The following is a 49,143-nucleotide window of genomic DNA, read 5'->3' on the forward strand; positions in this document are numbered from 1 at the left end:
AAGCGCTGGCCCAACCGCTATCGGCGTCGACTCATCCGGCTTTACACTCGCTACCGATGGGTTGATGAGGTTTGATTCTGCCGACATCGGTGGACTCTCCGAAAGCCAGATCGATAGTCTGATTTTGCACGAGATGGCTCACGTGCTGGGGTTTGGAACGCTGTGGACAAGTAACAACGTCTACGTCAACGGATCGGGTGAATTCACTGGCGCTAATGCCACGGCGGCTTGGCAATCGGAGTTTGGACAAGCAGGGACTCCGGATGTCGAACTCGGCGGCGGCTCCGGCACCGCGAACGGCCACTGGAACGAGCCGGACGGTGGCGGAGCATTGTCGGGCATCACCGATGCGATGGGCCGCGACTTGACGTTCGAGCTGATGACCGGATGGCTGAACACAGGTTCGTTCATTAGCGAGATGACGGTGGCTTCGTTTCGGGATATTGGATTTTCGGCGCAGGCGACCTCGGTTCCTGAACCGGCTGCGGCTGGATGGATGTCGGCCGTTACCATGGTGATCGTCGGCGTCAGACGGCGTCAACGACGACTTCGAGCCATGTGATCCGTTGGCTATGCGTCCACCACGACGAGGCGATCGCCTCAAACCCGCGACGAGAACGCTGCGGGGACGGCACCGCACGGAACCAAAAAAAACAACGCAAGTCATTGCGGGTGCACGACTTAAGGCCCCACACAGCACACTTGCACTTTGGCTCTATAGATTGTGTATAATCGGGGGGCGGCGGAGTTGGCGGGTTTGGCTGGCCTCGGCCGTTCCTGCCTTTCCTTCGTGCAAAAGATGGTCGTTGATCGCTCCGCGATCAATTCGCGGTGACGTCTGAAAACGCTTCGATCACCGAGCGAGCAACGACCATGTAGCTGCCAAAACGTGATGATCGCGGAGCGATCAACGTCCATGCCCACCTCTAACGGTTCCTACCTGTGTATCGAATTCCGCTTGCCCTCTTTGTTGGCCTGCTTGTCTGCGGAAGTGCTGTTGCCCAACAGCCCTCTCGCGAACAACTTGATCGGTTTGAAATCCATGTGCGTCCGACACTGACGCGGCACTGCATTGCGTGTCACGGCGAGTCCAAGCAAGAAGGTGGGCTGCGGTTGACGTCGCTCGAGGATTTACTCGAGGGCGGCGATTCGGGGCCAGCCATCGTCATCGGTAACCCCGACGAAAGCTTGCTGATCGAGGCTCTGCGGTACGAGTCGTTCGAAATGCCGCCCGAAGAACCACTCGAAAACGAGCTGATCAGCGGACTGGTGGATTGGATCGCCGATGGCGCCACTTGGCCCGCGGACGTCGTCTTGCAACCGCCGCCGAAAATCAGCGACGAGGACCGTGCTTGGTGGTGTTATCAACCGATCACCGATCCTCAGCCTCCCGCCATCACAGATGATCAGTGGTGCCGTGGCGATCTAGACCGTTTCATTCTGGCACGACTTGAAAACGCGAACATCGGTCCCGCTTTCGAAGCCGATCCTCAGACATTGGTTCGCCGCATCCATTTCGCGATCACGGGACTGCCGCCCGACGCAGCGGCAATCCAAGCAGCCGGCTCGCCCGATTTCGACTACGAGGCGATGGTCGATCAATTGCTGCAGAGCGAGGCGTATGGCGAGAACCAAGCACGGTTTTGGTTGGACCTTGTTCGCTATGCCGATTCGGACGGCTATCGTGCCGATCATGCGCGGCCTGATGCCCATCACTACCGCGACTATGTGATTCGATCGTTCAACGAAGACAAGCCATACGATCGCTTCATCCGCGAGCAATTGGCGGGCGACGAAATTGATCCCGGTAACCGTGACGCCCACGTCGCGACGATGTACATGAGACACTGGATCTATGAACACAACCAACGGGATGTGGAGACGCAGTGGCACGAAATTTTGCATGACATCACCGAAACCACGAGTGATGTTTTCTTGGCACAGGGATTGAAATGTGCTCGCTGCCACGATCACAAATTTGATCCGCTGTTGCAAAAAGACTTCTTTCGCATGAAGGCCTTCTTTGCTGCGTTCCAGCCGGCCGAGGATCATCCAGTCGCTGACGCCGAGACACGCCGCATCTATCAAGAGCAATACGCCAAGTGGGAAGCGGCGACGGCCGAGATTCGCGAACGACTGCGTGAAATCGAGTACCCCGTGGCGATCCAACATGCGACGCGTGAGAAAGCGGACAAATTCATCCCCGAAATTCAGGAGATGATCCACAAACGGCCGCACGAACGAACGCCTTACGAACACCAGATTGCATCGCTGGCCGAGCGGCAATTCGACTTGCTGTACGACAAGTTGTCTGAGTGGTTAAGCGAGGAACAAGAAGCCGAACGGCAACAACTACACAAAAAGCTCGCTGAGTTTGACTCGATCAAACCGGCCCCCCTACCCACGATCGACTTTGTTGGCAGCGATGTCGGCCCGGTCGCGCCGGTGACTTATATCATCGACGACAAAGACAAAACGCCGATCGCGCCTGGCTTTATCACCTTGCTGGACGACAGCGACGCCGAGATTACGCCGCCGCCTGCATCGCTTCGTTCGACCGGCCGCCGCACGGCGCTTGCTGATTGGATCGCCAGTCCCGAGAACCCGCTCACCGCTCGCGTGATCGTCAACCGCATTTGGCAACAACACTTTGGTGTGGGACTGGTGGAAACGTCCAGCGATTTTGGACAATTGGGCGTCCCGCCAACGCATCCGCAGCTCTTGGACTGGCTCGCATCGCGGTTTATCGAAGACGGATGGAGTCTAAAGAAACTGCACCGACGCATCCTGTTGTCGGCAACCTATCGGCAAACATCGCTACGGCCACTCGACGAGAAGCTCGCCGTCACCGACCCCACCAATCAATTGCTGTGGCGGATGAACCCGCGGCGTTTGTCGGGCGAAGAGATCAACGATGCGGTGTTGACCGCCAGCGGGGAATTGAAGTCGAAAAAACGAGCAATCTACAAAACGGTCCGCCGCAATTCGCTCGATCCGCTATTGGCGGCCTTTGACGCGCCGGATCGAATTCGCAGCGTCGGCAAACGGCACCGCACTACGACGTCGCCTCAGGCGTTGCTTTTGAGCAATGGCAGTTGGTCGCACGATCGGGCGGCGGCGATCGCAAAGCGCTTTGCCAATAGCGGTGACGAAGAAATGCTGATCGCCAATGTCTACCAAACGCTATTGAGCCGCCAACCAAGCCTCGACGAAGTCCAGATGGCGCTAGAGTTTCTGGAGCACTACGCCGCCGCCACTCCGGATGAACAGGGGCCAAAAATCGAAACCTTGGTGTCGATGCCGACGACGTCTGGCACCGCGGTGGATCTAAAACCAGGAGGCCCGATCCGCATGAGTTTGGCGACGTCGAAAGAGCTTCCTGATGGTGATTTTACAGTCGAAGCCACTGTGCTGTTGCGATCGCTCTACAAAGACGCCAACGTCCGCACGATCGTCGGTCACTGGAACGGCAGCCCCAAGCGTGCGGGCTGGTCGCTAGGAGTGACATCCGCCAAGAGTGCCTACAAGCCACGCAATTTGATCCTGCAATTGGTGGGCAAAACGGCGGCGGGCGACGAGCTTCATTATGAAGTGGTCGCGTCGAACTTGCGTCCAGAACTCAATAAACCGTATTACGTCGCCGCCAGCGTCAAACTCGGTGACACCTCGGAAAACGGGATCACGTTCTATATGCGAGATCTGTCGGACAAGGATGCCAAGTTACAAGTGGCACATGCGAAACACACGGTCACTCGACAGATTCGTCCCGACAATGATCTGACGATCGGCGATCGTTTTGGCCAACATCAATGGGATGGATTGATCGACAACATCCGCATCGAAGCCAAGGCTCGTGATCTGACGAAAATCGCGCAGGCGGATTCGGCCGAAGGGTTGCCAAGCTATGTGATTGATTGGCAGTTCGAGAACAAAGACAGCATCGGTTTCGATTCGTCGGGTAACAAACATCATGCTTGGGCGAGTATCAAAAATTCGACCGTCACTCCGCCGAATCAACGAGCTCGCGTGGCACTGGTGCACGCGCTGCTGAATTCCAACGAATTTATTTATGTCGACTAACAAGTGACGTAGTGGATCTTGCTAAAGATCCTATGCGATGAAAGATGACGAGAGAGCAGGATCTTTAGCAAGATCCACTACGGGGAATACGAGAGAGATTCATTCAACGTCACGGCCATCCGCAGAGAAACTTGGCGTTTGATGCCTTCGCGTTAAGATCGCGGGGCGATCAACGACAATGAAAAACCAAAAAGGAAACTACCAATGACATCCACCTTTTCGCGACGCGAAATGCTGCTAAACAGCGGGACGGGATTCGGAGCACTCGCGTTGGCGGGAATGCTGCAGGGTGTCGGCTCGGCATCCGAATCCACCGCCGCGCCATCGCCGCTGATGTCCAAGTTGACGCATCACCCGGCGCGGGCCAAGAGCGTGATCTTTTTGTTCATGGAGGGTGGTCCAAGTCACATCGACACGTTTGATCCGAAGCCCGCGATCCAAAAGTTGGCGGGCAAACCGCTGCCCGATTCGTTTGGCCGCGTGATCACGGCAATGGGCGAGTTCGATTCACCGGTGCTCGAGTCAAAACGGAAATGGAAACAGCATGGCGATAGTGGGCTGTGGATTTCGGATTGGTTGCCGCACATGGCAACGCGAGCGGATGACTTGGCGGTGATCCGGTCGTGCTGGACCAACGGGATCAACCATTCCGGTGGCGTCTGCCAGATGAACACAGGAACTCAATTTGCTGGCCGCCCGTCGCTGGGCAGCTGGGTCACCTATGGACTGGGGACACAGAACCAGAATCTACCCGCCTTTGTCGTCATGCAAGACAAGGGAACCGTGGTGAACGGTCCGCGAAACTGGGGCACTGGCTTCATGCCGGCGATCTACCAGGGAACTCAGATGCAGATCGAAGGCACTCCATTCGCCAATTTGGATGTACCCAAACACGTCAATCCGCGACAACAGCGAATCGAACTCGATTACCTTGCCGCAATCAACAGTCGGCATATGCAGACGCGGCGTGACAATAGCGAACTGGAAGCACGCATTCGCAGTTACGAGCTGGGATTTCAGATGCAAAGCCACGCTCCCGAGGCGGTCGATTTGTCGCAAGAGACAGCCGAAACCAAATCGCTGTATGGGATGGACGAAAAAGAAACGTCCGAATTTGGTCGCAACTGTTTACTGGCGCGGCGAATGGTTGAACGTGGTGTTCGATTCATCCAGCTGTACCATGGCGCGGGCAGCAAATGGGATGCACACAGCAACATCGAATCGAACCACACCAAAATGTGCCGTCAGATGGACAAACCAGTAGCCGGTTTATTGACCGATCTAGCGCGTCGCGGGCTACTCGACGAGACCTTAGTCGTGTGGGGCGGCGAATTTGGACGCACGCCGATGAGCGAGCAAGGCAATGGCCGCGATCACAACCCGACCGGATTCACGATGGTGATGGCCGGAGGGGGCGTGAAAGCAGGACAAGCCTTCGGTGCAACGGATGAAGTCGGCTTGCACGCGGTCGAGGACCGAGTGCATGTTCACGACCTGCACAGTACGATTTTGTACTTAATGGGAATCGACCATCGCAAATTGATTTACGTCAACAAAGGCCGCCCGGAACGGATCGATGAGAACGAAGGGCACGTGTACAAGAAAGTCGTGGGGTGAGCCCGATGAACGATCGAACGTGAACACGCGACGCAGCGTTCGGCGTGGATTGCTCGGACGGCCCTCACCCGAGCAATCGCTAAAGGCTCTGCTCGACCTCTCCCAAACAAGTTTGGGAGAGGTGACACGATGCAAATCGTCTCGCCTGCGTTAGTTTTTACGGCGAGGTGACACAACGCGAGCCACCTCTCCCGAGCGCAGCTGGGGAGAGGTCGGACGGGCCCTTTAGGCCTCGTCCGGGTGAGGGTCGACCGCGCACACGCGACGCGGCGTTCGGCGTGGATTGCTCGGACAGCCCTCACCCGAGCAATCGCTAAAGGCTCTGCTCGACCTCTCCCAAACGATGTTTGGGAGAGGTGACATGTAGCAAATCGCCTCGCCTGCGCTAGTTTTGACGGCGAGGTGACACGACGCGAACCACCTCGCCCGAGCGCAGCTCGGGAGAGGTCGGATGGGCCCTTTAGGCCTCGTCCGGATGAGGGCCGACCGCGCACACATGATGCTGCGTGCGACTTGGATTGCTCGGACAGCCCTCACCCGAGCAATCGCTGAAGGCTCTGCTCGACCTCTCCCAAACGATGTTTGGGAGAGGTGACATGCTGCATGCCACCTCTCCCGAGCGCAGCTCGGGAGAGGTCGGACGGGCCCTTTAGGCCTCGTCCGGGTGAGGGCCGACCGCGCACACATGACGCGATGTTCGACGCGGATTGCTCGGACGGCCCTCACCCGAGCAATCGCTCTGCGCTCTGCTCGACCTCTCCCAAACAAGTTTGGGAGAGGTGACATGCTGCAAATCGCCTCGCCTGCGCTAGTGTTTACGGCGAGGTGACACAACGCGAGCCACCTCTCCCGAGCGAAGCTAGGGAGAGGTCGGACGGGCCCTTTAGGCCTCGTCCGGGTGAGGGCCGACCGCGCACACGCGATGCGATGTTCGACGTGAATTGCTCGGACGGCCCTCACCCGAGCAATCGCTCTGCGCTCTGCTCGACCTCTTCCAAACAAGTTTGGGAGAGGTGACATGCTGCAAATCCCCTCGCCTGCGCTAGTTTTGACGGCGAGGTAACATTTCGCGAGCCACCTCTCCCGAGCGCAGCTCGGGAGAGGTCGGACGGGCCCTTTAGGCCTCGTCCGGGTGAGGGCCGACCGCGCACACGCGACGCGGCGTTCGACTTGGATTGCTCGGACGGCCCTCACCCGAGCAATCGCTGAAGGCTCTGCTCGACCTCTCCCAAACGAGTTTGGGAGAGGTGACATGATACAAATCGCCTCGCCTGCGCTAGTTTTTACGGCGAGGTGACATCCCGCGAGCCACCTCTCCCGAGCGCAGCTCGGGAGAGGTCGGACGGGCCCTCCAGGCCTCGTCCGGGTGAGGGCTGACCGCGCACACGCGATCCGATGTTCGACGTGGATTGCTCGGACGGCCCTCACCCGAGCAATCGCTGAAGGCTCTGCTCGACCTCTCCCAAACAAGTTTGGGAGAGGTGACATGATGCAACTCGCCTCTCCCGAGACAATTCGGAGGCAAACCACCTTTTACTTGCAGCTCAAAGTCTCCGTAGCTCAAGGTCATCGTGGCTTTCTTCCACCAAACTCTGGTTCGAGTTGCAAGTGTTTGGCGATTCCGATTGCTACGGCTTCGACATCGGCGAGCACGTCTTCGTTTGAAAAACGCAGCACATCCCAGCCTTTTCTCTCGATATACCGCTGGCGTGATTCGTCCGCTTCGTAGACAGCGTCATGGTAGCCTCCGTCGTTTTCGACAATTTGCTTTCGCTGAATACATGCGAAATCCGTGATGTAGGGTTCGATCGGATGTTGCCGCCGGAATTTCAGCCCGCAAAGTCTCCTGGCTCGAAGCACTCGCCACAACAGTGACTCCGCTTTTGTTTGTCTCGCGCGAAGTTCGCGAGCTTTGACGGTTGTGTTCGGGTTTTCTCGAATCGCCATCACTATTGCCCCTACTCGCCGGTTCGTAACTCCATCCCAGATCATACCGAGCCTTCAATGCGAATGCACATCAAATTGTTGCCGGTAAAGCGAAACAACGGAAGCTCCTTCGCATGTGCGAAGCCGGAGAGGTCAGGTGGCAAGTGATGCTTTCGTCCGGGTGAGGGCCGACCGCGCACACGTGATGCGGCGTTCGACGTGGATTGCTCGGACGGCCCTCACCCGAGCAGTCGCTGAAGGCTCTGCTCGACCTCTTCCAAACAAGTTTGGGAGAGGTGACATAACGCAAATCGCCTCGCCTGCGCTAGTTTTGACGGCGAGGTGACACGACGCGAGCCACCTCGCCCGAGCGCAGCTCGGGAGAGGTCGGACGGGCCCTTTAGGCCTCGTCCGGGTGAGGGCCGACCGCGCACACGCGATGCGGCGTTCGACGCGGATTGCTCGGACGGCCCTCACCCGAGCAATCGCTCTGCGCTCCGCTCGACCTCTCCCAAACAAGTTTGGGAGAGGTGACATGCTGCAAATCGCCTCGCCTGCGCTAGTTTTTACGACGAGCTGACACAATGCGAACCACCTCGCCCGAGCGCAGCTCGGGAGAGGTCGGACGGGCCCTTCAGGCCTCGTCCGGGTGAGGGCCGACCGCGCACACGTGACGCGGCGTTCGCCTTGGATTGCTCGGACGGCCCTCACCCGAGCAGTCGCTGAAGGCTCTGCTCGACCTCTCCCAAACAAGTTTGGGAGAGGTGACATGTAGCAAATCCCCTCGCCTGCGCTAGTTTTTACGACGAGCTGACACGACGCTAGCCACCTCGCCCGAGCGCAGCTGGGGAGAGGTCGGACGGGCCCTTCAGGCCTCGTCCGGGTGAGGGCCGACCGCGCACACGTGATGCGGCGTTCGACTTGGATTGCTCGGACAGCCCTCACCCGAGCAATCGCTCTGCGCTCTGCTCGACCACTCCCAAACGATGTTTGGGAGAGGTGGCATGCGGCTATTTGCTTCCGCGACTTCGGTCCAACTGAATCCCAAGCGGCATCGTTTCCGTTTTGACGCTGAAGTTGACATCGCGTTGTGGGAATGGGATCGAGATGTTTGCCTCGCGGAATGCCTTGATGATCGCGGTGTTGACTTCATGTGTGACTCCGACTCGGCGATCGAGCGTCGCGAGATAAAAACGCACCGCAAAATTCAACGAACTGTCGCCAAACGACTCAAAATTGATTAGCGGAGCGGGGTCATCCATCACGTCAGGATGCTCGCGAACGACGCGTTCCAAAATCTCGCGGACTTGATTGGGATCCGCATCGTATTCGACTCCGACTTCGATCGACAAACGATTGATCACGTTCGAGAGTGACCAATTGAGAATCTTGCCCGTAATCAGATCCTTATTGGGGACCACTAATTCCTTGCGTTCCCAACTGGTCACGGTCGTCGCTCGCATTTGGATGCGTGACACAACCCCCGTGGTTCCGTCGATCGTGACGATGTCTCCGACGCGAACGGGCCGTTCGAGCAAGAGGATGATGCCTGAGACAAAATTCGCCACAATTTCTTGCAGACCAAAACCGAGACCGACCGACGCGGCGGCCAGCAACCAACCAAGCTGTGTCCATGGCACGCTTAGAATATTCAGCACGACAAGAGCGCCAACCACGGTCAACGTGTAACGCAGAATGGTGGTGAGTGCGTACCGAGCACCGCTGTCGAGCGAGGTTTTCCGTAGCACAAAGAGTTCAAGTAAGCCTGGTAAGTTCCGAGCCGAATAGACCAGCACCACAATCACCATGATCGAATACAGCACGTCACGAAGCGTGACGGTTTCAATCTCCATATTGTCGCCAACCGAGACTCGCCAAAGTTCGATGCGATCAAAAATTTCGAACGCTGGCAAAACGTTGCTCCAAATCAACGCAAGCCCGGACAATGCGATCACCGTGGCCATCACATAGACCAATTGCCGCGTTTGCCGATCCAGCTTGGGCAAATCGGCTTTGTCTTCCTCTTGCAATTCGATGCCGATGTCAGCGGGCAGCCCTTCGGCAGCAGTAGCTTGCATTGCTGCCAGCTTTTTCTCTCGCAACTCGCGTGCTTGCCGTCTTGCCACGTCACGGTAGCGGAGACTTAGCCAACGGAACGCGAGTGCCATGACGAGCAGCAACATCACGAGCATTAGGAATGACGTTTGCATCAATCGGCCCAAGTTGAACGCCGTATCGAGAAAACCAGCCAGTGCTAGGCCAGCAAAGACGATGGGGAATCCGGCCAGGACGAGCCAGATCAAACGGCGCCAACGATAGGCTTTGGAATCAGGATTATCGCGGCGAACCTGAGTAAAGATTGGACTCTTGACCGAAAAGATGACGTTATTGAATGCAGCCGTCACCAGAAATAATGCGATCGTGGTCAATCTTGATGCCGTCGCCCGAATTTGTTCATCGGGATGTTCGTAGAGCGCCATCATCAAGAAAATCAGCGTACCGCCCAGTACGGTGTACCAACGCAGATGGAAACGAAGCATTTTGCGAATCGAGTCGTCCCAGCCGAAATGGGCTTGTGCTAAACCTTTGTCGCGACACACCTCTTTGATCAGTTCGCGGGATGCAACAAAGATCGCGGTCACGGCAAACGCATTACCAACGCCGGTGACAAACGGATCGACTCCGAGATTTCCGAGCAGTGCCCAGCCGATAAAGCCAAAAAACGCTGGCCAAATACACGCCAAGACGATCGAAAACAGCAGCGCAGACGCGGTACAGCTAAACGTGGTGTCGGTCCGCAACGCTTCGTCCCCAAACTCGCGTACCCAACGCCGCAAACGAGACCGGTAGAACACCAACGTCAGAACGACGAGCACGCCAATCAACGAACGAAGCGGCCGAGTAAGGAAGCTACGCAGCAATTGATCAAACACATTTTTCCAGTGATCAGCATCGGCTAACCAAGCGGCAGCAGGAGCGATATAACGCAGTTCGGAAACCGAGAAAATGGGAGAGCTACGAATCCAAAATACGTTTTGATCAACGAAGTCGATGTACTCGTCGATGACCGACCGCAATTGCCGTCGCTGCGTATCGGCAGTCAACATCGTATCGAGGATTGAGTTTTGAGCTTGGATGGTTGACGCCAATAACTCCTTGCGTTTCTTCAGCAGGGCCAGTTCGGTATCGCTCTCGGGTGTATCGGCGGGCATCGCCGCGATTTGCTGTTCGACCTTGGCCGCTTCGTCCTCCAGTTCAAATACGCTGATTTGGTGTTCTTGGATCTTTTCTTGCAAATCCGCTCGCGGACGATACTTGGCACTCAGCTCTTCAAAATCTCGCCGTTTGTTTCGCAGCATCAGCCCCAGCGCGTCGGTCAGCCCGACGGCCTCCAGCCGATCTTGTGAAACTTTCAGGGAATTTTTGACCTCGTCATAAGCTTGTTGTACGTCGTTCAAGCGTGTCAGCGCTCGCGCGGACTCACCCACCAATTTTTGGTGTCGCTCGGTGACTTCGATATTACTTTGGGCCAGCGGTTTGAGTTCTTCGGGAACTTGCTGCAAGTCATCGCGTAATCCCTGCATTGTGTCAGCAACCTCACTGCGTTGACGCTGCGTCAGCGCGGACTGCAATGCATCGAGGTCACTGCGAAGTTGCGCAATTTTCCGTTCGGACAACTGACGTTGCAGCGGCAACAGGTCGCTGGTGGCAAGATACGCAGCCTGTTCCTTTTTCAGTTCCTCGATCTTCTTTTGCAAGGCTTGGCGTTTGGAACGTAATTGCGTCATCCTGGCTCGCGTTTGCGGAGCGGGCTCGCCAGCCAAGGCGGGAGCGGCGATTTGTTTTTCGACCTGCTCAAGCTCTTTCTCGGCCGTGCTGATTTCAGCCGGAATTTCCGCAATCCGCTTTTGCCGACGAGCCGGTTCGGCGGTGAGTTTGCCATCGTCGCTGGTCGCATTGCTGAGTGCGAGTTGGTTTTCAGCGATCTGTTGCTTGATTGATTCGACGGTGGAATCGGGATCAAGCGTCCATTTAACCACCTCCTTCGAATCCAACTCGGACTTGATCTGTTTCATGCGTGCGGGAGCATCGGTCGCCAACGATTCAAACTGCTGAATGTTGCTAGCACTCGCGTCGGCCGCACTGAGATTTTGTTTCGCTTGCTGGTACAGCTCTTCGAGCGAAGTTTTTAGCGCCGGATCGAGAGTTTCATTGCCAGCGAGCGAAGCCTGCCCCGCCTCGATTGCGGCCGCATCCACCTTGTCACCGTTGTCCACCGGGTTATCGATCACCGTGGCAACGGGGGCACTCGTTTCGGGGGCCTGCGAAAATACAGCGGACGGCAAAACAAGGGGGATGACGATTGCAAAGATACACAAGCCGATAGGTCTAAGGGGCAATCGATCCGCCACACCGATGAGATAATGGCTGCGGTGGTCCCCACCATTGACTGGAAATAGCATAGAGAAAGAACGAGGGTTGGCGTGTTGAAGAATAGTCGCGAATACAAACTGTCATCGAAACCGAGCAAACGTGCAACCTTGATGCCAAAACGGGCGAAAGAATTGTTGCAGATCCTTCCGCGATCACGCTCGTTGCAGACTGGCCGGTAGGCATCAAGGATGCGAAGAATCGCCAGCGTTACTTCGCGGTGTCGTGCCGCGTTCTGTTAGCGGAGCGTCGCGGCCGGGCTATTGATTTTGTGAGCCGCTCGCGAGTGAGCGGCCGGGTAGCACGCACTACCCCGTGCCTTACGCCCAATGCCGTCTACTTTGGGTAGCGCTCGCGGCACACGCCGTCCGGTTGCAGCGAATAAAACGTTCGAAATTGACCGGGCGGCTTGCGCCGCACCGCTACGAAAACCAATCGTTTCGTGCCAAAGTAGATGGCACTGGGCCCCGCGCCGCGAGCGTTAACGCAGTCGATGGTTCTTGCAAACTAACGCAGCGATTCTTGCTGCAGCGTGTGCCACAACCGAGTGATTTTGTCCGACGCACGACGCAGCAGTGGATCGGTCTTGCGGTTCAATTCCAGCTCGACTCGCAATCCGGCGGGCAGCACCTTTGCCGCATGTTCGTCCAGCCGGATTCGCCCGACGAAATGGGGTTCCAACAATCGGAGGTCATGATCGGAATCGGAGTTCGTCGCGGCGATGGGCGATTGCACACTCAGCGGTCCGCCTTCGAGTGATGACAGCGATGCGACCCCAAGCCGGTCGGTCGCTCGAGGTTCGAGCTTCTCGAAATAGGCTTTCGCATGACGATGATCGTCGTACCGCACCAAGACATCGTTGCCCACGGCAGGACGCGCCTGTTCGATCTGCGATTGGCTGACCACTGCCATGACCTCTTTGTCCTTCGGCAGTGCGACGGTTATCAACAAGTCGCCCTGACGGACAAACTTGCCAACACTCTGCTCGAGTCCTCGAGTCATGACTTGTCCGTCACGCGATGCGGTGATGCGAAGTCCCTCACATTGCTTGGCGATCTGATCGTGTTGTTGTTGGATCGATTTCAAATGTTCTTGCAATACAATCCGTTCGCTCGTTTCCTTCTTGTCAATCGCTTGCCGTATTTTGATTTCGATCTGCTGTTGTTCGATCTGCAGTCGATCACGATGGTTCGTCAACTCGCGATTCTCAATCTCGATCAGCAAATCGCCTCGGAGCACATGGTCTTGATCACGAACGTGAACGTGTCGAACAAAACCATCGACACGGCTGCGAACTCGCGTTTCGGGTGCATACCGGACGACCGCCGCCGCTCGAGACGATGTCGGGATCGGTATCCAGCCAACCACCGCTACAGCCCCGGCCACCAATCCAGTGCCAACGACAGCGGCTCGGCAGAACGAAAAGAAATCGGCTTGCAGCAATTTTGCGGCGTTCTGAGCATGACGTTTTGCCGGACGCAGAAACCACATCCAAATGCCAGACGCCACCAACACAATTCCGGCACCCGAGAACATCGTCGAAGCGGCAAGCATCAAGGTCGTACAGATCGCGATCCGCCAAAGCAGTGCGGCAATTCCATAGACCAACACAAAATGACGACGCCATCCATGCAGCGAACTGCTCGGCGGTGGCGTCCCCACCAAAACTCGGCGAAACCACTGCTCGACAGCCTGCGACGACGCGGAATATAGGTTGGGGATTTCTAACCAATCCGACAAAATATAGTAGCCATCGAAACGCATTAATGCATTCGCGTTAAACAGCACCGTCGAAATTCCCGCAGCAAAGATCAGCCGATGCAGCAAGAAGGCGAGCGACGGAGAATCGACCAAGGACCATGCGATCATGGCGGCCGATGCGATCACAAGTTCGACATACATTCCCGCTGCGGAAACCGCGATCCGCGCCCACTTGCTGTTCAATCGCCAACAACTTGTGACATCCACGTAGGCCAAAGGAGCGAATAGAACGAAGACCACTCCTACCTCGCGTGCATTGGCACCTTGCCGATGGCAGGCGACTGCGTGAGCAAGTTCATGAATGATCTTCAGCGCAACCCAAAACGAAAATAACCAGATCCAATTCGATCGACTCCAAACCTGAGCCGACTGAGTCCAAAAACGGTCCCACTGAAACGCCACGCAAACGCCGCCGCCGAGGATAAGCAAGATCCCCAACACCATCGCGGCCGGAGAAAAAATTGCACGCAGCGATTCAGCGATCGCCGCGATCCAGCGCTGCGATTTCAGCAACGGCACTTTCATCCAAAATGGATTCAGCGATGAAAGCGAGAATCCCGCATCGGTTGCCCGCGATTCCGCATCCCCTTTTTGCAGCGGCGAATCGCCCTCGGCAACGTACCCCAGTTCGTTTTCGAGCAACCAGTACACGATCGATTGAGCTTGTTCGGTGGTCGGTGCTTGGCTGCCCAGCGTTGCAGCGGCGAGCCCGCACGCTTGCGGGACCGTGGTCTTTCCGTCTAACAACGACAAAAAGACGTACTCTTCGTAGCCCACATGAAAGAAGCGATGTAGCGAAGGAATCTCGATGCGATAGGCCGTTTGTCCATGCTGTTGGATCGGCCAGAAACGCAAATCGTCGGCCAGCCGGATCGGTTGCTCGGTCAAGTCAATCGTGTTCGGGTCACGTCGTGACATCAGTTACCACCCGACCATCGAACGTAGTGAAGCGTACAGCCGATGGAACAAAACCCATCCTAGCGGATGGCGATCACTTTTAACCCAGGCATGACCACGCATCCCGGGACGCATCACGTGGTCGGGATCTTGGATTTTGGACTCGGCGATGAAGACGTTTTGGTGGTTCTTCAGTTCCGCTTGCGGATGCACTCGCTCGATTTGGCCATCAACATGGTGCCCCGGCAGCGCGAGCAACGTTACCTGAACCGGCATTCCAGAATCGACATAAGGAAATTCGCGTTCGTCGACCGCGACTTCGACCATCATCTCGCCCAGCGGTGCAATCTCGAATAACGCGTCCCCTTGTTGCAGCGGCGCCCCGACACTTTCGTGATGATCGCCGCTAACGATCACCCCATCGATCGGGCTGCGGATTTCCAAGTTGCCTCGATGATACTGCAAAAGGTCCATCTCAAGAGTCAAACGCTCGGACTCGAGTTCCGCGATTTTACTGGCTGCGAAATCGTGCTGCACCACATGCCGATTCCGCTGTTGTTTGGCGCCGCTTAATTCGGCACGCAGCCCCGCAAGTTTGTATTCAATTTCTCGCGCATCGATACTGGCAACCAATTCCCCTTCGCTCACTCGATCCCCGGGGCGAACGTACGACTTTTCGAGTGGACCATCGATCGGCGAGGCAACGTAGCGTCGTGAAATCGGCTGCAATTCACAATCGCATCGAACATGGTAATGAACGGGAAAACATAGCAACCCGCCGATCACGATCGATGCGTACAATGCCATCCGCCCCCGCAGGCCATTGCCAAGATCAGCGAGGCGTCGCGTGACACGTTCAGCCCGACTAGGCGTACAGCGCTCGATCGATTGCAGTTTACTGAGCACGGGAAAACGCAGGACGTCGAGCAGGCGTGTGGACATTGCGGGATCAACATCATCATCCACCACAAGCAACACGCCGCGAACATCCCCCTCGTCGTCAGTCAAACAGACGCCCGTCAGCCGATCGATCTCGGTTTCGCTAACGAATTGCGATACCGCCATCAGCGCGTGACGATTTGTGTGATCGGTGATCGGCCAATAAGTCCAGTCACCTCGCACCGCAATTTCGTCAATCGCGGCGTTGAGCAGTCGGCCGGAATCCGCTGGCCGTGACGATTCCGACGCAGGGTGATGTCCGACAATCTGCAGCGGGCCTAACTTGGCGTTGTCCGAACCAAGCGGCCGCCAAGCCACATACACACGTGATGCCGAAAGTGTCTCGCTGACCTGCTTCGCGACATCTCCAGCGGCATCATTCAAATTGGATCGCGAATCCAACAGCAACTGCAACTCAATGGCAACGGACAACACACGCAATCGGTCATCGATCAAATCCATCGCGTTAGCATCGTCGGAATCGATCACCGAGCGACGTTCGCGCTGTCGCGTTGTGGAATCGCCAGGGCGCAGCAGTCCCGGATCGCCCAATGGCGACGACGAAACGTACGGCTGGTTCGGCGGTTTACCCGACATCAAGACAAGTCCAGCGAAAAACTAGTGAGCAGAAAAATGAATCGATGGCGACGCGGCAGCGTGACCTACGCGAGGCGTACGGTCGCCGACCAAGCCATTGTTATCGGCGGGGGTATCGGTGTATTGCCAGCGAGCAACGACGCCGCTTTGCAGCTGGCGTTCACGGTTGGGGATGCGGATTTTGATTCGCACCGAACCGCTCTCCGCGTCGGCAACGGGCGAAACATATTCGATCACCGCCGCCGTCGGCACCGCGTTGTGCCCGACCAACAGAGTGACTTGTTGATCGACCGCCATTTGGGCTGCTGCATCGAGTGGAACCGAAAAAACGGCTTTCAGATTGTCAAGTTGAACGATCTGCATGACCACAGGATCGGTAGGCGAAACGAATTCGCCCTGATCCTTTCGGATCTCGACCACCACGCCGGAAATCGGCGATTCGATGCGGCGCTGTTTGATCTGGGCTTTCACACGTTCGTATTCGAGACGTCGCACCTCGAGTTCTTCGTTGATCGATTGCAAACGAGATTTGGCTTGCTGGTACTCGGTTTCACTACGATCAAGTTCTCGTACCGATGCGTTGCCTCGTTCTCGCAGTTCCTTGTAACTGGCCAGTTGTTTTTGGCGACTTTCCAGTTCCAAGGTGGCCCCCAGACGTGAGCCGGTTGCGTCTTTAGCCGACTTCGCCACCTCGAGCGACGCTTTCAGCACCGAGTCGTCGAGTTGAGCCAGCAATTGAGTCGGATAAACCTCGTCCCCTTCGGTGACTCGAATTTCGGCGAGAATGCCTATCTCGGCCGCCGGTACGTCAACGCGTTTATAGGGTTCGGTGAAACTTTCCGCTTCTGCCGCCCGTGAAATCGTTGACGATAGGGTGCACGTTGCCAGCACCGCCAATGAGATGTAGTGGTGAATATTGTTCATTGTCTAAGTTCCATTTTCGACAAAGACGGGCAGCCAACGATGGTCAACCGCTCGCAGCACCGAATATATTATTCAAGTTTTTCCCATAGTGGATCTTGTTACAGATCCGCTGTCTCAGGATCTTTAACAAGATCCACTACGGTGAGTTTGTCGCCGCAACAGGGTTGCGGTTTCGTTATCTTGTTTCAGTAGTCGCAATCGCAGTCCGGCCTCGCGGCGTTGTTGATTGGATTGGGCGGTTTTCAATTGCCGCTGGATCTTGGGTATCGAGTGCAGGTCGCTCGGCTTGGATCGCACCAGCAACCTCGCGATCCACGGCGCATGCAGCCGAATCAAATCATCTTCGGCCGAAAGATAAATCCGGGCCGATCCGGGATCCCCACAACGGGCGCCTCGTCCGATCAGTTGTCGATCGACGCGAGCGAGTCCACTTCGCTGCGTCACGATCACGTGCAACCCGCCGAGTTCACGCGAAATGCGGTCCAGCGAGATGTCAGTCCCGCGTCCCGCCAAATTCGTAGCAACAGTGATCGCCCGCGTTTTCCCGGCCTCTCGAATCACGCTGGCTTCGTCTGCGTCTTGAACTCCGTTTAGAAGTGCGAAGGTCAAACCTCGCTGTTCCAGTGCGTCGGCGACGGACATACTTTCGCTAATCGCCGACGTGCCAATCAACACAGGGCGTCCGAGTTCATGCAGCTGATGTGTCTCCTCGGCAATGGCCTGCCATTTTTCGGCCATTGTTCGGGTAATACAGTCGGGGTGCATGACACGGCGAGTGGCGATCCGCAGCGGAATCGGCTGGACGGCCAAACCATACACCGATGCAAATTCATGCTCGCAACCGCGAGCGGTACCGGTCATCCCGGCAATCGATTCGTAGTAACGAAAAAAGCGTTGCCGTGTGATGCGGGCCAATGACCGAGTTTCCGCGGTGATTGGCAGTCGCTCGGTTGCTTCGGCCGCCTGGTGTAGCCCACCGGACCAGGTACGATCATCAAAAATTCGCCCGGTCGATGCATCCACGATTTTGATCCTTCGGTCGCTGACGACGTAGTCGACATCCCGCCGATAAAATTCTTTGATCCGAATCGCTAGCGTTACGTATTCATGCCAAGGACGAACGAGTTGCGGATGCACCGCCATTTCACGATTCTTGTAGACCGTCTGAAAGCCAGACTCGGTTAAATGCACCACTCGCTGAGATGCATCGACAACGTAATGACAATCGAGTTCAAGCCGTTTCGCAACGACGCAGGCGATCCGGTGCAGCTCCGCATCGGTCGCCTGTTGGCCACTACCGCTGCTGAGAATCAACGGGGAAACGGCATCGTCGATCAACACGTTGTCGATCTCGTCGATGATTGCGGCATGCAGCGGTCGCTGAATTCTTTCGCTTGTGTGCAACCGGTTGCGAATTCGGTTATACAGCGAGTACGAACCATCTCCGAGTGAAATTTGATCACGTAAGTAGTCAAATCCAAATGCATGAGCGGGACCATAGGTGATATCCGCCTGGTAAGCTTGGCGGTTCACCGATGGATCGGCCTGTTCCTTCAAAATCGCGGTCGTCACCCCGAGTCGCGAAAAGACGGAATCGAGTTTTTCTTGATCTCGCTGGGCCAAATACGCATTCGGAGTGATCACGTGGACGCCACGCCCGGTCAGCGATTTCAGATACGCCGGCAGCACTCCGGACAGCGTTTTGCCTTCGCCGGTCTGCATTTCCGCGACCGCATCCGATGCAATCACAAATCCGGCATGCAGTTGGACGTCAAACAGTTCGATCCCGAACGTTTGCCGAATCGATTCGATCACCGCAGCGGCAGCGGACGTAAACAGTTCTTCGCTGGCGGATGCTTGGCGAGCGGCGGGTTGTTGTTGGGCTTGGCGAGACAGTTCCCGGGCAGCCAACCGCAACCGATTGGTATGTGATACCAATGCGTCTACCGGCGTGTTCTTTAGCGCGAGCGAACGCTGTCGTGCTGCCGTAATCTGCTGGCGCACCCAATCCTCCGAGCGAATCCGTCGTGCGGTCACTTCGGCCTGCTTCGCTCGGCTGGTAGGATTCCAAAACGAAGCGATCATGGGCCTGCCTCCGAGTCCCCATGCATTCCGAACCAACTGCCCATCAGCGTATCTTCGTCAAACGAATCGCCGCCATACATTTGATCGGGGGAATCGCGGTCGACATGAGGTTTGGGGGCAGCGTCGTTTGCCTCTCCCGATACATCTTGCGTCGAGAAATGATCGAATCGAAGCAACATCCCCATCGCCTTTCGCAGATTCACCCACGACATGACATAAGCGACCTGGGCGTTAACGTAGGCACGTTCTTCGTCGGCCAGTCGTTCTTGGGCATCCAACAAGTCGTCGATCAACAAGACGGCGGATTCGTTAGGATCAGGCAATAGTTCCCACCGCTGTTGCAGATAATTAACCTCACGCTGCTGTGCCACGATCGATTGTTGTTTGACCATCATTTCGGCAAACGCCGTTTGCGTTTCGCGGGCAGCAATCTCGACTTCGGCAAACGCCACCTCGGTGGTTTGCTGGAACTCGAACATCGCACGCGTCATCTCCAGACGATTGCGATTCAGCCGCGCACGGCTAGCACGGTTACCCGCGGGCAGTTCGAACAAGAATCCAGCCGCGTAGCTGGGGCGTCCATCACTAAATTGATTTTCAAACGCCCTCAGCGAGCTGCGGTTGCCGTCGAGCCCCGCGACGTAGCTGCTGAGAATCAAATCCAATCGCGGCAGCACTTGATTACGCGCTGCGCCGACACGCGCCGAGGTGGATTGGATTTTACGAATCGATTGATTGATATCCGCTCGATGTTCGAGCGCGGTAAAGACCGACTCGCGCAACGACAATTCCACCGGGATCGTGAACGGTTGATCTTGGGGTGTCAGTTCTTGGTGATGTGCGAATCGCAGCTGTTCGCTTCCGGTCAACATACGCAGCCGCGATTGGGCATTACGAATGCGAGCTTCGGCGCGGATCAGATCCGAACGACGACTTGCGACGGCCACGCTTGCTCGCAAAATTTGCCGTTGTTGAGAATCGACTCCCTTTCGCGACAGCAGAATTTGGTGCAGATGGTTTGCCGATTCGAGCAAACGACTGCGTTGCAACCATTCAGCACGTGCTTGAAACAGATCCCAATAAGCGCGGGCCACGTCGACGAGATGGTTTTCCAGATTGGCTCGAACCTCGGCATTGACCTCGCCGACTTCCAAACGAGCCAGCAAAATGCGAGTTTGATTGAAGGTCGTTCCGCGGTCTTTCATCAACGGCTGAGTAAAGCTGAATTCGAGCCGGGTGGTGCCTTGAGGATTCGGCGTCAAAAATGTCGAGTTATTGGCTTGGTATCCCGCCCGCTGCGACATTTCGAATTGACCACCCGACCTCGTTTTTCGGCGAACGCCCGCAGCACCGCTGAGCGTTTCGTCGCGGAATCGATCCGAGTTGTCGCCGGTGGTTAATTTGCTGCCCACCGGGTCGCTGGTGTCGACAAATTTGGATTCGACGAAACTGAGTGAGTCGAATTCGGCATCGGCAATCGTGATTTCCGTACGTTGAATCTGAGGCTCGGTCAAAATCGCTTGGATGTACGGTGAGGACGCCAATGCCATCTCGATCAGCGAATGGATATCCACCGCCATCGTGTCTTCCGCCAATCCGATCGAATGGCTAAGCGGAGTTTCCCACCACATCGGTGCAACCGGATGTACCGGCTGTCCCGCGAAATCGCTAGCAAACTGGTTGGGCACAGTATCCGGCAACAACGTGGCTCGGGCTCGATAGGGATCCAGCGAGCTAACGGCATGGTTTTCGGTAGCACTTTGCAGCGTATCGACACGAAAATCGATCGGATATTGGGCATCGACCGAGGTGCATGTGATTGCAGCGACAAGCAACACCCACGATCGCAATGCAATCGGGGTTAACGAGCGACACCCAATTGCTTGGATGCTCTGTTTTCCAGTCGTTTCGTTGAACATTTTCATACGAGTCTGGTGCACTCGAGTTGCCCGGAAATGAAATTTTTTCTCGTCGATGATCGCTTCGGCCGTCCTGTGTGATGTCCAGTGGAAATCGACGGAATGATCCCACCATCCCTCTAGATCGGCACAACTAGCAGATTGGAAACAGACGGATGCACCGAAAAACGAAGGACTTACCGTGTACGACGTTAATACCTGCGATGACGGAATAATCGTCACACCTTAACTATCCACCCATGTTTATCTTGCCGAGCAATCCCGTCCTAACCGTTAGTCGTCGGGTAGCTTTTTAATGGTCAGTAAGCGTTACAAATCAAAAAGTCTCGACTCTACACGTAACCTCACGAGTAACACCCGATGTCCTTCCGAACTCGCAATTGGTGGCAGCAATCTCTGTTGACGCTGGACCAGTTGACGGTTTGCACACGCAATATCGTGCGAGGACCGGTTTCACGTCGCTCGTGGCAGCGAGGACTGGAACTTTCGCCGCTCGAGCCGCGAATTCTATTTAGTGCCTCGCCGATCGACGCTGCTGCCATGGATGCGGCGGACGATTCCGCAGTGATGGTGGCAGAGGTTGCCCCAACCGAAAGTGAATCCTCGTCACTCGATACGACCTCGCAAAACCAGGCGACTCAAGCCGCGGTCGAGATAGTCGTGGTCGATTCACGCGTCCAGGATCTCCAGCAATTACTGGAAGACCTTGGCCAGTCAGAGCGAAACTTCGAAGTTTTCGTGCTGGACGCACAGCGGGACGGCGTGGACCAGATTAGCGAGATCCTTTCCGGGCGTTCCAACGTTTCGTCGCTTCACATTGTCTCGCACGCCGAAGATTTTGCCGTTCGTTTGGGCAATGTTTGGCTCGGCAGCGAGAACCTCGAAGGGTACGCTGGGCAAATTGCAGGATGGAATTCATCGCTTAACGTCGATGCCGACATTCTGTTTTACGGATGTGACTTGGCATCGGGTGAGAGCGGCCGCACGCTCATCGATTCGGTCAGCACGCTGACGGGGGCCGATGTCGCGGCCAGCGATGACGACACAGGGTATGCCAATTTTGCTGCCGATTGGGACTTGGAATACCGCACCGGAGCAATCGAGTCGGAGGTCGCGTTTAGTTCCGAACTGCAGCAGAATTGGATTGGCAAGCTCTCCACAATCACGGTCAATACGTTTACGGACGAAGTCTCTGCAAACGGTTTCACCTCGTTTCGCGAAGCGATTGCTCTGGCTACAGCCGGGGACACGATTGTTTTGGGGGCAGGGACTTACAATCTGACCATCGACACTCTCGAAATCAGCAAGAATCTAACCATCACCGGAACGGATGCTCGATCGACGATTATCGACGGAAGCGCCCTCGGCAAACGCGTCTTTGAATTACAAGGAACCAGCGTTGTCACGATGTCGTCGATGACGATTCAAGGTGGCAACGAGGGTAGTGGTGGCGGTATCTACGTCAATGATTCAAGCGTGTTGAACCTATCCGACGCGTTACTGCGAAATAACACCAGCGACGATGGAGGGGCGATTCACGTCCACGGAACCGCAAACTTGCAACGGGTACTGCTGTTCGATAACAACGCGTCCGGCAAGGGCGGAGCCATCAATTTCCATGGCGCCGACGGCGGAACGCTAACGAATGTGACAATCAGCGGCAATACTGCTAACAACGATGGCGGTGGCCTGTATACCGACACGAACATCACGATCATCAATTCGACGATCACGATGAACACCGGTGACAAGGGCGGTGGGATCGTTAATAACGGTGCCGTCGTGACGATCAGTAATACGATCATCGCGAATAACACCGGGATCAGCGCCGATCCCGATGTCATGGGTGATTTTTCCAGTGATGGATCCAACTTGATTCAAACGGTCGGTACGGCAACGGGATTTGGTGGCGACATCACGGGGACGAATCCGAATCTCGGGGCGTTGACCAATAATGGCGGTCAAACCGACACGCATGCCATCACCACCAGCAGTGCGGCATACAACGCCGGGACGGCAACCGGCGCCCCCTCGGTTGATCAGCGTGGAGTCGCACGCGATGGATCGATTGATATCGGAGCCTTCGAATACTCCATGCTTGCCAACAACGCACCTGTGTTGGACAGCACCAAGAGCCCAGCGTTAACGGCAATCAATGAGGATGCGGGTGCTCCGTCTGGAGCGGTCGGCACGCTTGTCTCACAACTCGTGGACCTCTCGTCGCCATCGGGACAATTGGACAACGTGACCGACGTGGATGTCAGTCCTTCGTTGGGCATTGCCATCACGGCCGCCGATTCTACCAACGGAACTTGGTGGTATTCGACCGACAATGGTTCGACCTGGACAACACTTGGTGCCGTCTCGGGCGTCAGCGCCAGATTGCTTGCGGCAGACGCAGCAACGCGGTTGTATTTCCAGCCCAACGCCAATTGGAACGGCAGCATTGCCAACGCAATCACGTTCCGTGCTTGGGATCAAACGCAGTACACTGTCGACAGCTTGGCAGACACGTCGGTAAACGGGGGTGCTACGGCATTTTCTGCGGCGACCGACACCGCATCGTTGGTCATCTCTGCAATCAATGATGCTCCTGAAAACAGTCTGCCCGCCACTCAGATCGTCATGGTCGGGCTCGCCAAGACATTTAATGCCGCTAATGGAAATTTGATCTCGATTAGCGATATCGATGCGAATTCGGGATCGCTACAGGTGACGCTTAACGCGACCAAGGGTGTTGTCTCGTTGAGCGGCGTCACGGGCTTGTCGTTTACGGAGGGCGATGGAACCGCCGACATCACAATGACGTTTAGCGGAACGATAGCGGAGATCAACGCGGCGCTTGATGGACTGAGTTTCACCGGCACAGCCAATGGGGCCGGCAGCTTGCAAATCGTGACCAACGACTTGGGCAACACCGGGATTGACGGTGCAAAAAGTGATGACGATACCGTCGCCATCAACATCAATCCATTCCTTACCGTTCTGGATCAATTCAACAGCAATACCTTTAGCGGCAACGACGGCGCCGTGGATTGGAGCAACAGTTGGCAAGAGATCGGCGAGAGCAACGGAGTAAGTGCTGGGAATGTGCAGATTGTCACGAAATTCGGAGCCCAGGGAATTGAATTTTGGCAGAGCAGCAAAGGAGCGATGCGACAAGCGAATTTGACTGGTGCCACGACGGCCACACTCAGCTTTGACTATGCTCGTACTGGACTGGATGATGCCGCCGATTTTATTGTTATCGAAGCCTCTTCAAACGGTGGCGGATCATGGAGCGAACTCGATCGCTTTGCAGGCCCAACGAATGATGGTGCACTGCAGTCGACGAGCTACGACATCAGCAGCTTCATTGCGAGTAACACGCAGATTCGTTTTGTCACCAATGGCATGAATGCCACGGAATCGCTGTTCGTCGATAACGTGCAAATCCAATACAGCGTGGTCGGTCCGGTGGGCGCAGTCGCCGACACCGACCTGGGGGCGAACGAAGTCGATGAAGATGTGGCCAATGGAACCACGGTCGGCGTGACCGCTTTCGCCATCGACCCTAGTGACACCGTGTCCTATTCGCTCGATGACGATGCCGGCGGACGTTTCGAGATCAACAGCACGACCGGAGTGGTGACCGTTTCCAATGGATCGCTATTAAATTATGAGGCCGCGACGTCTCATGATATCACCATTCGTGCCACCAGCAGCGACACATCGACCACCACAGAAACGTTCACGATCAACGTTTTGGCGGTCAATGAAAGCAGTCCCGAGATCACATCCAACGGTGGCGGAGCGACGGCGAGCGTCAATGTCGCCGAAAATCATACTGCGGTGACAACCGTGGTTGCTACGGATGCCGATGCCCCGGCTCAAACACTGACCTATTCAATTAGCGGCGGTGCCGACGCGGCGAAATTCACCATCAATGGCTCAACCGGCGTGCTGAGTTTCATCGCCGCACCTGACTTCGAAACCCCCACCGATGTCGGTGGCGACAATGTGTATGACGTCATTGTCGAAGTAACCGATGGCTCGTTGACCGACAGCCAAGCAATTGCAGTGACGGTCAATGACGCAGTCGAAACCGGATTGCCATCCGACAGCATTCTGATCAGTACCGACCAAAACGTAACCTCCAGTGGGGCTCCGGGATTATCGGCATGGGATGCAGGAGAAGTGATCGAGTTTGGTAGCATCGCCAGCCTGGATCCCGTTGCGGGAACAACCAGTGGTAGTTTTGCGAGCCTGTTTAATCTGACTTCGTTTGCTCAAGACGGCGCAGCCGATATCGAGTCGCTGCACTATGTCACCGAAGACATCACGATCGGAAACACCACCACGTATGATCTGCAAGCCGGGGACGTGCTATTCGCCACACGTGATATCGAAACGCTGATCAGCACCAACACATTGGCGGTCACTCGCAACGACTTGGTCGTCTTTCGGCCCGATGCCACGGGCGATTACAGTTCGGGAACCTTCACGATTTTGCTGAAAGATCCCGTCAGTCTTGGATTTCATGCTGTGACCTTGATAACGCAAGACACCGTCGTCGGCGACGTCACGTTGTCTAAAGGCAGTTTCTTGCTTGCTCATACCGACTCGCTTCAACATCACAAGATCCAGTACTACACGCCCGACAATGTCGGGGCGATTAGCACGACTGGGACGCTGCAGACCTTGATCGACGAAACCTCGATTTTGAGTGGTCAATTGCAGGGATTGGACCTGATTGAAAACAGTGTCACCCTTGGTGGTCATACATTGAACGTGGGCGAGATTCTTGTTTCGGTAAAAGGCGGCGGGACGGTAGGCAGCAATAATCTCGTCGTGACCGGAAATGACATCTTTTCCATCTCGGTAACGACGACCGATCTGGGATCTCCCGCATCCAACTTCATCGCCACGTTGGTGCTGGACGGATCGGATGTCGGATTGGATTCGCTCCCAGAGGAAATCTTTGGTTTTTCGTTGACTTCGCCAACCTTACCTCCAAACCAAGCCCCGGTGATCACCAGTGACGGCGGAGGTGTCAATGCAGCAGTAAATGTGGATGAAAACACATCGACCGTGACCACGGTTGCGGCATCCGACGCGGACTTGCCGACCCAAACGCTCAGCTATTCGATTAGCGGGGGTGATGATGCGGCCAAGTTTACGATCAATAGTGCGACGGGAGTGCTTAGCTTCATCGCGGTTCCCGATTTTGAGTCTCCGACCGACACCGGTGGCAACAACGTCTATGACGTGATTGTCCAAGTCAGCGACGGATCGCTAACCGACACACAAGCGATCGCGGTGACTGTCACGGCGGTGAACGACAACGCTCCGGCAATCACCTCCAATGGTGGCGGTGCGAGTGCCGCGATCAATGTGACTGAAAACACCACCGGGGTGACGACGGTAACAGCGACGGACGCCGATTTGCCCGGCCAAACGCTTACCTACTCAATCAGTGGCTCCGACGCAGCCACATTCACCATCAACAGTTCAAGTGGTGAGTTGAGCTTTATCGCGCCGCCCAATTTCGAGGCTCCGACCGACACCGGCGGCGACAACATCTACAACGTCACCGTTGAAGTCAGCGACGGAACATTCACCGACACCCAGACGCTCGCCGTGACCGTAACCGATGCGAGCGAAAAATTAACCGCATCCAGCGAATTTTTGGTCAATGACGAAACTGGCGATCAACAAGTCACCAGCGCCGAGGACCGTGGCAATCAACGGGCGGTGTCGATGGCCGCCGATGGCAGCTACGTCGTTGTGTGGACCAGTTTGAATCAAGACGGATCGGGCAAAGGCGTTTACGCCCAAAGATTTGACGCAAGCGGAGCGGCGATCACGACTGAGTTTCGCGTCAACGAGACGATCACCAACGATCAACAATGGGCCAGCGTCTCATCCGCGTTCGACGGCACGTTTGTCGTGACTTGGACGAGCAACCAAGGAGCAACCGGGGACGACATTTATTACCGGCGGTTCGCTGCCGATGGCACGGCACTGACCGGCGAGTTAGTCGCAAACACCAGCACATCGGGAACCCAAAAGAATTCGATTATTGGGATGAACACCCACACCGGTGAATTTGTGATCGCGTGGCAGGGCAACGGAACCCAGAGCGGAGAGAGCGATTCGGCCGGAATTTTTGCTCAGCGATTTGATGGTTCTGGATCGGCAGTGGGAACTGAATTTCGCGTCAACTCATCGACCTTCGGTACCCAATACGACGCTGCAATCGCAGTCAACAACAATGGCGATTTCGTGGTCGTTTGGGACGATTCAAATGGAATTCATTTCCAACGCTTTGACGACGACGCTAATGAACAGGGTGGTCAAGTCACCGTGTCGGGCAGCACGTTCGCCGGCAACGCCGCCGTGGCGATGCACAGCGACGGCTCGTTCGTCGTCGTGTGGCGACAATCCGGAGCACTCACCCCGAGCGATGTCTACCTGCAACGCTATAGCAACACCGGATCCACGCTGGGCAGCACGCAGAGCGTCGCCAGTACGGGAAGCTTTGACCAAGTCGATCCATCGATCGCCATGGACGAAAATGGAAAGTTCATCGTCGTTTGGGAAGGCTATGGGTCGCAGTCGGGACAATCCGATTCGTCCGGAGTTTTTGGCCAGAAGTATTTTGCCAATGGTAGCCAGATTGGAAACGAATTCCGAGTCAACGAGAGCACCTCGGGCATTCAGAGCAAGGCTTCGGTTGCGATGCTGGACGTCGATAATTTTGTCGTCGTTTGGAGCGGGGCAGGAGATCAAACGGGTGAAGTCGACACCAATGGCGTCTTCGCTCGCCAATATGGAACCGCAGGTACAAATACCGCTCCCACCGTCACGCTGACCAACAAACTCGCCTCGTTGGCGGAAGATGCCGACACGGGCTCGAGTATCAAGATCTCGGATATCGTGATCGCCGACGATGGCAACGGTACCAATGTGCTTTCGTTGGTGGGTGATGACGCCGCCATGTTTGAGATCGTGGGTGGCAACGAATTGCATTTGAAAGCGGGCGTGACGCTCGACTTTGAAACCAATCCCTCACTCGATGTGACCATCCGTGTGGATGATGCACAGATTGGCGTTACGTTTGAGGATTCCGATTCACTTGCCATCGCAATTACAAATGTCAACGAAGCCCCCACGATCACGCTGACTCCCGTCGTCACGACGATCGCCGAGGATACCGACACCAGTTCCGGCAGTATTAAAGTCGCGGACATTAGCATCACCGATGATGGAACGGGTACCAATGATCTTTCGCTGTCCGGTGATGACGCCGCCATGTTTGAGATCGTCGGTGGTAACGAATTGCACTTGAAAGCGGGCGCGACGCTCGACTTTGAAACCAATCCCTCGCTTGATGTCACCGTGCGTGTCGATGACACCGATCTTGGTGCTACGTTTGAAGATTCCGATTCCCATGCGATTTCGATTACGAATGTCAACGAAGCACCCACGGTCACACTGACTCCTGTCGTCACGACGATGGGCGAGAATACCGACACCAGTTCCGGCAGCATTAAAGTCGCAGACATTGCCATCACCGATGATGGAACGGGTACCAATGACCTTTCGCTGTCCGGTGATGACGCTGCCATGTTTGAGATCGTCGGCGGTAACGAATTGCACTTAAAAGCGGGCGCGACGCTCGACTTTGAAACCAATCCCTCACTTGATGTGACCGTCCGTGTCGATGACGCGGATCTTGGGGTTACGTTTGAAGATTCTGATTCCCACGCCATCTCGATTACGAATATCAACGAAGCCCCCACGGTCACGCTGACTCCCGTCGTCACGACACTGGGCGAAAACGCTGACACCAGTTCCGGCAGCATTAAGGTCGCGGACATTGCCATCACCGATGATGGAACGGGTACCAATGATCTTTCGCTGTCCGGTGATGATGCCGCCATGTTTGAGATCGTCGGTGGTAACGAATTGCACTTGAAAGCGGGCGCGACGCTCGACTTTGAAACCAACCCCTCGCTTGATGTCACCGTGCGTGTCGATGACGCGTCAATCACGGGAAATCCCGATGACTCTGCCGCCTATTCTGTTTCGATCACCAATCAGAACGACGCTCCGACGATCGGCGGAACGGCCAACCAAACGATGAACGACAATGCCACCAAGGCAGTGTTTGACAGCGTCACGATCGCTGATGTGGACGGGGACAATGTGTCGATTACCGTCTCACTTAGTGGCGGCAATGCCAACGGATCCTTTACCACGGCTTCGCTCGTGGCCAGCGGGTTCAGCGACGATGGCGGCGGTGTGTACTCGCGAACGGCTTCCACGGCCGCAGCGGCACAAATCGCAATTCGCCAATTGGTGTTTGATCCGACCGAAAACCAAGCTGCGGTCGGCACCGCGACCTCCACTACGATCACCATTACCGTGGCCGATGCGATCACGGATCATTCAAAAAACATTGTCGTGGACGCCACTTCCATTAACGATGTCGCCACAGGACAACCTGTCATCGCCGGAGTCGCGACGCAGGGACAGACCTTGTCCGCCAACACCAGCGGCATCGCGGATGCGGATGGATTAGGCAGCTTTGTCTATCAATGGACGCGTGACGGCAGCGTGATTGCAGGTGCCACCTCGAGTACGTATACGCTCTCGGCTGCGGATGTCGGCCGTGCGATGCGAGTTTCCGTTAGTTTCACAGACGCCCTCGGATCAGCCGAAGGACCGCTGGTCAGCAACGCGACCACAAACGTCGTGGGCGTCAACACCGCTCCGGTGATGACCAACACGCAGGTCAACGTGGTTTCGGGTCAACGATCGGAATTTGGGTCCGGCGTGTTCCGAAGCAATGCAGTGGACATTGATGGCGATCCATTGACGGCTGTGTTGGTGACGCCACCTGCCAGCGGCAGTTTGACCGTCGACCCGAGCGGCCAATTTGTCTACACGTCGGACTCAGGATTTACCGGAACGGTTAGTTTTCAGTGGAAGGCAAACGATGGCGCCAGCGACAGCAACGTTGCGACGGTGGTGATCAACGTGCTTCCTGCAGCGATTCCTCTACCGCCACCGCCGCTGAGCACCACGCCCGAACCAGATACACGGCCGGAACCCGAAGCGGAAAACAACGACACCGACAAAGATGCGGACAAAGAATCTGATAACGACACCGCCAATGTCAACAACGTCAACTTGGTAGGCATGCAGTCCGAGCAGGTTGAAAAACTAAGTGCTGTCGGCGAGACCAAGAACGTGATTGAATTTTTGCAAACTGACAATGAGGAAACAGACAAGGTTGCCGTATTCGAAGTTCAATCCACCAACCCAATCACGATCGAGGCAGAGGAAGGGACCGATGGGCAGTATCGGTCCGATACGGTGGTGACAAGCCAACTACAGAATTCAAACATGGGATTCGACGAACTGGCGTTTCAGCCGATCTCGGTAGCCGATTACGCCCTGTTGACCCGACCGGGTGAAATGTGGGACCAGCTAGATAACTATCAAAGGCAACTCGATAGCCAGATCCAAGGCGACTTGATCGTCGTGGGAACCGCAGGCGCGGCGGCATCAAGTTTCACCGTCGGGATCGTGGCATGGGCCCTGCGTAGCGGGTTCCTTGTATCAGGGTTATTGGCACATATGCCGGCATGGCGAGCGGTCGACCCCTTGCTGATTATGCAAGGCGTCGGGGGCAGTGACGATGGGGAGTCACTCGAAGAATTGATGGACCGCCGCAACCAAGAGATGGACGAATAAGAAGCACGGGAAAAAACATGAACTTATTACAACGTATACCGATCCGCATCCGAATCTCTTTCGGGCTTGTGGGCTTGATGACGGGCAGTTTGCTGGTCGCCAGCGCCGGGGGATTTTTCCCCAACGAGCAGGAAGAAATCTTGCGTGGACGCGCCAAATTGTGTGAATCGCTTGCGATTAGCGGCACCGCAATGGCTGCGTCCGGACAAGTGGATTCGCTGCATGTTGCGTTAGCATCGATCGTTCAGCGTGACCCTCAAGTGCTATCGATTGGACTGCAGAACACTGAAGGACAAACCGTCGTTTCCGCGGGGGCGCACGAAGAGACATGGGATGCTGATGCGGAAAACGGCATGAATCAAATGCGGGTCCCCATTTTTCGTCATGGCAAACAATGGGGCGAACTACAAGTGGCCTTCGAACCGACCGGCGGACTACTGGGGTTGGATCACTGGGCACCGGCTTGGTTGTTGATCGTTTTGATCCCGGCGTGCTTACTGCAGTTTTCGTTCTTCCTGCGAAAAACACTCGAAAACCTTGATCCGTCTGGGGCGGTACCCACCCATGTCGAAAAGGCGCTTGACACGTTCACCGTGGGATTGTTCCTGTTGAATTCACGCGACCGAATCCTGTTCGCAAATCAACGACTGGCGATCCTACTGGGCTGCACGGCGGACGAACTTGTCGGCAAGCGAACTTCCGAACTTGCTTGGATTCATCCTGACAAAACGGCCGCGACTTTACCGTGGGAAGATGCCAAACAAACCAATGATTCCGTGAACGATCGAATTCTACATTTCGAATTGAACGGTCGTATGTTGACCTTTAGCGTGAATTGCACGCCGATCACGGGACAGGGATTTCTTGCGACGTTTGACGACATCACGTTGATCGAAGAAAACAAGGTCGAATTGGCGAATGCTCGCGATGAAGCCCAAAACGCAAACGAAGCCAAGAGTGCGTTTCTTGCCAACATGAGTCACGAGATTCGAACTCCGCTGAATGCGGTGCTCGGATTCACCGATGTGTTGCGACGCGGATTGGTTACGAATTCGGACGAAGCGATTGGCCATCTGAACATGATCCACAACAGCGGTGAACATCTGCTCGAATTGATCAACGATATTCTTGACCTGTCCAAAATCGAAGCAGGTCGATTGCAGGTCGAAATGATCGACACAAACGTCCAAGAGACAATCACGACCGTGGCGAGTGTGCTTCAAGAACGTGCGGTCGAGAAAAACTTGGAAGTCCACGTTGAATTCAATTCACCGTTGCCTCGTATCATGCAAACCGATCCGACGCGATTGCGTCAAGTCATCACCAACTTGGTAGGCAACGCGATCAAGTTTACGGACGAAGGTGCAGTGAAAATTGTCGTCGATGTGGATACCGAAAACGATTCCGCAGCAATGTTGAAAATCGCAGTGGTCGACAGCGGCATTGGGATGACCCCCGACCAACAAAGCAAGATTTTTCAATCGTTTGTCCAGGCCGACAGCTCGACGACTCGAAAATACGGGGGCACGGGTCTAGGATTGTCGATTAGCCGCCGTTTGACCGAAGCGATGGGAGGTGATCTGAGCGTAGCCAGCGAAGTCAATGTCGGCAGCACGTTCACGATTACGCTTCCGGTCGACCCGCAAGCGATGGAAGACGTGATCACCCCCGAAGAAATCCAGTCACAAGCCAACCAAAGTCATGCCAATGTCTCGGAAAATGGGCTGATCCGCTTGCCCGCCTTGCCGGTTCTGGTGGTCGATGATGGCGAAGCCAACCGACGACTGATCGAATTGGTGCTCGGACGTGCCGGAGCGATCGTGACGACCGCCGAAAATGGTCTCGAAGCGATCCGTTTGCTAAGCGAGTCCGATTATTCGCTCGTTTTGATGGACATGCAGATGCCGGTGCTCGACGGTTACACGGCCACGCGGCGTTTGCGTGAATGCGGGGTGACCACGCCGATCATCGCGTTGACCGGAAACGCGATGAAGGGAGACCGCGAAAAATGTATCGATGCGGGTTGTGACGACTTCTTGACCAAACCGGTCAACATCGACGAACTGCTTAGCCACGCCCAAGCTTACCTTGGCGAGGACGACGCTGTGCATCCTGAAACATCCGCAATGATTGATGGCTCGGAAGCGGCAAATCCACTTCCCACCGAAGAAACATCCGCTGCAACTCCGCTGCTGCCCAACTTGGCATCCGAGGATACATCATTGCGATACGACGGTGCATCTCCGATCCATCCCACGTTGCCGATGAGCGATCCCGATTATCGAGCCATCACGACTGACTTTGTCTCTCGACTCGACAAACGGTTGCAGGCGATGGAGAATGCGATTGCCAGCGACGATTTCGAGACGCTGAAGGCGGAAGCCCACTGGCTAAAAGGATCGGGCGGGACCGTCGGATTAGGCGTATTCACAGAATCCGCGGCGATGTTAGAGCGGGGAGCGGGGCAATTCGAGCGTTCTCAGTTGGAGCAATTGCTCGATGACATTCGCGATCTGCAGCGACGAATCGTGATCCCGGCGGTTGACTGTGCCGATCCGCCGCAAGCACCGCCGAAAATGGCAGTTCCCGAACCTCCGACCACCACCGGCAGCGAACCCGTGGGTGACCCAATCTATTCATCGTTACCACTGGATGATCGCGAGTTCTGCGAAATTATTATCGATTTCGTTGGCCGGCTTGATCCCCAAATTGCCGAGATGCGACGTCTGGTTGCTTCGGGCGCGACACAGGAATTGATTGATTTGGCGCACTGGTTAAAGGGAGCTGGTGGAACCGTGGGTTACAGTGAATTCACCGCGCCAGCGTCCGCGTTGGTTGACGCGGTAAGATCAGGTTCCCAACCGGAATGCGAGAAGTGTGTCGATGCGATTCAATCCATTCGCGAGCGTTTAGTCGTTCCCGTGTTGTAAACACTCGCAGCGCGTCGTTCAAAGTTCGATGGTCGGCATAATCGGAAAGATCGTTCCATTTAACCTGATCCAACGATGATTCCAATGCGACCGTGGCTGCATTGCCGAGACGTGCTTAGGTGTGAGCCATGCTATAGGAGCTGAAATCTTCTTAACGCATTGTGACGCCGGCCATGATTAGCTCAATCGCTTCCTCGCCCACGCCTTCGAACCTGTTCCCTAGCGCCGCGGTCCCGCTCGGATCCCATGTGGCTGCAAAGTCTGCTGCGCACTTGTCGGGCAAGATCATGATCGTTGACGACGAGATCGCGAATGTCTTGGTCGCTAAAAAGCATCTCGAGCAAGCCGGTTACAGTTCGTTCGAAATGACAACCGATTCCTCGGTCGCACTGAATCTGATTTGTGCAAACCGTCCCGATGTCGTGCTGCTTGACATCAACATGCCCGAAGTTGATGGGATCACGATCCTTCGCCAGCTTCGAGAACGGGCCGAGTTTCGTCACTTGCCAGTATTGATTCTGACGGCGAACAGTGAAGCCGAAGTGAAGCTCAAATGTTTAGATCTAGGCGCGACTGACTTTCTGGTCAAACCGGTGGATCCAATGGAACTCGCACCTCGTGTGCGAAACGCACTGCTGACGAAATCGTTCCAAGACCAGTTACAGAAACATGCGTCGCAGTTGGAGGAAAAAGTTCAGCAGCGTACCCAAGATCTCGAGCGGTCACGCCGCGAAGTGATCTATTGTTTGGCGCGTGCGGCAGAGCTGCGAGATAACGATACTGGAAACCATGTGATTCGGGTGGGGCGATTTGCGGGGCTGATCGCAGACCAACTCGATTTACCCAATTGGTATGTCGAAGACGTCGAGCTCGCGGCCCAGCTACATGACGTCGGTAAGATTGCGGTTCCCGACGCCATTTTGCTTAAACCGGGACGGATCGAACCCGAAGAATTTGAACTGATCAAAAACCATCTTCGCAAAGATGGCCCGAGCATCGAGCCGCACTGCGGTGATGATGTCCAAACGATGCGAAAGCACGTTGAAATAGGCTCGAAAATGTTGCAGGACGGCAGTTCGCTGATGCGATTGGCCGCCAGCATCGCGATGACACACCACGAGAATTTTGATGGCAGCGGCTATCCGATGGGATTGGCCGGTGAAGCGATTCCCTTGGAAGGACGGATCACCGCAGTCGCCGACGCTTACGACGCGTTGGCATCCGACCGATCGTACAAACAGGCGTTACCACGAGCGACCTGTTTCGAGATTCTAGAGCAACAGCGTGGCAAACACTTTGATCCCGCGGTGCTGGACGCCTTCTTTCGCGCCTCGCGAGATATCGTGCAAGTGCAAGTCGAATTCATGGACTTCTGCACCCCCACACCTGCTTAGGCACGCTGCTCTGTGGTGACTTCACCTTGACCCCGATGCATTCGGCTGTGTGATTTTAGCGTCTTAGAAGCCACCTCGCCCGAGCGCAGCTGGGGAGAGGTCGGACGGGCCCTTAAGGCCTCGTCCGGGTGAGGGCCGTGGTGCGCACACTTGATGCGGCGTACGACGCGGATTGCGCGGACGGCCCTCACCCGAGCAGTCGCTAAAGGCTCTGCTCGACCTCTCCCAAACAAGTTTGGGAGAGGTGACATACCGCAAGTCACCTCTCCCAGCGAAGCTAGGGAGAGGTCGGACGGGCCCTTTAGGCCTCGTCCGGGTGAGGGCCGTGGTGCGCACACTTGATGCAGCGTACGGCGTGGATTGCTCGGACGGCCCTCACCCGAGCAATCGCTAAAGGCTCTGCTCGACCTCTCCCAAACTTTGTTTGGGAGAGGTGACACAACGCAAGCCACCTCTCCCGAGCGAAGCTGGGGAGGGGGCGGACGGGCCCTTTAGGCCTCGTCTGGGTGAGGGCCGTGGTGCGCACACTTGATGCAGCGTACGGCGCGGATTGCGCGGACGGCCCTCACCCGAGCAATCGCCCTGCGCTCTGCTCGACCTCTCCCAAACAAGTTTGGGAGAGGTGACATACCGCAAGTCACCTCTCCCAGCGAAGCTGGGAGAGGTCGAACGGGCCCTTTAGGCCTCGTTCGGGTGAGGGCCGACCGCGCACACTTGATGCAGCGTACGACGCGGATTGCGCGGACGGCCCTCACCCGAGCAATCGCTCTGCGCTCTGCTCGACCTCTCCCAAACAAAGTTTGGGAGAGGTGATTTGCTCTGCCGACGGCACTTATTGCCGCCCGAACCTAACTGAAGTTAGGTGTTGGTGGGCGGTAGTCGGATAACTTGATCGTTTTGAACCAATCGATCGTATGCTTCAGGCCTTCGGCCAATGGCACCTTCGGTTCCCAACCCAGTTGTTCTTTTGCCAAGCTGATATCGGGACGGCGACGCGTGGGATCATCCGATGGCAGTGGACGCGTGACCAACTTGCTTTTTGATCCGACCAACGACATCACATTTTCAGCCAGTTCGCGGATCGTAAACTCATCGGGGTTTCCGATGTTGACCGGCCCGGTGAAATTGTCTTTGTTCATCATCGCAATGATGACGTCGACGAGATCATCGCGGTAACAGAACGATCGCGTCTGAGATCCTTCGCCAAAGATCGTGATGTCTTCGCCGCTGAGTGCTTGGCGAATGAAATTGGAAACCACGCGTCCATCATAGGGATGCATGCGAGGTCCGTAGGTATTGAAAATACGGACGATCCGCACGTCGACATTATTGCTGCGGTGATAATCCATAAACAACGTTTCCGCAGCTCGTTTGCCTTCGTCGTAACAGGCGCGGATACCGATCGGATTGACGCTACCGCGGTAGCTCTCGGTTTGCGGATGAACTTCGGGATCGCCGTAGACCTCGCTGGTACTGGCTTGCAAGATCCGTGCGCCACATCGCTTGGCAACGCCCAACATGTTGATCGCCCCCAACACGCTGGTTTTCATGGTTTTGATCGGGTTGTATTGGTAGTGACCCGGCGCCGCAGGGCAGGCCATGTTGTAGATCTGGTCGACCTCCAGAAAGATTGGCAGCGTGATGTCGTGTCGAATCAGTTCAAAGTTGGGTCGACCCAACAAATGAGAAACGTTTGATTTTTGGCTCGTGAAAAAGTTATCGAGGCAAATGACGTCGTGTCCGTCGTTAACCAATCGTTCGCAGAGGTGCGAACCGAGGAAGCCGGCGCCCCCGGTGACAAGAATTCGTTGAATCATGCTAATTACGCTTTGAAAGTGAACGGGTAGTCGTTGCCCAAGCCTAACTTATTTGCCGAGCAATGGGCGAGCCCAGGTTTTAAAAGAAGCGGCTACAACAGCAGATTGTCGATCAGCCGTGTTGGACCGACAAAAGCAGCGATCAAAGCGACTGCGGGACCGTCTATTTGACGGATCGGAGCCAGCGAATCGGCGTCCACGATCGTGGCGTAGTCAATTTTGTCCACCGATTCTGCCGCGTCACCATCGCCTAGCAATTCCCGGTGCATCTGGTGCTGTAACGTCTCGACGTCCCTCTCGCCCGCTTGCACCCGCCGCTGCGTGTTTTGCAATGTCCTGGAAATCTGCAAGGCAATTTGCCGCTGCTCGGGATCGAGATAGCGGTTGCGACTGCTAAGCGCCAACCCATCGGGTTCACGGACGGTGTCACAAGCGACCACATCGATGCCGACATTCAAGTCACGCACCATCGCCTCGATGACTTTTAATTGTTGATAATCCTTGCGTCCAAAGAACGCATGCGTGGCTGGCAAAATTTGGAACAACTTCATCACAATCGTGGTAACGCCGCGGAAATGATCGGGACGAAACTCGCCTTCTAACGGCGCAGCCACAGCGGGCGGTTGGACATAGGTGCTGAATCCCGGCGGGTAGATCATAGAACTTTCGGGAACAAAAACCGCCGCGGCTCCCTGCGACTGCAACAGCTCGCAATCTTGTTCGAGTGTTCGCGGATACTTTTGCAAATCTTCATGAGGTGCGAACTGAGTCGGATTCACAAAGATCGTGGCGATCGTGACGTCGCAATGTTTCTGTGACTCGGCGACTAAAGACAAATGTCCCTGATGCAACGCGCCCATCGTGGGAACGATGCCAACACGCTGGCCTTTACCGCGCGCGGAAAGCACATATTCGCGTGCTGCTTCGGGAGTGGAGAGTCGATCCATGTTGCGAGTGCTTTGTCCAGATTTGTTTTTAGCGGTAGCGGAACTCGTGCATGAGTTTCGTTAGAGAAGGGAGAACGGCCGAAAGTCTTGACGACTTCCGCTGCGGTCAACCCCTCATTTTCAACTTGGACAATGCATTAGAACGGCGTCGAAGTCGCTTCTTCGAGCACCTTTTCGCTAACGTAAATCGGCAGCGCCGGAGTGAACGTCACCGCCACCGCGATCGCGTCGCTTGGCCGCGAATCGATCGTGATCACTTCGCCATCCTGTTTGCGAAGGTTTAGCTGGGCAAAATAGGTGTGATCATTTAAATCGGTGATCACGACACTTTCGATCTTCGCGCCCAACGAATCAGCGACACGCACAATCAAATCATGCGTCAAGGGACGTGGCGGATGATACTCTTCCTTCACACGGCGATCGATGTTCGTCGCCTCGAAGATGCCGATCAGAATCGGGAACTCGCGATCTCCATCTTCTTCCTGAAGATAGATCACTTGGTTTTCAGTGAGTTCGGAAATGATAATCCGAGCGAGCTGCATTTTGACAGGCATGGGTAAACACACAGGAACGAAGAGTGTCGAAGTTGAAAAGGAAAAGGGGGCCCACGGGTTTCCATCAACCCATCGGCCGATGCGAACCCCATCCCAAAAATATCATGGCGTTCGCGAGCTTCCTATCCACACGCAATATACCTTGGCAATGCCACGGCGTGTTACCGTGCCGAAAGGCGAATTCGTGAAGATTTTTGACTCGGCCGGTCGATCCCCTGCACCCCCAAATTGATGCAAATGACAACATTCACGTGTTGTCACTACGCTTGCCAGAGCGTGAGATGTCGGCGTCCTCTAGGATTCACCACCTTACAGGCGAAGGTCGCTACGAGAAATTGCTTCACCACGTTGCCCAAATCGGGCGGTTAGAGAACGCTTTCCAGCGAAGAAAGTGCCAGCGGTTCTTTGGTCGCGAAGGGTTCGCCGTAGCGGCGATTGATCAGTCGGCCCCAATTCGACGCCTCGTCACGAAGCCGATCCAAGATCGTCGGCGGCTGCGTGTCTCGGCCCGTAATAAATTGGCTCTCGTAAGCCGAGATCGAAGCGAGTTTCGCGTCCCAGTGGTCGCTGATATCGACAATCCAGCTGGGCTGAATCGCCAATCGCAGGTGGATACAGTAGTAATAGAAGACACGCTCAGGGTGAAACGGCTCGCCTGGCATGTCGGTTTTGCTCAATTTGGCCCAAAACCGAGCCGCTTCGATCAAGTCGGTGGCGGCAACATGATCGGGGTGAGCATCCTGCCAATAGGGAGCAAACACCCATTTCGGTCGCAGTACACGAAAGTAGCTGGCGACCACTTCGCGAGTTTCCAGGGTGTGCAAAAGCCTACGATTTTCCAGCCCCGCGTTGCCTCGCCACGTTAACTTCAACGCTTCGGACGCACGGTTCGTTTCGCTTCGACGCAGCGATTCACTGCCATGCGGCGTCGGCTCGCCCGTCGTCAAATCCAAGACACCGACACGCCATCCCAGCGAAATCATCTTCGCAATCGTCCCTCCCATGCCTAGTTCGGCATCATCGGGATGGGGAGCGACGACCAACATATCCAATGGATCGGTGGGTCCGAGGTCTGCGGGAGCTTCCGTCAGGACGACCGTCATCGTTTTTACACTGGGGTTTTGAGAAGTGTTTTTTTTGAGAACGGGGGTGTGAAGGAGCGTTAGAAAACGACCATCACGGCGTCCCGATCACAGTCACGCAAGCTCTGTCAGGCAAGCTCTGTCAGGCAAGCTCTGTCAGGCAACGCGCATGCAAAAACGACCGGAATGGATCCGGTCGTTCTTTTGGGTGATCGTGGCAGCGCAATGAATGGCGAGGACGCCAGAGCGCGTTTAGCGACGAGCCTTTTTGACCTTGGCACCGCCTTGGCGGACCTTGAATTTAGGATTGCTTTTGCAAATCACATAGATTCGGCCGCGGCGTTTGACCACTTGGCAATCGGGGTGGCGGTACTTCAGGGCGCCGATACTGCTGACAACTTTCATCGGATCGATCTCGTCGGACGTTCGTTTATTTTTTACAGTTCACGCTGCACAGCAGGGTGCTGGAGCGATTTTTCTACATTAGCGAGGGCGGAGTATAGCGTTTTCTATATTTCCTTCAACGGCAAACAGCGCGGATCCCAAGACGACAAGCCAGGTTCTTTTTACTATCCTCTTGTCTGCTGCCGCTGGAATCGACAATTCACCGCCGTTTCGCAGCCGCATTCTCGCGTTTCAGCTCCAAATTCCGTCCTGCCAACCAAGTCCCTGGGAACTCGAAATCCATGTCCAAAATCGCCTACTTTGACTGTCTCAGCGGAATCAGCGGCGACATGACGCTCGGAGCTCTCATCGATATCGGTGCCCAAACCGGCGAACTTGACGCAAACACGATCGAAACTGCCGTCCGCTCGATGGGACTTGGCGAAATCACGATTCAGGCCCAAACGGTCAAAAAACATGGCTTTCGAGCGATCAAAGTCGACATCGCCCATCCCCCCGAGCATGCCCATCGGCATTTGCACCACATCACCGAAATGATTGATCGCGCCGATGCGATCACTCCCGCAGCAAAGCAACTGGCGCACAAAATTTTCCTGGAACTGGCCAAAGCCGAAGCAAAAGTGCATGGTTCGACGATCGAAAAGGTTCATTTTCACGAGGTTGGCGCAATCGATTCGATCGCCGACATCGTGGGCACCGCCGTGGCGGTGACGACGCTGGGGATTGAATCGATCGAGGCTTCGGCGGTCCCCACCGGGTCCGGGACGATCACGATCGCCCATGGCCGCGTCGCCATTCCCGCTCCCGCGACCGCCGAACTTTTGAAGGGAATTCCGATCGCCAGCTCGGATGTGCAGGCCGAATTGACGACCCCGACCGGAGCGGCGATCCTGAAAGCGACCGCATCGCGATTTGGCTCGATCCCCTCGATGAGTACGATTGCCGTCGGCTACGGCGCCGGCAGCAAAGACCTAGAGACCCAGGCCAACATTTTGAAAGTCATGCTCGGCGAGCGCTGTGGCGGGGCGGAGCCATCACCGGAGGCCGCACGTGACTATCCGCTGGAAACCGATCAAGTCGTCGTGCTGGAAACCAACATCGACGACGCGTCGCCTCAGTCGTTGGCTTTTTGTGCCGAACGGTTGCTTGATGCCGGGGCGCTGGACGTGTTCCAAACGCCCTGTGTGATGAAGAAAGGACGTTTGGGCGTCGTTTTGACGACCCTGTGTGACGCCGAACATGTCGCACAACTCGAGTCGATCTTGTTCACCCACACCTCCTCGATCGGGATCCGCCGGCACACGTCAAATCGCCGCAAATTGGTCCGTCGTAGCGAAACCGTCTCGACCGATTTTGGCCCCCTGCGTGGCAAAGTGGTCGTCGTTCCCGGCGGCGCCGAGCGGTTTGCGATCGAAGACGACGACGCCGTGGCGATGGCGAAACAGCACTCGGTCGACGTCGCTCAGGTTCGAGCCGCAGCCCAGTCGGCTTGGCAAAATCGCAATTCCTAAACGAGCACCACAGCGGATGCAGCGGATGCATTCGCCACACCGCAAATCGAGCTGTCACGGGTGGCGTTTGAAGCGGTGCGGCGCAAGACGCCCGGTCTAATTCGAACGTTTTACTCGCTGCAACCGGACGGCTTGCGCCGTGCCGCTACCAAAGTAGATGGCATTGGGCCGCCGCTCCCCCCTCCCAACAGAGACGCCCTCACCACCCGCAATGACGTGGGATGCTCGCTGATTCGCTTTTGCATACCGCACATCGGGTGTATTTGTGAGTACAACGGGCCCCCAAACGCTATTCTTGATCAAGAGCAGCAGGAAGATGCAGACGTTGGCCATCCTGCAATTAAACTAAGGGTGATGGTCGGTTGGATCCCCTTGTTTCGCTTATACTAAAAGAGGAACAAGCCTCTTATGTAAGCGACACCGACCTCTCGCGGCATCTTCATCATCCGGCTCGATTCCGCTCTTTCATGTCAGTTAATTGAAACGTAGGGAACGCGATTTCCATGGCGTCTGTCACCGATCCAAATCAACTTCATCCTTCTGACCCGCTCATCCCCAACGCGATGGTCGAGGACGATGTGTATGAGGAGCCGAATTCGAGACGGCGATTTTTGATCTTCAACGCCATGCCCGCTTGGGCTGTCAGCACGTTTGTTCACGTCATCATTTTGTTGGTCCTTGGATTGGTTTCGATTGCCGATCCGGTCAAGATCGTCAACGTATTGTCGGCGTCAGCCACCGCCGAAGAGGGTCCGGAAATGGAGGAGTTTGCGATCGAGCAGCTCGATCCGGGCGAGGTGGCTGAAATGGAAGAGATCACCGAAACAACCGTCGACACCAGCGAACAAATCGAGATGCCTGAGCCGACGACGTCGGTCGAGTCGATCGAAATTGCCGAAGTGGCGATCGACATGGGCGAGATGGCATCGGATATGGCTCCCGCCGCGACGTCGCTGCAAACGTTGTCGTCCGTTTCGGGCGCCCCGATGAGCAGCCGCAGCGCGGATATGAAAAAGAAACTGCTGCGTGATTACGGAGGCAGTGCCAGTAGCGAAGCGGCCGTCACGGAAGCGCTGAAATGGTTCTCACGCCACCAATTTCCCAACGGTGGTTGGTCGTTCCAGCACAACGTCGCTTGTAACAACCGCTGTGGTGATCCCGGCGAACCGAAACGTGCCGGTGCGGTCAATGCCGCCACCGCGATGGCGTTATTGCCGTTCATGGGCGCTGGCCAAACCCACAAATCAGGCGACTTTCGCGAGAACGTCTATCGCGGACTCAAGTTCCTGATCAGCAACGGAAAACTCGGTAAGAAAAACGGCATGCCCGTGCTCGATTTGACCGAGAGTGCGGGCAACGGAATGTATTCGCACGGCTTGGCGTCGATTGCGTTGTGTGAAGCTTACGCGATGACCGGCGACCCCGAATTGGCGATGCCAGCCCAAGCGTCAATCAATTTCATCGTCTACGCCCAATGTCGCGATGGAGGTTGGCGTTATCGACCGCAACAACCCGATGGCGGTGACACGTCGGTGGTGGGTTGGCAAGTGATGGCGCTGAAGAGTGCTCACATGGGGCACTTGCTCGTGCCGCCTACCACCGTGCAAGGTTCGGTTTTGTTTTTGGACAAGGTCCAATCCAATAACGGGGCCACCTACGGCTACGCCAGCCCCTCGGCCAAAGTTCGACCGGCCTGTACCGCGGTCGGTGTGTTGTGCCGAATGTACACCGGGTGGTCAAAGACCGATCCACGAATCGTCGCAGGCGTGAAAGAAGTCGCCAAGATTGGATTCCGCAAAGACCAGATCTACTACGATTACTACGCCGCCCAAGTGCTGCGTCAATTTGGGGGTGCGGAATGGGACAAGTTCAACAACGAAATGCGTGATTGGTTAGTCGAAACTCAATCGCAAGACGGCGGAGCGAAGGGCAGTTGGCATTTCCCCAAAGGGGGCCACGGTCCCAAAGATGGCGGCCGATTGGCTTCCACATCATTCGCAACGATGATGTTGGAAGTCTATTACCGCCACATGCCGCTGTACGCCGACAACGCCGCCGAAGACGACTTCCCTCTGTAAGTCGTTTTCCCGGCTTCACCCCGTCGCGATCCAGGTAGCGAAACTCGCCAACAGTTTCGTCGCGGCCTTTGATAGTGACGCGGCGGGGTGCCACCCAGTCGAGCTAGCACGTTTTTTCGCGTCCGCGGCTGTAATCGCGACGTTTTTTGTCTTAGCTGCGGAGCAGCGGTAGCATGAAGCCTGAGAGCGCTGTCGCTGCTCCGCAGCTTTTCGGCCGTGCGTCTCGCTAACGGACCTCGGGCTTGCGCCCGAGGCTTTATGCTGTCGCCGCGTCCGCGGCTGGGATGACACCGTTTTTTGCCTTAGCTGCGGAGCAGCGGTAGCATAAAGCCTGAGGGCGCTGTCGCTGCTCCGCAGCTTTTCGGCCGTGCGTCTTGCTAACGGACCTCGGGCTTGCGCCCGAGGCTTTATGCTGTCGCCGCGTCCGCGGCTGGGATGACATCGTTTTTTGCCTTAGCTGCGGAGCAGCGGTAGCATAAAGCCTGAGGCGTCAGCCTCAGGTGAAACAGCAACCTTCCGACGCAAAGCCGCGGATGCGGCGACAGCAAAAAAAATTGTCATGTCAAACACGCATACAAATTTACTGTTTCATATCGTGTACAGCACGAAATATCGACGCAATCTCATTCGGGCGGACAAGTCTCCTCGAATCTACGAGTACATCGGCGGTGTGATCCGGGAACAGAAGGGGGTATTGATCGAGATTGGCGGCATCTCCGATCACGTCCACATTTTGGCAAGACTTAGCCCCACACTTGCAATCTCGGATGTGCTGCGAATCACGAAGGCCAATTCGTCAAAGTGGATCAATGAAACATTCCAGCCAAATTTTCCCTTCGCTTGGCAACGGGGGTTCGGAGCGTTCAGCGTCAGCGCGTCGAATGTCAAACAAGTGCGAAACTATATCCAGAATCAAGAGCAGCATCACAAACGGATGTCGTTTCGAGACGAATACCGTCAATTGTTGATACGCCACGAAATTACGTTTGATGAGAAGTATCTATTCGAGGAAGAACAGATTGGTTGAGGTTCGATAGTGCAGACAAGGCCAATCAGTCTTAGCTGAGATCGCTGTCGCTGCTCCCCAGCTTTTTGCGAGGGTATCGCTAACGGACCTCGGGCTTACGCCCGAGGCTTTATGCTGTCGCCGCGTCCGCGGCTGTAATCGCGACGTTTTTGTCTTAGCTGCAGAGCAGCGGTGGCATAAAGCCTGAGGCGTTAGAAGTTACCTCTCCCAGCGAAGCTGGGAGAGGTAACAGAAAAGCTCGCTGGCGACGCGGCATCTGCGGCTCTGACACCTACGAAAAAACGCCCCTTCCGTCGCCGGAGGGGGCGTTGCTAACGTTTCAGTCTTGTCGTGGTGCGTCTAGCGGTTCCACCACCAACGATCATTGGCCGAGGCCAAAGATTCCGTTCGTTTCGTTGCCACGGCGGCGTCGACGGTTTGCTTTTCAACCACCGAGAACGCGTCGATGTCGACGCCTCCCGATGCCGTCACGACCCAACCACTGCGGCCTCGCACAAAACTGCACTGAGGGTTCAACGCTTTGGGGATCGCGTAGGAGGTCAGCTCGACCGCTTCGTTCTCTTGCTTTAGCAGCGACAGATCGATGCCAGCTTTTTGATCGAGCCGTTCTTGGCTGATCAATGTGGCCGCGATGGTCATATCCATGATGTTTTGCAAGTCACCGAAAACATGGATCTGCTTCGCCAATTCAGGATATTTCTGCGTCATCGTCTCGGCCCAGGTTTGCGCGATTTTATCAACGCGGCCTGCTGCTTTGACGTCGCCATCGGCGGCAACCAAGTCTTGATCGGTCAGCGTTTTCACGCCTTGGCCCGACAATTTCCAAGCCAACGCGTCTTCGCTCTTGGTCATCGCGTCGTAATTGCACGCCATCCACCAACGTGGGTTCTGAGCCGCGCTGTGGCGGCTATTCTTGGACATTTGCAAATAGCTGGGCAATCCGTTGACATTTGATGGAGCCAACTCCATCGCCACTCGCTTCATTTCAAAGTCGGCAGCGACCAGGATCCGAGCGTATCGGCTGTCTTGCGGCACTCCGGTCAAGTGGATCATTTGGGGGCCAAACGCTTGCTTCATCGCCGACTCGTAAATCGCAGGGTTTTGGCCTGGGCGAAGCTTGACGTTGCGAAGCACGTTTTGCAGACGTTGGCGACCTTCGGCAGTCGGCTCGATCGAGCAGCTGATGCCGCCCCGGCGAGCGGTTTCGACGGTGCGAAACGCGACGATCAAATCGGCCAATCGCATGGTCGATTTTCCCGACTTCGTCCCCACGACACTGCCGTCATCGAGCATTTCCCAAGGCTCCGCAGGGCCCGCGATCACGATGTCGTTGTTGTCGGGGTCGACGAAAACGTACTCGATCCGTTGCAGTCCCGCCAAAAACTCGACGTCGCTCGAAATCGGCTCGCCCGCTTCGCGAGTCGCCTGCAGGTGTTTTTGCAATTTCGCTAACGAGATCATCCGCATCTCGGTCGCTTGATTCATCTCGCCTTCGGCTTGCCGGAGCGCCGCTCGGGCCGCGTTGGACAGTTCTTGTTGCTCCGCGATCGTCGCGTTGCGGACAATACCTTCGGCGTCAATCAACACCCCTCCCACCGCTCGGTTGTTGAGACCACTGATTCCCGCCTGCAGCGAGGCGGACATGCAGAGGACCGCGATGATAGACGCAGTAAAGCGAAACAGACGTTGTGGACCGAATTCCATCGAGTGGATCTCCGAGGTATCCCGCACAACGGCTCGCGTTTTTGGGCGGGGGATGGTTCGTGGCTTAGAATATTCGTGGCTTAGAATAGATGCCTTGGACTAAAAACCGCAAATGCAATCCAACGGATGGCAACGCGGTCCGGCAAGTGACCGATACACAGGATACTTGCGGAAAATCCATATCGCAACAGAAGTCCTGTCGCAGTGAACGCACAAATAGTCGGTTTCTCCGCTAAAATACGAGTGCGGCACGTGGCAGACGCTAAGAACCTGCCGCTCGCCATTCTACATACTCCGTCACAGCGTTCACAATCATCATAATCGATACGCCAACGGTCTTTTCCATTTTTGGCTTCTCCTATCGCAGTGGATTCGCTTGAACACCAAAGCCTCGCAGACGACATCCTCGATAAACCCGGCTGGATCCTCGACAAACCCGGCTGGCCACAACTCCGCCACCCGCCACCCTGGTGCCTACCTCGTCTTGAAATCAGCCGGCCGCTGGAGTGACGTCTTCCGCCTCGCCCCCCCGGCCGAAGCCTTCCTGGGACGAGCTTCGTCCAACCAAATTGTGATCCGCAGCCACCAAGCGAGTCGCCAGCACGCCCGCATCTACTGGGCCGATCCGGCCCCCCAAGAAGCCTCGGCCTCGTCGCAGCCTGTTGCCGCCACCACCACCGCCACCGCCACCGCCACCGGATCATGGTTCATCGAAGATCTCGGCAGCCGCAATGGCACCTTTGTCGGCGGAATCGAGATCACCGCGCCACACCCGCTTCGTGATGGCGACAAAATCGAGGTCGCCGGTTTTGCGATCCAGTTCACGCACACGATTCATACCGGCGGCATCGAAACGACATCCAGCGATGATGACGACGCGGCCTCGCAAGCCACCGACGACCAATTGACGATGGAAATGAGTGCCGATGCGATCACCGATCGGCGGCGGCACAGCGACTATCTGCATGGGCGAACCGCTGCGTCCGCTGCAAACGCCGCGGACTCCAAAACCGCCGCAGAACGAAACGCCGCTGGGGACGATTCGCCGGGCGTTCGCAGCCGTTTGCTAAAACTGGCATTCACACTCGCTCGCCTCGAGGATTCCGAGTCCGCTGTCGCGGCGTGCCTAGATGATTTGGTGGGCAGCTTGAAATTTGATACCGCTGGTGTCTATCTCAGCGAACGATCGACTCCGCCATCCTCGGTATCGCCCAGCTCGATTTCAGAAATCCCGTTGGTTGCGACGCGGCAAAGCGGCGACCGCAGTTACCGCCGGCCGCCCGAAACGCTACTGCAGAATCTTGCCGGCGAAAACGGGCACGCCTTGTTGGCTCGCAATATCGTCGGCGATGACCAATTGGCGACCAAGAACAGCCGTGGCGAGATCGATGTCGAAAGCATCATCCTGGCCCCGATCCGCGACCATCGCGATCGCTTCCTCGGCATGATTCACATGACCACCGCCGCAGGAATTCGCCCCTTTAGCAGTGACGATTTGCAAGTTGTCGTCGCGGTGGCCGAAATCCTTGCCGAATCGGTTTCACGGCTCGCCGACCAGCGGCGATTGGCCAAGTCGCTTCACCTCAGCCGCCGCAGAGCCGAGTTGCTGCAAGAACAACTTGGCGACAAAGTTCGCATCGTCGGTAAAAGCGAAGCGATTCGTGCCGTCATCGAAAAAATCAAATTGGCAGCACCGACGCATGCCACGGTGTTGGTGCGAGGCGAATCGGGGGTGGGCAAGGAATTGGTCGCCGCCGCGCTGCATCACGCATCCAACCGCCGCGAAGGACCGATGGTCTGTTTGAACTGTGCCGCGCTGAGCGAAACTCTGCTAGAGAGCGAATTGTTTGGTCACGAAAAGGGCGCTTTTACGGGCGCCACCGAGCGGAAGCGGGGCAAGTTCGAAATGGCCGATTGTGGCACATTGATGCTTGACGAGATTGGCGAAATGAATGCCGAACTGCAAGCCAAGTTACTTCGTGTACTCGAGGGGCATCCGTTTGAACGCGTTGGCGGACACGAGCCGATCAAAGTTGATGTTCGTGTCGTCGCCGCCACCAACCGGGATCTACAAGCGATGGTCGGTGAAGGCAAATTTCGACAAGACTTGTACTATCGTCTGCACGTGGTCGAGATCATTGTGCCACCGCTTCGGCAACGCCAACGTGATTGCTTGTTGCTGGCCCAGTTCTTTCTTGACCGTTTCAATCGCGAGATGGGTCGCCGGATCGAAACGATCAGCGAAGCAGCGCAAAAGCGACTGCTCGAATACCATTGGCCCGGCAACATTCGTGAATTGCGAAACGTGATCGAACGCGCCGTGGTGCTAAATCAAAAGAACGTGATCGAGGAAAACGATCTAGCCCTGTCGCCGGCCTCTGCGGCGGGCGGAGACGCTACGGCGTCGAGTGATACAGCGGTCGAGATGACGTTGGCCGAACTCGAGCAGCAGCACATCGAACGCGTGTTGCGTCACACGGACGGCAACAAAAGTCGCGCCGCCGCGATGTTGGGAATCGAACGCAGCACGCTGGACCGCAAACTGAAACGGTTCGCCAAATCATGATTGCCAGCTGTAACCAATCGCGGGAATGGGGCAAACTCAATTTACCCTCCCGTGTGGGGAGGGCTTGTGAAACCACGCTGGCACGATCCATTTCTAACACTCCGAGCCCCACCCAGAGCCGGCTACCGCCGACTCTGACCTCCCCGAAGGGCATTGGTGTCTACACAAATCGATCGATTTGATATTGATTGCCGGATGGGATTCAAAT

Annotated in this window: 23 protein-coding genes; 10 read left to right on the forward strand and 13 right to left on the reverse strand. The window is 56.0% G+C overall.

The features are described 5' to 3' along the window. From ABD971_RS09035 to ABD971_RS09045, 3 genes are all read left to right on the forward strand, one after another. Nucleotides 1–562: leishmanolysin-related zinc metalloendopeptidase (locus ABD971_RS09035; RefSeq protein WP_345321324.1), on the forward strand; the 562-nt coding region annotated here is incomplete at its 5' end. Between the two features lie 380 nt (nt 563–942). Next, nucleotides 943–4,080 (forward strand): DUF1553 domain-containing protein, encoded by a 3,138-nt coding sequence (locus ABD971_RS09040; RefSeq protein ID WP_345321326.1) that lies wholly within the window; start codon nt 943–945, stop codon nt 4,078–4,080. 204 nt (nt 4,081–4,284) lie between these two features. After that, nucleotides 4,285–5,697: a DUF1501 domain-containing protein gene (locus ABD971_RS09045; RefSeq protein WP_345321328.1), complete on the forward strand. Its 1,413-nt coding sequence runs from the start codon at nt 4,285–4,287 to the stop codon at nt 5,695–5,697. A gap of 1,566 nt (nt 5,698–7,263) precedes the next feature. Here ABD971_RS09045 and ABD971_RS09050 read toward each other — a convergent pair. From ABD971_RS09050 to ABD971_RS09080, 7 genes are all read right to left on the reverse strand, one after another. Next, nucleotides 7,264–7,644 carry an endonuclease domain-containing protein gene (locus tag ABD971_RS09050; RefSeq protein WP_345321329.1) on the reverse strand — a complete coding sequence of 127 codons (381 nt, stop codon included), beginning with the start codon at nt 7,642–7,644 and terminating at the stop codon, nt 7,264–7,266. 989 nt (nt 7,645–8,633) lie between these two features. Beyond that, the gene (locus ABD971_RS09055) at nt 8,634–12,002 is read right to left on the reverse strand and encodes a mechanosensitive ion channel domain-containing protein (RefSeq protein WP_339937659.1); all 3,369 of its coding nucleotides are present in this window, start codon (nt 12,000–12,002) and stop codon (nt 8,634–8,636) included. 559 nt (nt 12,003–12,561) lie between these two features. Then, nucleotides 12,562–14,733: an HlyD family efflux transporter periplasmic adaptor subunit gene (locus tag ABD971_RS09060; protein WP_345321334.1), complete on the reverse strand. Its 2,172-nt coding sequence runs from the start codon at nt 14,731–14,733 to the stop codon at nt 12,562–12,564. Between the two features lie 3 nt (nt 14,734–14,736). Next, nucleotides 14,737–16,248 (reverse strand): efflux RND transporter periplasmic adaptor subunit, encoded by a 1,512-nt coding sequence (locus ABD971_RS09065; protein ID WP_345321336.1) that lies wholly within the window; start codon nt 16,246–16,248, stop codon nt 14,737–14,739. Nucleotides 16,249–16,269: 21 nt separating this feature from the next. Next, the gene (locus tag ABD971_RS09070; protein WP_345321338.1) at nt 16,270–17,172 is read right to left on the reverse strand and encodes an efflux RND transporter periplasmic adaptor subunit; all 903 of its coding nucleotides are present in this window, start codon (nt 17,170–17,172) and stop codon (nt 16,270–16,272) included. A gap of 123 nt (nt 17,173–17,295) precedes the next feature. Continuing rightward, a complete protein-coding gene (locus ABD971_RS09075) occupies nt 17,296–19,257 on the reverse strand; it encodes a preprotein translocase subunit SecA (protein WP_345321340.1) in 1,962 nt (653 codons plus the stop codon). Then, on the reverse strand, nt 19,254–21,182 hold the full coding sequence (locus ABD971_RS09080) for a TolC family protein (protein ID WP_345321342.1): 1,929 nt from the start codon (nt 21,180–21,182) through the stop codon (nt 19,254–19,256). Before ABD971_RS09080 ends, ABD971_RS09075 begins: the two co-directional genes overlap by 4 nt. 354 nt (nt 21,183–21,536) lie before the next feature. Between ABD971_RS09080 and ABD971_RS09085 the strand changes: the two genes are divergently transcribed. The 3 genes from ABD971_RS09085 (at nt 21,537) to ABD971_RS09095 (ending at nt 35,244) form a co-directional block, all read left to right on the forward strand. Beyond that, nucleotides 21,537–30,920: a DUF4347 domain-containing protein gene (locus ABD971_RS09085; RefSeq protein ID WP_345321344.1), complete on the forward strand. Its 9,384-nt coding sequence runs from the start codon at nt 21,537–21,539 to the stop codon at nt 30,918–30,920. Between the two features lie 17 nt (nt 30,921–30,937). After that, complete coding sequence (locus ABD971_RS09090; RefSeq protein ID WP_345321346.1) at nt 30,938–33,850, forward strand: ATP-binding protein; 2,913 nt, start codon at nt 30,938–30,940, stop codon at nt 33,848–33,850. Between the two features lie 173 nt (nt 33,851–34,023). Beyond that, complete coding sequence (locus tag ABD971_RS09095) at nt 34,024–35,244, forward strand: HD-GYP domain-containing protein (RefSeq protein WP_339937670.1); 1,221 nt, start codon at nt 34,024–34,026, stop codon at nt 35,242–35,244. An 848-nt stretch (nt 35,245–36,092) separates the two neighbouring features. Here the strand turns inward: ABD971_RS09095 and ABD971_RS09100 are convergent. The 5 genes from ABD971_RS09100 to ykgO form a co-directional block, all read right to left on the reverse strand. Next, nucleotides 36,093–37,061 carry a UDP-glucuronic acid decarboxylase family protein gene (locus tag ABD971_RS09100; protein WP_339937672.1) on the reverse strand — a complete coding sequence of 323 codons (969 nt, stop codon included), beginning with the start codon at nt 37,059–37,061 and terminating at the stop codon, nt 36,093–36,095. 92 nt (nt 37,062–37,153) lie between these two features. Then, nucleotides 37,154–38,008, reverse strand: a complete 855-nt coding sequence (gene panC, locus ABD971_RS09105; RefSeq protein WP_345321350.1) for a pantoate--beta-alanine ligase — start codon at nt 38,006–38,008, stop codon at nt 37,154–37,156. A 137-nt stretch (nt 38,009–38,145) separates the two neighbouring features. Next, a complete protein-coding gene (locus ABD971_RS09110; RefSeq protein WP_008690868.1) occupies nt 38,146–38,562 on the reverse strand; it encodes a bifunctional nuclease family protein in 417 nt (138 codons plus the stop codon). Nucleotides 38,563–38,927: 365 nt separating this feature from the next. After that, the gene (bshB1, locus tag ABD971_RS09115) at nt 38,928–39,665 is read right to left on the reverse strand and encodes a bacillithiol biosynthesis deacetylase BshB1 (RefSeq protein WP_345321358.1); all 738 of its coding nucleotides are present in this window, start codon (nt 39,663–39,665) and stop codon (nt 38,928–38,930) included. 231 nt (nt 39,666–39,896) lie between these two features. After that, a complete protein-coding gene (ykgO, locus tag ABD971_RS09120) occupies nt 39,897–40,049 on the reverse strand; it encodes a type B 50S ribosomal protein L36 (RefSeq protein WP_040763550.1) in 153 nt (50 codons plus the stop codon). 281 nt (nt 40,050–40,330) lie between these two features. Between ykgO and larC the strand changes: the two genes are divergently transcribed. From larC to tnpA, 3 genes are all read left to right on the forward strand, one after another. Continuing rightward, nucleotides 40,331–41,560: a nickel pincer cofactor biosynthesis protein LarC gene (gene larC, locus ABD971_RS09125; protein ID WP_345321367.1), complete on the forward strand. Its 1,230-nt coding sequence runs from the start codon at nt 40,331–40,333 to the stop codon at nt 41,558–41,560. A gap of 503 nt (nt 41,561–42,063) precedes the next feature. After that, nucleotides 42,064–43,638, forward strand: coding sequence for a prenyltransferase/squalene oxidase repeat-containing protein (locus ABD971_RS09130; RefSeq protein ID WP_339937689.1), 1,575 nt, complete (start codon nt 42,064–42,066; stop codon nt 43,636–43,638). A 559-nt stretch (nt 43,639–44,197) separates the two neighbouring features. Beyond that, nucleotides 44,198–44,665 carry an IS200/IS605 family transposase gene (gene tnpA / locus ABD971_RS09135; RefSeq protein ID WP_345321370.1) on the forward strand — a complete coding sequence of 156 codons (468 nt, stop codon included), beginning with the start codon at nt 44,198–44,200 and terminating at the stop codon, nt 44,663–44,665. 339 nt (nt 44,666–45,004) lie between these two features. Here tnpA and ABD971_RS09140 read toward each other — a convergent pair whose 3' ends face one another. Next, on the reverse strand, nt 45,005–46,369 hold the full coding sequence (locus tag ABD971_RS09140; protein ID WP_339937693.1) for a DUF1598 domain-containing protein: 1,365 nt from the start codon (nt 46,367–46,369) through the stop codon (nt 45,005–45,007). Nucleotides 46,370–46,853: 484 nt separating this feature from the next. Here ABD971_RS09140 and ABD971_RS09145 point away from each other — a divergent pair, with 484 nt between their 5' ends. After that, complete coding sequence (locus tag ABD971_RS09145; protein WP_345321372.1) at nt 46,854–48,935, forward strand: sigma 54-interacting transcriptional regulator; 2,082 nt, start codon at nt 46,854–46,856, stop codon at nt 48,933–48,935. Nucleotides 48,936–49,143: the final 208 nt, after the last annotated feature.

Origin of the sequence: Novipirellula rosea (assembly GCF_039541335.1) — a bacterium.
Taxonomy (GTDB): Bacteria; Planctomycetota; Planctomycetia; order Pirellulales; family Pirellulaceae; genus Novipirellula; species Novipirellula rosea.

Excerpts from the sequence above, each read along its gene's own strand:
- ABD971_RS09045 (WP_345321328.1), top strand. The coding sequence starts at position 4,285 with ATGACATCCACCTTTTCGCGACGCGAAATGCTGCTAAACAGCGGGACG.
- ABD971_RS09050 (WP_345321329.1), bottom strand. The coding sequence starts at position 7,644 with ATGGCGATTCGAGAAAACCCGAACACAACCGTCAAAGCTCGCGAACTT.
- ABD971_RS09060 (WP_345321334.1), bottom strand. The coding sequence starts at position 14,733 with ATGTCACGACGTGACCCGAACACGATTGACTTGACCGAGCAACCGATC.
- ABD971_RS09065 (WP_345321336.1), bottom strand. The coding sequence starts at position 16,248 with ATGTCGGGTAAACCGCCGAACCAGCCGTACGTTTCGTCGTCGCCATTG.
- ABD971_RS09070 (WP_345321338.1), bottom strand. The coding sequence starts at position 17,172 with ATGAACAATATTCACCACTACATCTCATTGGCGGTGCTGGCAACGTGC.
- ABD971_RS09075 (WP_345321340.1), bottom strand. The coding sequence starts at position 19,257 with ATGATCGCTTCGTTTTGGAATCCTACCAGCCGAGCGAAGCAGGCCGAA.
- ABD971_RS09080 (WP_345321342.1), bottom strand. The coding sequence starts at position 21,182 with ATGAAAATGTTCAACGAAACGACTGGAAAACAGAGCATCCAAGCAATT.
- ABD971_RS09085 (WP_345321344.1), top strand. The coding sequence starts at position 21,537 with ATGTCCTTCCGAACTCGCAATTGGTGGCAGCAATCTCTGTTGACGCTG.
- ABD971_RS09090 (WP_345321346.1), top strand. The coding sequence starts at position 30,938 with ATGAACTTATTACAACGTATACCGATCCGCATCCGAATCTCTTTCGGG.
- ABD971_RS09095 (WP_339937670.1), top strand. The coding sequence starts at position 34,024 with ATGATTAGCTCAATCGCTTCCTCGCCCACGCCTTCGAACCTGTTCCCT.
- ABD971_RS09100 (WP_339937672.1), bottom strand. The coding sequence starts at position 37,061 with ATGATTCAACGAATTCTTGTCACCGGGGGCGCCGGCTTCCTCGGTTCG.
- panC (WP_345321350.1), bottom strand. The coding sequence starts at position 38,008 with ATGGATCGACTCTCCACTCCCGAAGCAGCACGCGAATATGTGCTTTCC.
- ABD971_RS09110 (WP_008690868.1), bottom strand. The coding sequence starts at position 38,562 with ATGCCTGTCAAAATGCAGCTCGCTCGGATTATCATTTCCGAACTCACT.
- bshB1 (WP_345321358.1), bottom strand. The coding sequence starts at position 39,665 with ATGACGGTCGTCCTGACGGAAGCTCCCGCAGACCTCGGACCCACCGAT.
- ykgO (WP_040763550.1), bottom strand. The coding sequence starts at position 40,049 with ATGAAAGTTGTCAGCAGTATCGGCGCCCTGAAGTACCGCCACCCCGAT.
- larC (WP_345321367.1), top strand. The coding sequence starts at position 40,331 with ATGTCCAAAATCGCCTACTTTGACTGTCTCAGCGGAATCAGCGGCGAC.
- ABD971_RS09130 (WP_339937689.1), top strand. The coding sequence starts at position 42,064 with ATGGCGTCTGTCACCGATCCAAATCAACTTCATCCTTCTGACCCGCTC.
- tnpA (WP_345321370.1), top strand. The coding sequence starts at position 44,198 with ATGTCAAACACGCATACAAATTTACTGTTTCATATCGTGTACAGCACG.
- ABD971_RS09140 (WP_339937693.1), bottom strand. The coding sequence starts at position 46,369 with ATGGAATTCGGTCCACAACGTCTGTTTCGCTTTACTGCGTCTATCATC.